We start from the raw sequence: 56,345 nt of genomic DNA on the forward strand, positions 1-56,345 counted from the left end.
GGCTTCAAGGTCGACGTCCAGCCGATCGGCGACGTCTCCTGGGTCGAGATCGACAACCACGACGACCTCGCTCGGGGACGGGAGATCGCGTGCCGGTACTGACGAGGCTCATTCCCTCGCCGGTCGTCGTGGACATCCGCCCGGGTGCCCTCGCCGACCTGGCCGCCGTGCTCGCCGACGAGCGCATCTCTCCTTCCGGCCGGCTGGCCGTCGCGGTCAGCGGCGGCTCCGGCGCCAGGCTGAAGGAGCGGGTCGCGCCGCAGCTGCCGGGTGCCACCTGGTACGAGGTCGGCGGCGGCACGCTGGACGACGCCGTACGGCTCGCCGACGACATCCGCGGCGGTCACTTCGACGCGCTCGTGGGCCTCGGCGGCGGCAAGATCATCGACTGCGCCAAGTACGCCGCGGCGCGGGTCGGCCTGCCCCTGGTCGCCGTGCCGACGAACCTCGCGCACGACGGCCTGTGCTCGCCGGTCGCCACGCTGGACAACGACGCGGGCCGGGGCTCCTACGGTGTGCCCAACCCGATCGCCGTCCTGATCGACCTCGACGTCATCCGCGCCGCCCCGGCACGCTTCGTGCGCGCGGGCATCGGCGACGCGGTGTCCAACGTCTCGGCCATCGCGGACTGGGAGCTGGCCAACCGGGTCAACGGCGAGAAGATCGACGGTCTCGCCGCCGCCATGGCCCGCCAGGCCGGCGAGGCGGTGCTCCGCCACCCCGGCGGGATCGCGGACAACGACTTCCTCCAGGTCCTCGCCGAGGCCCTGGTGCTGTCCGGCATCGCCATGTCGGTGTCCGGTGACTCGCGGCCGTCCTCGGGCGCCTGCCACGAGATCAACCACGCGTTCGACCTGCTCTTCCCGCAGCGCGCGGCCAGCCACGGCGAGCAGTGCGGCCTCGGCGCCGCCTTCGCCATGTACCTGCGCGGTGCGCACGAGGAGTCGGCGCACATGGCCGACGTGCTGCGCCGCCACGGACTGCCCGTGCGGCCGGAGGACATCGGCTTCACCGCGGACGAGTTCGTCCGCGTGGTGGAGTTCGCGCCGGAGACCCGGCCGGGCCGCTACACGATCCTCGAACATCTCGCCCTCGAGACTGACCAGATCAAGGACATCTACGCCGACTATGTCAAGGCCATCGGTAGCTGAACTCCGCCCGGTCGTCCACCCCGCCGGGGTGAAGGACCGGCGCAGCGGTGAGCACTGGGCGGGACGCCTCTACATGCGAGAGGTGTCCCTGCGCATCGACCGCTACCTGGTGAACACCAGGATCACGCCCAACCAGCTCACGTACCTGATGACCGTCTGCGGTGTGCTCGCGGCCCCGGCCCTGCTGGTGCCGGGGATCACGGGCGCCGTGCTCGGCATCGTCGCCACGCAGCTGTACCTGCTGCTGGACTGCGTGGACGGTGAGATCGCCCGCTGGCGCAAGCAGTACTCGCTGGGCGGCGTCTACCTCGACCGGGTCGGCGCCTACCTCACCGACGCCGCCGTGCTGGTCGGCCTCGGGCTGCGCGCCGCCGACCTGTTCGGCAGCGGCCGTATCGACTGGCTCTGGGCGTTCCTCGGTACCCTCGCGGCGCTCGGCGCCATCCTGATCAAGGCGGAGACCGACCTCGTCGGCGTCGCCCGGCACCAGGCCGGGATGCCGCCGGTGCAGGAGTCGGCCGCCGAGCCGCGCTCCTCGGGGATGGCGCTGGCCCGGCGGGCCGCCGCCGCCCTCAAGTTCCACCGGCTCATCCTCGGCATCGAGGCGTCGCTGCTGATCCTGGTGCTGGCCATCGCGGACCAGGTCCGCGGCGACCTGTTCTTCACCCGGCTCGGCACCGCCGTGCTGGCCGGTATCGCCCTGTTGCAGACCCTGCTGCACCTGGTGTCCATTCTCGTGTCGAGCAGGCTGAGGTGAACGGCATGAAGGTCGGCGCGGTCATCATCACCATGGGCAACCGCCCCGAGGAGCTGCGGGCGCTCATCGACTCCGTCGCCAAGCAGGACGGCGACAAGGTCTCGGTGGTCGTCGTCGGCAACGGCTCGCCCGTGCCCGAGGTGCCCGAGGGCGTGCGCACCGTCGAGCTGCCCGAGAACCTGGGCATCCCCGGCGGCCGCAACGTCGGCATCGAGGCGTTCGGACCCGGCGGGAGCGACGTCGACGTCCTGCTCTTCCTGGACGACGACGGCCTGCTCGCCCGGCAGGACACCGCCGAGCTGTGCCGGGCCGCGTTCGCCGCGGACCCGGAGCTGGGCATCATCAGCTTCCGCATCGCGGACCCGGAGACCGGTGAGACCCAGCGCCGGCACGTGCCCCGGCTGCGCGCCTCGGACCCGATGCGCTCCTCCAGGGTCACGACCTTCCTCGGCGGCGCCAACGCCGTCCGCACGAAGGTGCTCGGCGAGGTCGGCGGCCTGCCGGACGAGTTCTTCTACGCCCACGAGGAGACCGACCTCGCCTGGCGTGCCCTCGACGCGGGCTGGATGATCGACTACCGGTCGGACATGGTCCTGTACCACCCGACGACCGCGCCCTCCCGGCACGCGGTGTACCACCGCATGGTGGCCCGCAACCGGGTCTGGCTGGCCCGCCGCAACCTCCCCCTGCCGCTGGTCCCGGTCTACCTGGGCGTCTGGCTGCTGCTCACCCTGGCCCGCCGCCCCTCCGGACCGGCGCTGAAGGCGTGGCTCGGCGGCTTCAAGGAGGGCTGGACCGCCCCCTGCGGTCCCCGCCGTCCGATGCGCTGGCGTACGGTGTGGCGGCTGACCCGGCTGGGCCGTCCCCCGGTGATCTGAGAAGCTCGACGGGGCGGGGCACGTGTCCCGGCGCAGTGAAGTACACGACGCACTCGAAGACGAAAGTTTCCACCTGTGAGTGAGAGAACCCATGACGGCGGTGTCGCGGTGACCGCGCCACCGTCGCCCGACGAGGGACTGCCCGCGGCTGACCTCGCGGCCAAGTACGGGCTCGCCGTGAGCGGCGCCCGCCCCTCGCTCGTGGAGTACGTCCGGCAGCTGTGGAACCGGCGCCACTTCATCCTGGCCTTCTCCCAGGCGAAGCTCACCGCGCAGTACAGCCAGGCCAAGCTGGGCCAGCTCTGGCAGGTGGCCACGCCGCTGCTCAACGCGGCCGTGTACTACGCGATCTTCGGCCTGATCCTGAAGGCCAGCCGGGGCATGTCGCACGACGTGTACGTGCCGTTCCTGGTCACCGGCGTGTTCGTGTTCACCTTCACGCAGAGCTCGCTGATGTCGGGCGTCCGCGCGATCTCCGGCAACCTGGGCCTGGTGCGCGCCCTGCACTTCCCGCGGGCCGCGCTGCCGATCTCCTTCTCGCTCCAGCAGCTCCAGCAGCTGCTGTTCTCCATGATCGTCGTGTTCGTGGTGGCGATCGGGTTCGGCAACTATCCGCGGCTGTCCTGGCTGCTGATCGTGCCGGTGCTGGTGCTCCAGTTCATGTTCAACACCGGGCTCGCGATGATCGTGGCCCGCATGGGCGCCAAGACGCCCGACCTGGCCCAGCTCATGCCGTTCATCCTGCGGACCTGGATGTACGCCTCCGGCGTGATGTTCTCCATCAGCAACATGCTGGCGGGCAGGCCCGAGTGGATCGTCCGGGTGCTCCAGGCCAACCCGGCGGCCGTCTACATGGACCTGATGAGGTTCGCGCTGATCGACGACTACGACGCCTCGAACCTGCCCCCGCACGTGTGGGCGCTGGCCCTGGGCTGGGCCGTGGTGATCTGCGTCGGCGGCTTCGTGTACTTCTGGAAGGCTGAGGAGCGTTACGGCCGTGGCTGAGCAGAACACCGCTGACCGCCGTCCGACCGTCATCGCGGACGAGCTGCACATCGTCTACCGGGTCAACGGCGCCAAGACGGGCAAGGGCAGCGCCACCGCCGCGCTGAGCCGCATCGTCAAGCGCGGCGAGCAGCGGGGCGTGCGCAAGGTGCACGCCGTGCGCGGGGTGTCCTTCACCGCCTACCGGGGCGAGGCCATCGGCCTCATCGGCTCCAACGGCTCGGGCAAGTCCACCCTGCTGCGGGCCATCGCCGGCCTGCTCCCGGCGGAGAAGGGCAAGGTCTACACCGACGGCCAGCCCTCGCTGCTGGGCGTCAACGCGGCCCTGATGAGCGACCTGACCGGTGAGCGCAACGTCATCCTGGGCGGTCTCGCCATGGGGATGTCCCGCGAGCAGATCAAGGAGCGCTACCAGGGGATCGTCGACTTCTCGGGGATCAACGAGAAGGGCGACTTCATCACCCTGCCGATGCGCACCTACTCCTCCGGCATGTCGGCCCGCCTGCGGTTCTCCATCGCCGCCGCCAAGGACCACGACGTCCTCATGATCGACGAGGCGCTGGCCACCGGCGACCGGGCCTTCCAGAAGCGCTCCGAGGAGCGCATCCGGGAACTGCGCAAGGAGGCCGGCACGGTCTTCCTGGTGAGCCACAACAACAAGTCCATCCGCGACACCTGCAACCGTGTCCTGTGGCTGGAGCGCGGCGAACTCCGCATGGACGGGCCCACCGAAGAGGTCCTCAAGGAGTACGAGAAGTTCACGGGCAAGTAGCCCGCAGGACGGCCGTGGGCCCTGCCGGACCGCTCCGGCGGGGCCCCACGTCTGCAAAGGATGCGTCAACTCCGGTGACGCAGCGGAATCTTGGCGCCGATCGGTGTGTTCTCGTGGTGCGCCGGACACCCCGACGGACCATGTCGCGTTGTACAACGTAAACTGTATCGGTGCCGGAAACCGGCAATCGGGGCGATAATGCGCGACACCCTCCGCCGGGACGCCCCCCGGAGGGTCGGCGGCGTGTCCGAAATAGTGTGTATCGGGTCGGCAGTGTAGAACGGGAGATGTGACGGCAATGGCTACGGAAACTCCCCAGCTCAACGTGAGCCGCGCCGTCCTTGGACCGGGCAGCGCGCAGTGACGGGAACCGACACGGCGACGGCACTGGAACGCGCCACGCTGGACAAGGCCGCGCGCGAGAACTTCCCCGTGGCCCCCTTCTTCCTGCCCCGGGCCTGGCGCACCGACCTCATGGCCGTCTACGGCTTCGCCCGCCTGGTCGACGACATCGGTGACGGCGACCTCGCCCCCGGCGGCGCCGACCTGCGCGCCCTCGGCGTCCCCGCCGAGCGGTCCGAGGACCGCCTCGCCGCCCTCGACGCCTTCGAGACCGACCTGCGCCGCGTCTTCGACGGCACCCCGCACCACCCCCTGCTGCGCCGCCTGCAGCCCACCGTGCGCCGCCGCGGCCTCACCCCCGAGCCCTTCCTCGGACTGATCGCCGCCAACCGCAAGGACCAGCTCGTCTCCCGGTACGAGACCTACGACGACCTGCGCGCCTACTGCGAACTCTCCGCCAACCCGGTCGGCCGCCTCGTGCTCGCCGTCACCGGCACCGCGACGCCCGAGCGCGTCCGCCGCTCCGACGCGATCTGCACCGCGCTGCAGATCGTCGAGCACCTCCAGGACGTGGCCGAGGACCTCGGCCGCGACCGCATCTACCTGCCCGCCCAGGACATGAAGCGTTTCCATGTCCAGGAGTCCGACCTCGCCGCGCCGAGCGCCGGCGCGTCCGTACGCGCCCTGGTCGCGTTCGAATGCCTGCGCGCGAGCGATCTGCTGAATGAGGGCGCCCCCCTCGTGGGTAGCGTCCACGGCAGGCTGAAGCTGTTGCTCGCGGGGTTCGTGGCAGGCGGAAGGGCGGCGGTCCAGGCGATCGCCGCCGCCGATCACGACGTACTTCCCGGCCCGCCCAGACCCGGCAAGCTCCGGCTGCTGCGCGAGGCGGGCACGACTCTGCGAGGAGAGGGGTGATCCGGTCCGTGGAGGCTTCGCACGCCCTGTCCGCACCGGTACTCGCCGCCTATCGCTATTGCGAGACGGTCACCGGGCAGCAGGCCCGCAACTTCGCCTACGGCATCCGGCTGCTGCCGACGCCCGAGCGCCGCGCCATGTCGGCGCTCTACGCCTTCTCCCGGCGCGTCGACGACATCGGCGACGGCGAGCTGCCCGGCGACGTCAAGGTGGAACGGCTGGAGGACACCAGGACGCTGCTCGGCCGCGTCCAGGCGGGCGCGGTCGAGGAGGACGACACCGACCCGGTGGCCGTCGCCCTCAGCCACGCCGCCGGTGTGTTCCCGATCCCGCTCGGCGGCCTGGACGAGCTGATCGACGGCGTCCAGATGGACCTGCGCGGCGCGACCTACGAGACCTGGGACGACCTCAAGGTCTACTGCCGCTGCGTGGCCGGCGCCATCGGCCGCCTCTCGCTCGGCGTCTTCGGCACCGAACCCGGCGCACGCGGCGCCGAACGCGCCCCCGAGTACGCCGACACGCTCGGGCTCGCCCTGCAGCTCACCAACATCCTCCGGGACGTCCGCGAGGACGCCGAGGGCGGCCGTACCTACCTGCCCGCCGACGACCTGGCCAAGTTCGGCTGCTCGGCCGGGTTCGCCGGCCCCACCCCGCCCGAGGGCTCCGACTTCGCGGGCCTCGTCCACTTCGAGGTCCGCCGCGCCCGCGCCCTGTTCGCCGAGGGCTACCGGCTGCTGCCCATGCTGGACCGCCGCAGCGGTGCCTGCGTCGCCGCCATGGCCGGCATCTACCGCCGCCTGCTCGACCGCATCGAGCGCGACCCCGAGGCCGTGCTGCGCGGCCGGGTCTCGCTGCCCGGCCGGGAGAAGGCGTACGTGGCCGTGCGCGGCCTGTCCGGCTTCGACAGCCGGCACGTGTCCCGGCAGGCCCTCAGGAGGCGTGCCTGATGGCGGCGGGGTGCCGGCAGGCGGCTCCGGCGCGCCGGGCAACCCGCGGCCCCGGCGTGGCGTCCCTGACTGCGACGGCCGACCGTGCACGGTTCAACCAGCACGCGCGGCACGCACGGAAGGACGCGAGATGAGCGAGGCACCCCGCCCCGCACGGGCGCACTCCGAACCGTTCGCCCCGGCCCGCCCCGGCCGGGACGCCGTCGTGGTCGGCGGCGGCCTCGCCGGCGTCACCGCGGCCCTCGCGCTCGCCGACGCGGGCGTGCGCGTCACCCTGCTCGAAGGCCGGCCGAGGCTCGGCGGGCTCGCCTTCTCCTTTCAGCGCGGCGAGCTGACCGTGGACAACGGCCAGCACGTCTACCTGCGCTGCTGCACCGCCTACCGCTGGTTCCTCGACCGGATCGAGGGCACCGCGCTGGCCCCGCTCCAGGACCGGCTCGACGTGCCCGTGGTCGACGCCGCCAGGCCCGAGGGCCGGCGGCTCGGCAGGCTGCGGCGCGACCCGCTGCCCGTCCCCCTCCACCTCGGGCGCAGCCTGGCCGCCTACCCCCACCTCTCGCTCGCCGAGCGCGCCTCGGTCGGGCGGGCCGCGCTCGCGCTCAAGGGGCTCGACCCCACCGACCCGGCCCTGGACGGCGAGGACTTCGGCTCGTGGCTGGCCCGGCACGGCCAGTCGGCGCGCGCCGTCGAGGCCCTGTGGGACCTCGTCGGGGTCGCGACCCTCAACGCGGTCGCGGGCGACGCCTCCCTCGGCCTTGCCGCGATGGTGTTCAGGACCGGACTGCTCTCCGAGCCGGGCGCGGCCGACATCGGCTGGGCACACGTCCCGCTGGGCGACCTGCACGACCGGCTCGCCCGCAAGGCCCTCGACTCCGCGGGCGTCCGCACCGAGGTCCGTACCCGCGTCACCTCCGTCTCCCGCGGCGACGACGGCCGCTTCCGCGTCCAGGTCCCCGGCGAGACCATCGAGACCGACGCCGTCGTCCTCGCCGTGCCCCAGCGCGAGACGCACGGCCTGCTGCCGGAGGGGGCCCTCGACGACCCCGCCCGGCTGCTGCGCATCGGCACCGCGCCGATCCTCAACGTGCACGTCGTCTACGACCGCCCGGTGCTCGCCCGGCCCTTCTTCGCCGCGCTCGGCACCCCCGTGCAGTGGGTCTTCGACCGCACCGCCGCCTCCGGGCTGCGCGAGGGCCAGTACCTGGCGCTGTCCCAGTCGGCCGCGAGCGACGAGATCGACACCCCCGTCGCCGATCTGCGGGCGCGCTACCTGCCCGAACTGCGACGGCTGATCCCCGGTGCCCGCGCCGCCGAGGTGCGGGACTTCTTCGTCACCCGCGAGCGCACCGCGACGTTCGCCCCCGCCCCCGGCGTCGGGCGGCTGCGCCCCGGCGCCCGCACCAAGGTTCCCGGCCTGTACCTGGCCGGGGCGTGGACCGCCACCGGGTGGCCCGCGACCATGGAGAGCGCGGTCCGCAGCGGCGTGAGCGCGGCCGACGCCGCCCTCGACTCCCTGGGCCGCCCCCGCCCCCGCCACCTCTTCCAGTTCGAGGAGGCGGCGTGATGCTCGATCAGCACAGCCCGGAGGGGCCCCGCACCCCCGGTACCGCAACAAGAGGAGAGACTGTGCCCACTGTGCCGCCCCCGGCCTCGACAGCCGCCGACGCGGTGGACGTGACCGCACTGCTGGAGCGCGGCCGGACCCTGGCCACTCCGGTTCTGCGCGCCGCCGTCGACCGGCTGGCGCCCCCCATGGACACGGTCGCCGCCTACCACTTCGGCTGGATCGACGCCGCCGGCAACCCGGCCGCCGGTGACGGCGGCAAGGCCGTGCGCCCCGCCCTCGCCGTGCTCTCCGCCGAGGTCACCGGCGCCGCCCCAGAGGTCGGCGTGCCGGGCGCGGTCGCCGTCGAGCTGGTCCACAACTTCTCGCTGCTGCACGACGACCTGATGGACGGCGACGAGCAGCGCCGCCACCGCGACACCGTCTGGAAGGTGCACGGCCCCGCCCAGGCCATCCTGGTCGGCGACGCCCTCTTCGCCCTCGGCAACGAACTCCTGCTGGAGCTCGGCACCGTCGAGGCCGGCCGCGCCACCCGCCGCCTGACCACCGCCACCCGCGCCCTGATCGACGGCCAGGCCCAGGACATCTCCTACGAGCACCGCGACCGCGTCAGCGTCGAGGAGTGCCTGGAGATGGAGGGCAACAAGACCGGCGCCCTGCTGGCCTGCGCCTCCTCCATCGGCGCCGTCCTCGGCGGCGCCGACGACCGCACCGCCGACGCCCTGGAGCGCTACGGCTACCACCTCGGCCTCGCCTTCCAGGCCGTGGACGACCTGCTCGGTATCTGGGGCGACCCGGGGTCCACCGGCAAGCAGACCTGGAGCGACCTGCGCCAGCGCAAGAAGTCCCTGCCCGTGGTGGCCGCGCTCGCCGCGGGCGGCCCGGCCTCCGAGCGGCTCGGCGAGATCCTCGCCGCCGACGCCAAGAGCAGCGACTTCGCGAACTTCTCCGAGGAGGAGTTCGCGGCGCGCGCCGCCCTCATCGAGGAGGCGGGCGGCCGCGAGTGGACGGCGGACGAGGCCCGCCGCCAGCACGCCGTCGCCATCGAGGCGCTGCACGCCGTCGACATGCCCGACCGGGTGCGGGCCGCCTTCACGGCGCTCGCCGACTTCGTCGTCGTGAGGAAGAGATGATCATTATCGGCCGAATAATCCTCGCGTAGTCGCCGGCCGGTGCGGCGCGAAGCACCGACACCGGCCGACGGCGGACCCACAGCAGCACGACTCGTACGACTGCGTGAAGGGGAAGCCATGACAGCGACGACCGACGGAAGCACCGGGGCGGCCGGTCCGCCCCCCGCTGCCGCGGCCAGTGCCACCGACCGCACCGCCCCCCCGGCTGCCGGGGTGCCCGAGGCCGCCGAACGCGCCGCCGCACGTGCCGCCGAGTGGCTGCTCACCCGCCAGGACCCCGAGGGCTGGTGGAAGGGCGACCTGGAGACCAACGTCACCATGGACGCCGAGGACCTCCTGCTGCGCCAGTTCCTCGGCATCCGCGACGAGGCCACCACCCGCGCCGCCGCCCTCTTCATCCGGGGCGAGCAGCGCGAGGACGGCGCCTGGGCCACCTTCTACGGCGGCCCGGGCGAACTGTCCGCCACCGTCGAGGCGTACGTCGCGCTGCGGCTGGCCGGTGACGCCCCCGACGCGCCCCACATGGCACGCGCCTCGGCCTGGGTCCGCGACCGCGGCGGCATCGCCTCCGCCCGCGTCTTCACCCGGATCTGGCTCGCCCTGTTCGGCTGGTGGAAGTGGGAGGACCTGCCCGAACTCCCCCCGGAACTCATCTGGTTCCCCACCTGGCTGCCGCTCAACATCTACGACTTCGGCTGCTGGGCCCGGCAGACCATCGTGCCGCTGACCGTCGTCTCGGCGACGCGCCCGGTGCGCCCGGCCCCCTTCCCGCTCGACGAGCTGCACACCGACCCGGCCGACCCCAACCCGGCCAAGCCGTTCTCCCCGCTGGCCAGTTGGGACGGCGCCTTCGAACGGCTCGACCGGATGGTGCACCGGCTGCGCAAGGTGGTGCCGCGCCGGCTGCGGCGGGCCGCGATGAACTCCGCCGCCCGCTGGATCGTCGAACGCCAGGAGAACGACGGCTGCTGGGGCGGCATCCAGCCTCCGGCCGTGTACTCGGTCATCGCGCTGCACCTGCTGGGCTACGACCTCCAGCACCCCGTGATGCGCGCCGGGCTGGAGTCGCTGGACCGGTTCGCCGTGTGGCGCGAGGACGGCGCCCGCATGATCGAGGCGTGCCAGTCCCCGGTGTGGGACACCTGCCTCGCCGTCATCGCCCTGGCCGACGCCGGAGTTCCCGCCGACCACCCCCAGTTGGTCAAGGCCGCCGACTGGATGCTGGGCGAGGAGATCCGCCGCCCCGGCGACTGGTCCGTCAAGCGGCCCCAACTCCCGCCGGGCGGATGGGCGTTCGAGTTCCACAACGACAACTACCCGGACATCGACGACACCGCGGAGGTCGCCCTCGCGCTGCGCCGGGTCCGCCACCCCGACCCCGGCAAGGTGGACGGCGCGATCGCGCGCGCGGTGCGCTGGAACTTCGGGATGCAGTCCAGGAACGGCGCCTGGGGCGCCTTCGACGTCGACAACACCAGCCCGTTCCCCAACCGGCTGCCCTTCTGCGACTTCGGCGAGGTCATCGACCCGCCGTCCGCCGACGTCACCGCCCATGTCGTGGAGATGCTCGCCGCCGAGGGACTGGCCCACGACCCCCGCACCCGGCGCGGGATCGCCTGGCTGCTCGCCGAACAGGAGGCGGACGGCTCCTGGTTCGGCCGCTGGGGCGTCAACTACGTCTACGGCACCGGCTCGGTGGTGCCCGCCCTGACCGCGGCCGGGATGCCTGGGTCCCACCCCGCCGTCCGCCGCGCGGTGCACTGGCTGGCACGGGTCCAGAACGACGACGGCGGATGGGGCGAGGACCTGCGCTCCTACGACGACACCCGCGGGTGGAGCGGCCGCGGCGCCTCCACCGCCTCCCAGACCGCCTGGGCCCTGATGGCGCTGCTCGCGGCGGGGGAGCGGGACTCCGGCGCCGTCGAACGCGGGGTGCGCTGGCTCGCCGAGACCCAGCGGGCGGACGGCTCCTGGGACGAGCCGTACTTCACCGGCACCGGCTTCCCCTGGGACTTCTCGATCAACTACCACCTCTACCGGCAGGTGTTCCCGCTCACCGCGCTCGGCCGGTACCTGCACGGCGACCCCTTCGACAAGGCGCCTCTGGCCGCGCTCAGAGCCCCGCGCGTGGCGCTCGGAGGGAGCTGAATGAGATCCCGGCCCGCCTCGGCACCCCTGCTGATCGTCTGCGCGCTCGGCATCGAGAAGATCGCCCTGCGCACCGGCGACCGCGGCGGGGCCGGGGTGCGGTCCAGCGTCCTGCGCACCGGCATGGGCCCGAGGGCGGCGGAGCGGTCCGTCACCGCGAGGCTCGCCGGTGCGGGGATGGCCGACGCCGCCGTGCTGGCCACCGGCTTCTGCGCCGGGCTGGCACCGGGCATGCACCCCGGTGACCTGGTGGTCGCCGAGGAGACCCGTGACCCGCACGGGACCGTCCCGTGCGTACGCACCGATCTGCTGGTCGAGGAACTGATGCGGGCCGCCCCCGGCCGCACCGTCCACACCGGCCCCCTGACCGGCTCCGACCACGTGGTCCGGGGCCCGGAACGCTCCGACCTGCTGGCGACCGGCGCGATCGCGGTCGACATGGAGTCGGCGGCCACCCTGCGCAGCGCCGTCGCCTCGGGCGACCGTCCGGTTGCGGCCGTACGGGTGGTCGTGGACGCTCCTGAACATGAACTTGTCCGGATCGGGACGGTACGCGGTGGAATATCAGCCTTCCGCGTTCTTCGTTCCGTCCTTCCCGCATTCCTCGAATGGCACCGTTCCTTGCCGCTCCCCCGGAGGTGAGCCAGATGGCCATGCCGTTGCGTCAGTCCATCAAGGTCGCTACATACCTGGCCGAACAGAAGCTCCGCAAGCGGGACAAGTTCCCGCTGATCGTCGAGCTGGAACCGCTGTTCGCCTGCAATCTGAAGTGCGAGGGCTGCGGGAAGATCCAGCACCCGGCCGGTGTGCTCAAGCAGCGGATGCCGGTCGCCCAGGCCGTGGGCGCGGTCCTGGAGTCCGGGGCGCCGATGGTGTCCATCGCGGGCGGCGAACCGCTCATGCACCCCCAGATCGACGAGATCGTGCGCCAGCTCGTCGCCAAGCGCAAGTACGTCTTCCTGTGCACCAACGCGATGCTGCTGCGCAAGAAGATGGACAAGTTCACGCCGTCCCCGTACTTCGCGTTCGCGGTGCACATCGACGGGCTGCGTGAGCGGCACGACGAGTCCGTGGCCAAGGAGGGCGTGTTCGACGAGGCCGTGGCGGCGATCAAGGAGGCCAAGCAGCGCGGCTTCCGCGTCACCACCAACTCCACCTTCTTCAACACCGACACCCCGCAGACCATCGTCGAGGTGCTGAACTTCCTCAACGACGACCTGGAGGTGGACGAGATGATGATCTCGCCCGCCTACGCCTACGAGAAGGCGCCCGACCAGGAGCACTTCCTCGGTGTCGAGCAGACCCGCGAGCTGTTCAAGAAGGCGTTCGCCGGCGGCAACCGCGGGCGGTGGCGGCTGAATCACTCTCCGCTCTTCCTGGACTTCCTGGAGGGCAAGGTCGACTTCCCCTGCACCGCCTGGGCCATCCCGAACTACTCCCTGTTCGGCTGGCAGCGCCCCTGCTACCTGATGAGCGACGGCTACGTCCCCACGTACCGCGAGCTGGTCGAGGACACCGACTGGGACAAGTACGGCCGGGGCAAGGACCCGCGCTGCGCCAACTGCATGGCGCACTGCGGCTACGAGCCGACCGCCGTCCTCGCCACCATGGGCTCCCTGAAGGAGTCGCTGCGGGCCATGCGCGAGACCGTCTCCGGAAACCGGGAGTGACGCCATGACCGCCGTCCCTCTGGGCGTCCCCGAGGTGCCGCCCCGCCCTGTCGCCACCCGCCGGGTGTCGCGGCAGATCCAGGTGGGGCGGGTCGCGGTCGGCGGCGGGGCGCCCGTCTCGGTGCAGTCGATGACGACCACGCGTACCTCGGACATCGGGTCGACGCTGCAGCAGATCGCGGAGCTGACGGCGTCGGGGTGCCAGATCGTGCGGGTGGCGTGTCCGACGCAGGACGACGCGGACGCGCTGGCCACGATCGCGCGGAAGTCGCAGATCCCGGTGATCGCGGACATCCACTTCCAGCCGAAGTACGTGTTCGCGGCGATCGAGGCGGGCTGTGCGGCGGTGCGGGTGAACCCGGGCAACATCAAGCAGTTCGACGACAAGGTCCGTGAGATCGCGAAGGTGGCCAAGGAGCACGGCACCCCGATCCGGATCGGCGTGAACGCGGGCTCGCTGGACCGCCGCCTCCTGCAGAAGTACGGCAAGGCCACCCCCGAGGCGCTGGTGGAGTCGGCGCTGTGGGAGGCGTCGCTGTTCGAGGAGCACGACTTCCGGGACATCAAGATCTCGGTGAAGCACAACGACCCGGTCGTGATGATCGAGGCGTACCGGCAGCTCGCCGCGCAGTGCGACTACCCCCTCCACCTGGGTGTGACGGAGGCGGGTCCGGCGTTCCAGGGCACCATCAAGTCCGCGGTGGCGTTCGGCGCGCTGCTCTCCGAGGGCATCGGTGACACGATCCGCGTCTCGCTGTCGGCTCCGCCGGTGGAGGAGGTCAAGGTCGGCAACCAGATCCTGGAGTCGCTGAACCTCAAGCAGCGTGGCCTGGAGATCGTGTCCTGCCCGTCGTGCGGGCGCGCCCAGGTCGACGTCTACAAGCTGGCCGAGGAGGTCACGGCGGGTCTGACCGGTATGGAGGTGCCGCTGCGGGTCGCGGTGATGGGCTGTGTGGTGAACGGTCCGGGCGAGGCCCGTGAGGCCGACCTGGGTGTCGCCTCCGGCAACGGCAAGGGCCAGATCTTTGTGAAGGGCGAGGTCATCAAGACCGTCCCCGAATCGAAGATCGTGGAGACCCTCATCGAAGAGGCCATGCGCCTGGCCGAGGAGACCGGCCAGGCGGATCAGACGGGTTGAGGAAGAGCACGGTACGGACCGAGAGGGGGCCGGCGTGACGATTCTGGAAAGCATCCGGGGACCACGCGACCTGAAGGCGCTGTCACAGGAAGAGCTGGACGAACTGTCCGGCGAAGTACGCGAGTTCCTGGTGGAGGCGGTGTCGAGGACCGGGGGGCACCTCGGCCCCAATCTGGGCGTGGTGGAACTGACCATCGCCCTGCACCGGGTCTTCGAGTCACCGGTCGACCGCATCGTGTGGGACACCGGACACCAGAGCTACGTGCACAAACTCCTGACCGGGCGCCAGGACTTCTCCAAGCTGCGCGGCAAGGGCGGCCTGTCCGGCTACCCCTCGCGCGAGGAGTCCCCGCACGACATCGTGGAGAACAGCCACGCCTCCACCTCCCTCGGCTGGGCCGACGGCCTCGCCAAGGCGCACCAGGTGCTGGGGGAGCACGGGCACGTGGTCGCGGTCATCGGGGACGGCGCGCTGACCGGCGGCATGGCCTGGGAGGCGCTGAACAACATCGCCGCCGCCAAGGACCGCCCGCTGATCATCGTCGTCAACGACAACGAGCGCTCCTACGCGCCCACCATCGGCGGCCTCGCCAACCACCTCGCCGCCCTGCGCACCACCGACGGCTACGAGCAGGTCCTCGCCTGGGGCAAGGAGGCGCTCCAGCGCACCCCGGTCGTCGGCGGGCTGCTCTACGAGGCCGCGCACGGCGCCAAGAAGGGGTTCAAGGACGCCTTCGCCCCCCAGGGCATGTTCGAGGACCTGGGGCTGAAGTACGTGGGCCCCATCGACGGCCACGACATCGGCGCCGTCGAGTCCGCGCTGCGCCGGGCCAAGCGCTTCCACGGCCCGGTGCTCGTGCACTGCCTCACCGAGAAGGGCCGCGGCTACGCCCCCGCCCTCGCCCACGAGGAGGACCACTTCCACACCGTCGGCGTGATGGACCCGCTGACCTGCGCCCCGCTCAGCCCCTCGGGCGGGCCGTCGTGGACCTCGGTGTTCGGCGAGGAGATCGTCCGGATCGGGGAGGAGCGCGAGGACGTCGTCGCGGTCACGGCGGCCATGCTGCACCCCGTCGGCCTCGGCCCGTTCGCCGCGCGGTTCCCCGACCGGGTCTGGGACGTCGGCATCGCCGAGCAGCACGCGGCGGTCTCCGCGGCCGGCCTGGCCACCGGGGGAGCGCACCCCGTCGTCGCCGTCTACGCCACCTTCCTCAACCGTGCCTTCGACCAGCTGCTGATGGACGTCGCCCTGCACCGCTGCGGCGTGACCTTCGTACTGGACCGCGCCGGGGTCACCGGCGTCGACGGCGCCTCCCACAACGGCATGTGGGACATGTCGATCCTCCAGGTTGTCCCCGGCCTCAGGATCGCCGCCCCGCGCGACGCCGCCCAGCTCCGCGCCCAGCTGCGCGAGGCGGTCGCCGTGGACGACGCGCCCACCCTGGTCCGCTTCCCCAAGGAGTCCGTCGGCCCCGACATCCCGGCGCTGGGACACGTCGGCGGCATGGACGTCCTCCACCGGGACGACCGGCCCGAGGTGCTGGTCGTCGCCGTCGGTGTGATGGCGCCCGTCTGCCTCCAGGCCGTCTCGCTGCTCGCCGCGCGCGGCATCCGCTGCACCGTCGTCGACCCCCGCTGGGTCAAGCCGGTCGACCCGGCCCTGCCGGAACTCGCCGCACGGCACCGGCTGGTGGCGGTCGTCGAGGACAACAGCCGCGCGGCGGGCGTGGGTTCCGCGGTGGCGCTGGCCCTCGGGGACGCCGACGTGGACGTGCCCGTACGGCGGTTCGGTATCCCCGACCAGTTCCTCGCACACGCCAAGCGCGGCGAGGTGCTGGCCGACGTCGGCCTGACGCCCGTGGAGATCGCGGGACGGATCAGCGCGAGCCTGGCCGTCGAGGACACCGGCGGCCGACAGAACCAGGAGAGCTGAATGAGCACGGAGTTCGACCTGGAAGCCCTCCTCGCCGCACGCGGCGGCGAGCGCTACGACCTGCACGCGCGCCACCTCAACCCCCAGCTGCCGCGCATGCTACACACCATCGGCTTCGACAAGGTCTACGAACGCGCCGAGGGCGCCCACTTCTTCGACGCCGAGGGCGGCGACTACCTCGACATGCTCGCCGGGTTCGGCGTGATGGGCCTCGGCCGCCACCACCCCGTCGTCCGCAAGGCCCTGCACGACGTGCTCGACCTGTCCCTCGCCGACCTCACCCGCTTCGACTGCCAGCCGCTGCCCGGCCTGCTCGCCGAACGCCTGCTCGCCCACAGCCCGCACCTGGACCGGGTCTTCTTCGGCAACAGCGGCACCGAGGCCGTCGAGACCGCGCTGAAGTTCGCCCGCTTCGCCACCGGCCGCCCCCGCGTCCTGTACTGCGACCACGCCTTCCACGGCCTGACCACCGGCTCCCTCTCGGTCAACGGCGAGAACGGCTTCCGCGACGGCTTCGCCCCCCTGCTCCCCGACACCGCCGTCCCCCTCGGCGATCTCGCGGCGCTGGAACGCGAGTTGAAGAAGGGCGATGTCGCGGCCCTCATCGTGGAGCCGATCCAGGGCAAGGGCGTGCACGAAGCGCCACCCGGCTATCTCCGGGCCGCGCAGGAGATGTTGCACCGGCACAAGGCGCTGCTCATCGCCGACGAGGTGCAGACCGGCCTCGGCCGCACCGGGGACTTCTACGCCTACCAGCACGAGGACGGCGTCGAACCCGACCTGGTGTGCGTCGCCAAGGCGCTCTCCGGCGGCTATGTCCCCGTCGGCGCCACGCTCGGCAAGGACTGGATCTTCAAGAAGGTCTACTCGTCCATGGACCGCGTCCTCGTGCACTCCGCGAGCTTCGGCTCCAACGCCCAGGCCATGGCCGCGGGACTCGCCGTGCTCGCGGTCATGGAGGACGAGCAGATCGTCGCCCGCGCCCGTGCCACCGGCGAACTGCTGAAGTCCCGGCTCGCCGCGCTCATCGGAAAGTACGAGTTGCTGGCCGACGTGCGGGGCCGGGGCCTGATGATCGGCATCGAGTTCGGCCGCCCCGAATCGCTGAAGCTGCGCAGTCGCTGGACCATGCTCCAGACGGCCCGCAAGGGCCTGTTCGCGCAGATGGTCGTCGTCCCGCTGCTCCAGCGGCACCGCATTCTCACCCAGGTCTCCGGCGACCACCTGGAGGTGATCAAGCTGATCCCGCCGCTCGTGATCGACGAGGCCGACGTGGACCGGTTCGTGGACGCCTTCACCGCCGTCATGGACGACGCGCACGGCGGAGGCGGCCTGATGTGGGACTTCGGGCGGACGCTGATCAAGCAGGCGGTCGCCGGACGCTGAGCCATCACTTTTTGCCTCTGAGGCAAGAAAATTGCCTGATGGGCAAAAGTCGGGCTGAATGGAGGCATGAACGCCTCAGACGCGGACTCCGCGGCGGGCCGGGACGACGACCTGCCCGCCGTGGCACCGCAGTTGCGTGCCCTGCGCCGCCGGGCCGGCCTCACCCTGGAGGCCGCGGCCGGGTCCGCCGGGCTCTCCCCGGCCCACCTCTCCCGGCTGGAGACCGGACACCGCCAGCCCTCGCTGCCGATGCTCCTGGCCCTCGCCCGCATCTACGGTACGACGGTCTCCGACCTGCTCGGTGAGACGGCCGCCGACCGCGACGCCGTCGTGCGCGCCGCCGGCATGGAACCCACCCGCGCCGCCGGCTGGACCTACTTCCAGGCCGGCGCCCCCGGCCGCGGCATGCAGGCCCTGCGGGTGCGGGTACCCCACCGCGCCCAGGGCGACATCGTGCGCGTCCACCCCGGCGAGGAATGGCTGTACGTCCTCAGCGGCCGCCTCCGGCTGCGCCTCGGCGACAGCACGCACCTGCTCGCCCCCGGCGACAGCGCCCACTTCGACTCCCTCACCCCGCACCGCCTCAACGCCGACGACCCGGAGGGCGTCGAGCTGCTGTTCGTCCACACCCTGCTGCAGAGCCCCACGGCCACCCTGTGCCTGGGCCACCCCACCGGAGAGCCGTCATGAGCGACATGGAAGAGAAGCTGCCGCGGGCCCTGTGGGTCCGGCTCGTCGTCTACGTGGCCCTCGGCCATGTCCTGGCCGCGTTCCTCTACCTGCTGTTCTCGCTCGGCGCCAAGAGCTGAGCGGGCAACGCCGGTCAGCCGACCAGGCGCTCGCGCAGCCGCTCCCGCGTACCGTCCGAGAGCTTCAGCCCCCGCTCCAGGTACGCGTCCACGTCGCCCCAGGTCTCCTCGATGCTGGTGAAGGCCGCCGCGAGGTACTCGGCGCGGGCGTCGAAGAGCGGGCTGAGCAGCTCCATCACCTCGGGCGTGTACGCGCTCGCCTGGTCGCCGCTGCGGCGGACCTTGTAACGGCGGTGCTTGGCGTTGGACTCGAGGTAGTCCGCGGTGATCGCGTCCCGCTCCACACCCACCGCGAGCAGCGTCACCGCCACCGAGATGCCCGCGCGGTCCTTGCCCGCCGCGCAGTGCATCAGCGCGGGCACGCTGTCCTCGGCCAGCGCGTGCAGCACGCGGGAGTGCTCGGCGGTGCGCTCGGTGACGATCCTCCGGTAGGAGGCGATCATGCGGTCCGCGCCCTTGCCGCCCGCCAGGATGCCCCGCAGCTGGTCGAGGTCGCCGTCACGCACCATCCGCCAGAACTCGGCGCCGTCGGCGGGGTCGCTCAGCGGGAGGTTGACGTTCCGCACGCCGGGCAGCTCGACGTCGGGCCCCTCCAGCCGCTGGTCGGCCTCGTTGCGGAAGTCGAAGACCGTGTGCAGCCCGAGGGAGGAGAGATAGGCGGCGTCCGCCTCGGTCGCGTGCGCCAGATGCCCGCTGCGGAACAGCACCCCGTGCCGCACCCGGCGTCCGTCCACCGTCGGCAGACCGCCCACGTCACGGAAGTTGCGGACTGCGGCCAGCTCGGGTTCGGTCGACGGGACCTGCTGCGTCACGGGTGCTCCTGGAGGCTCCGCCCCGCCACGCGGCTCGTCGACGGGCGCACAGCCGACCCTACGACATCGGTTTCTCCCGGCCCGGAGAGCATGATCGCCCGTCCGACGCGGAGCCCGGGAGGGCTATTCCTGGATTGGCAAATTCTTTAAGGGTGGCTTATATCACCGTTCGTCAACCCCTGCCTACGGTCGCGTAGGTCACATCCCGAGGTGAATCATGGTCCGACGTGGCAGACGATGCGGAGAATGACAACAGGACAGTGATCAGGTCGTACGTGGCGGTGGGGGACAGCTTCACCGAAGGCGTCGGCGACCCCGGCCCCGACGGGGCGTTCGTCGGCTGGGCCGACCGGCTCGCGGTGCTCCTGGCCGACCGGCGACCCGAAGGCGACTTCAGGTACACCAACCTCGCGGTGCGGGGGAAACTGCTCGACCAGATCGCGGCGGACCAGGTACCCAAGGCGGCGCGGCTCGCCCCGGACCTCGTCTCCATCTGCGCGGGCGGCAACGACATCATCCGCCCCGGCACCGACCCGGACGAGACGGCCGAGCGCTTCGAGCGCGCCGTGGCCCGGCTCACCGCCACCGCCGGCACCGTCCTGGTGGCGACCGGCTTCGACACCCGCGGCGTCCCGGTGCTCAAGCACCTGCGCGGCAAGATCGCCACGTACAACGGTCACGTACGGGCCGTCGCCGACCGGTACGACTGCCCCGTGCTCGACCTGTGGTCCCTGAAGTCCGTCCAGGACCGCAGGGCCTGGGACGGCGACCGCCTGCACCTCTCGCCCGAGGGGCACACCCGGGTGGCGCTGCGCGCCGGACAGGCGCTCGGCCTGGAGATCCCGGCCGACCCCGAGCAGGTGTGGCCCGAGCTGCCGCCGCGCGGCACGCTGGAGATCCGGCGCGACGACGTGCACTGGGCCCGGCAGTACCTCGTGCCGTGGATCGGACGCCGGCTGCGCGGCGAGTCCTCCGGGGACCACGTGGTCGCCAAGGGCGCGCTGTCGCCGAGCGACATCAGGATGCGCATCGCGTCCGTGGCGTGAGGCCCTCCGCCGCCCCCGCACCCCGGGGGCGGCGGTCGCGCCGACCGCTCGCGGAGGGCCAGATCCGGAACACTGTTCGGGAACAGTGGGGGCCGCGTGAGCGTTGGGACCTGTGGCCGAGTCACTCGGCCCCCCGGCGGCTCCGGGCCGCCGCAGCCGACGACGACGGAGCGCCCCGGCGACTCCACCTGGAGGTACCGTGACCGGTCTGCGTTCCCTGAGCTCCGGGCTCCGCGCGCTACAGCCCGAAGCCTTCGGCGCGGAACCGCGCGGTGAGCGCCTCGCGCGCATCCACCGCTCCCCGCATTTCAAGGACGGCGTCTTCCAGAACCCCGGCGGCACCGCCGGCACCGGGCCCTCCGGCTCCGCGCTGGAGCTCGCCAAGGCGTTCTTCGACAAGGACACGCGTCCCTTCCGCGCGCCCCACGGCACGATCCCGGTCCACCCGACCACGGTCGCCGACCTCGCCAAGCCGCCGGCCACCGGGCTCAGGGTGACCTGGCTCGGCCACTCCAGCGTGCTCGTGGAGATCGACGGGCGCCGGGTGCTGTTCGACCCGGTCTGGGGCGAGCGCTGTTCGCCCTTCCCCTTCGCGGGACCCAAGCGGCTGCACCCCGTCGCACTGCCGCAGGCCGCGCTCGGCCCGGTCGACGTGGTGGTCATCTCCCACGACCACTACGACCACCTCGACCTGCCCACCATCAAGGCGCTGGCCGGCACCGACACCCTGTTCGCCGTCCCGCTGGGCGTGGGCGCGCACCTCGAACACTGGGGAGTCTCCCCGGACCGGCTGCGCGAGCTGGACTGGCACGAGTCCACCGAGGTCGGCGGAGTCACGCTCACCGCGACCCCGGCCCGCCACTTCTGCGGGCGGGGGCTGCGCAACACCCAGCACACCCTGTGGGCGTCCTGGGTGGTCGCGGGGGAGCGGCACAAGGTGTTCCACAGCGGTGACACCGGCTACTTCGACGGCTTCAAGGACATTGGCGCGGCCCACGGCCCGTTCGACGTCACCATGATCCAGATCGGTGCGTACAGCCCGTACTGGCCCGACATCCACATGACTCCCGAGGAAGGCGTCCGCGCCCACCTCGACCTCCAGTCCGGGACCCCGCACGGCGTCCTTCTCCCCATCCACTGGGGCACGTTCAACCTGGCGATGCACGCGTGGGCGGAGCCGGGGGAGTGGACGAAGGACGCGGGCGAGGCGGTGGACCAGGTCGTGGCCTCCCCCCGGCCGGGCGAGCCCTTCGAGCCGGCGGGCCGGGTGCCCACCGACCCGTGGTGGCGTACCGTGTCCGGCCCGATCGCCCCTCACTGGCGTAAGCCGAAGCCGGCGGTGACGGCGGCGGCCGAGGGCCGCAGCGGCGGTCTCGACTTCGCCGGTGACGTCTGACGGTGCACGTCTCGGAGCGGCAGGGCCCATGTCGGGCCTTGCCGCTCTTCCGTTTCTAAGGCACTGACGGGACGGCCGAGGGCACCGGGCGCGGCACCGCGGGAGTGGGTCCGGGCGTGACGGTGGGGCTGGAACGCCGGGCGGGCGGTACGGGGCGGCGGTCGTCCGGGGGCCCGGAGGACAGCAGGAGGACGACGGCCGCAGCGGCCGCCACGGCGGCGACGGCGACGGACAGCACCCGCCGGGTCCTGCGCGTGCCCCAGGTCCTCCCGGAAGGCGGGCGGCCCGGTGACAGGTCGTGGGCGCTGATCAGGCGCCCGCGCGCGTCGAGCGCGGCACGCAGCCGTTCCTCGATCGGTGCCCGGTCGGTCATCGGTCCCCCTCCAACAGCTTCTCCAGAGCGGCGAGCGCGCGGCTCGCGGTCGACTTGACCGTCCCACGGGACACGCCGAGCGTCTCGGCGATCTGCGCCTCACTCAGGTCCGACCAGTAACGCAGCACCAGTACCTCGCGCTGGCGCCCGCTGAGCCGCGCCAGCGCGTCGATGACCTGCCGGTGCTCCTCGGCGAGCAGCAGCGGTTCGTCGACCGCCGCCCCCGGGCCCTGGTGCGGCGGGACGTACGCGCGCGCGGTGCGCCGCCGACGCAGCACCGAGCGGGCGGCGTTGACCACGGCGGTGTGGAGATAGGCGTGAGCGTCCTGGAGGTCGTCCAGCCTCTCGCCGTGCCGTCGGCAGACGGCGGCGAAGGCGTCCTGAACCACGTCCTCGGCGGTGGGCAGGTCGTCCACCAGGAACGCCGCGAGCCGGACCATGTCGAGCCGCCGGGTCCGGTACAGATCGGCGAGTGTGGGGGACTCCTCCTCGCCGTCCCGACGGTCCACCGTGCGCAGGTGCCGGAGGCGTCGGCCGGGTTGCGGCGCACCGGGCGCCGGGGACGGGGTGGTCCGGGCGCGGCGCAGTAGCCGGGCCCACCAGGGCAGGGCAAGGGTGAGCTGCATCGTCCTCGTTCACATCAGCGGTACGGCGGGACCGGCTCCGGGCCGGCCCCGCCATTCGTACGGTCGACGACTCAGCGGACGGTGGTACCCGGGTAGGGCTTGCCGTTCGCGTCACCGGGGACCGGGGACGGGACGGGGGCGGTGCGGGGCGAGGCGTGCTTGCCGGAGGCAGAGGGGACGGAGGGGACCGGCTTCGGGTACGGCTTCCCGTGCGCGTCACCGGGGACCGGGACCGGGGCCGGGCTGGTGCGGGGCGAGGCGTGCTTGCCGGGGACCGAGGGCACCGGCTTCGGGTACGGCTTGCCGTGCGCGTCACCCGGGACCGGGGTCGGGTCGGTGCGGGGCGGGGCGGGTACGGCCGAAACCGACGGCACGGGCTTCGGGGCGTCCGGTGCGGACGTGCCGGGCTTCGCCGGGTGCGCGTGGCCGGCGGTGGCCGCCTGGGCGGCGATGGTGCCGCCCGCCACCAGGGCGAGACCGGCGGCCGACCCCAGCACCCAGGTGCGCAGGGGACGGTTCGACTTCTTGGCGCGGATATGCCGCATGGGACACGACTCCAGGGAGTTCGGGGACAACGCTGCGGACGGGGCAGCGCCGGGACTCGAACTGCCGTCCCGGTGACCGCCCTTCACTCCACCAGACGTGCGGCCCCGTCCGGGGTTGTCGCGGTCCGCGGACAATTCCGCGGACTGGGCTCCCCGCTCCCTACGGGCAGGTCTCCTCGAACTTCACCGCGTCGAGCGCGACCGGCTGCCCCTTCACCTTCGTCCCGGCGGCGGGTTCCTGCGCGCAGACCTTCCAGTTGGACTCCACGAGGATGAACCGGTCCTGCCCCGAGACGTCCTGGACGGTGAGCGAGGTGCCGGAGTCCAGGGCGGACCGCGCCGCGGCCACGCTCTTCCCGGTGAAGGACGGCATGGTCCCGCCCGCCGCCGACGGGGCGGCCTCGTCGTGCGCGGGGCACGTCTCCGCCAGCTTGACCGCGCCGAAGTCCAGCACCTTGTCCGTGGCGGCGCTGCTGTTCGCCTTCACGTTCTGGGAACAGACCTTCCAGTCCCGGTCCAGGATCTGATGACGGGCCCGGCCGAGGGAGTCGTGGGACCTCAGTCCGTAGAACCCGGCGGCCTGGGCGGTGTCCTGCGCGGACTGGAGGCCCATGCCGACGAAGTCGGGGACGGTCTTCGTCTCCGGCCCGGCCTTGAGGGGCTTGTCGTCGGCGACGGCGGGTGTCGGCGCCGCCGACGTGACGGCGGTGTACGACGGTGTCGGTACGGCGGCGCCGGTGCTGCTGCCGCCGCCGTCCTTGCCGCCGTCGACCGCGTTGGCGAGGGCGCCCAGGACGATGAGACCGCCCGCGATCCCGCCGATGAGCTTCCAGTCAGCCATGTTCCCCCCAAGTGGTGCGCTTGACGTGCAGGGGGGAGCGTAGACGCAAGATGATCAATGTGTGGAATCGGTGGGGGTCGTGTGACCGGCCCGGGTGGGCGCCGGCCGTCGCGGAGGGAGCCTACGGCCCGTCAGCGCGGGGGCACGGCCGCCCGGATCGCCTCCGGCATCGAGTGGGTGATCTCGTCGCCCAGACGCTCGAACTCGCCGCGCAGGAACGGGTCGGCGAGGCGGGCCAGGCCGTGGAACCGGATGTCCGCGTCGTAGGTGATCTCCGTGCCGTCCGGCGTGGCGCGCAGGGTGATGTCGTCCGTGGAGGTAGCCGTCTTGTTGCTGCCGACGAAGGTGAGGCGGTCGTCGGTGCGGAGGTCGAGGCGGTAGTCCAGCTCGGTGCGGCGCCCCCGGAACTCGGAGACGTTGTGCCAGGTGGTGCCCGCGGCGGGGGCGCCCGTGCCCTCCTTGCGGGCGCACTCCTGGGTGCCGGGGTCCCAGTCCACGGCGTGCGCGAAGTCGGCCAGGTAGGCGTTCACGGCGGGCAGCGGGCGGTCGACGGTGAAGGAACGTCGGACGTGGACCATGGTCGTTCTCCAGTGCTCGGTCGGCGGATCGCTACTGCCGGGTACCCCCGGACGGCCCGGACCCGACCTCCGCGAGCCCTCCGCCCGACGCCAGCCCGCCCCGGACCCTCGTGGAGGCGTCCTCGGGCGCCCGTACGGCCAGGGTGGGCCCGCTCCGGGTGGCGCGCACGTCGCCGGTGAGGGTGAGGGAGGTGACGGCACGGCTGCCCGCCGCCAGGACGTACCGGTGACCGCGCGGCGACTTCCAGGACGTCCGCGCCACCACGTGCTGACCGAACCTGCTGCACGCGGCCGTCGACCGCACCCGTGTCACCACCCGCGCCTCCCTGCCCGGCCGGCGCAGCAGGACGGTGATGTCCCCCGGCCCGCGCCAGGTGTCCGCCCGTACGCACGTCCACACGGCGGGGCCGCCGCCGTCCGGGAGGTCCTGCCCGGCGAAGTCCCATGCGTTGACCGCCCGCACCCCCGCACCGCCCGGCGGACCCGGCTCGCAGCCGCTCTGCCGCCACGCCACCAGGGCGGCGGACCCGGTCGCCTCGCGCGGCTGCCGGGCGTGCGGAGAACCATGGCCCGGCAGCGGGGTGTACGTCAGATGCGCCAGCGTGAGACCGCCGAGGTCGGCCAGCAGGAACGCGTGGTGCTCGGCGATCGCCGGGGACGACCGCAACTGCAGCGCCGGACGGCGCCCACAGCCGCCGCCCGTCCAGCGGGGCACCGGCGCGGTCACCCCGTCCCGCCCCACGGCGAGATGCCGCGCCGGGGAGTCGGGCCGGGAGAGGTCGCGTACCGACGACTCAGCCACCCAGGGCGCCAGCAGATACCGCACCGCGCCGCCCCGCTCGTCCAGCGCGAGCGCCCCGGCCGTCGTCACGTCCGCGTTGTCCGCACGGGCCAGCACGAGCCGTTCACCGGCGCCCGTCTCGCCGTACCGCACCAGGCGCTGCCCGTCGTGGAAGACCACCACCGCGTGCCCGCCGACCGACCCGGCGAACAGCAACTGCGGTGCGCGCGGCGGGGGATCGGCCGGGGTGCCGGGGGCGCGGACGACGCGCGTACCGGGCTGCGGGTCGGTCCAGACGGCCAGCGCGCGGTCCAGCAGGGCGCGGTCGCCGACCCGGTCCCCGCGCGGGGGCCAGGCGGTGAAGTCCACCCGCGAGGTGTCCGCCCACGCACCGGGCGCGACGCGGACCAGATCGGCGGACCGGGGCCGCGTCGCGGACGGCCCCGCGGTCTCCGGCGCCGAGTGCGTGACGGCGGCGAGCCCGCCCGCGGTGAGGGCGCCCGCCAGCACCGCGACCGCGGCCAGACGCGTCCGGCGCCGACGGCGCACCAGGTCGGTGGGGCGGGCGCGCAGGGTGCACGCGTCGAACTCGTCCGAGGTGAGCACCGAGGCGGCGGCAGCCCCCAGCGAGGTGTCCAGCCGGGCCGCCTCCCGCACGGCCACCCGCGCCCGGTCGACCCCGGCCGCCTCCAGCACACCGTGCGCGTGGTCGGCGGTGAGCCCCTCCACCCGCAGCAGGACGAAGGCGGCGCGGGCCGGGGCGGACAGGTCCGACAGGGCCTGGCCGAGCGCCATCTCCTCCGCCCCGCCCGAACGCGGCGCCAGCCGCAGCCCGAGCACCACGGGCAGCCGGGGCACCAGCAGCCGCGGCGGCCGGGCACTCTCGGGCCACAGCCGGGGCCGGCGGCACTGCGCGAGCGCGCCCCGCACCACGGCCACCCGCAGCGAACGGTCCGGGTCGGCGCCGTCCGCCCCCGCCGAACGGGGCGCCGGTACGGCTGGTTCGGCCTTCGGCAGGCTGCGCTGCACCAGCGAGTGCGCGGCGAGGACCCGGCGGTGGCGGCCGAGGGAGGCGGGGAGCACGAGGTAGGCCAGGCGGACCAGTTCGGCGTACCGCTCGGCGAGTCTGCGCTCGGCGTGCAGCAGGTGCCGGCGCGCACCGCGCGGGGAACGACTGAGCGAGGGCAGGACCATCGGGCGACCGCCTTCCACGAGCGGGACGTTCGGGGCTGGTGCTACGGCAAACGAGTGAACGCGACTCGGGTCACCGCCCGGCGTGTCGGCCCGCCCGTGGCAGAACGTTTCTCCCGTCCGCCGGTCCACTTCGTGGACACCCCTTGGTGGTGCGCTGCCGCTGCGGTAGAAAAGGGCCCCATGAAGCCCATGCCGCTGGTGCGACGCCTGGTCATCGACCTGTGCCGACGCCCGGCCGTGTGTTGTCGCTGACCGCCGCCGTCCGCGTTCTCTGACGGTCCGCACCGCCCGGTGAAGCCACCCGACGCGGTCCGAGGCGCGTCGTTTCCCGCGGGACCGGTCTCTTCGCCGTACGGGCGGCGCGCCGCCGTCCGCCGATTCCTGTCACGAGGCCCCCTGGAGGCCGTCCCGTGTCCCTTTCGCTGCGCCCCGAGGAGGCCGGTCCGCTCCCGGCGGCCGCCCGACCCCGCCCGTCCGGCATCCCAAGTGCCGTACGCAACACCGTACTTCCGCTGGCCTCGCTCGTACTCTTCCTGCTCCTGTGGCAACTGCTCGCGGCGAGCGGCACCTGGAGCCGGACCCTCATCCCGGCACCCGCCGAGGTCTGGCGGGCCTTCATCGACGTGTCGACCACGCACGGCGGGGTCCGGGGCTACAACGGCACCTATCTCATCGAGCACCTGGGGATCAGCCTGCGCCGCATCGCCCTCGGCGCCGGTATCGGCATCGCCGCCGGAGTGGTGTTCGGGCTGCTGATGGGCACGGTCGGCTGGGTGCGCTCGCTCTTCGAGCCGTGGATCACCTTCCTGCGCACCCTGCCCCCGCTGGCGTACTTCTCGCTGCTGATCATCTGGCTCGGCATCAACGAGGAACCGAAGATCACCCTGCTGGCCGTGGCCGCGTTCCCGCCGGTCGCCGTCTCCACCACCACCGCCGTGGCCGCCGTGCCCAAGGCGCTCACCGAGGCCGCCCGCGCCCTGGGCGCCTCACGCCTGGACGTCGTACGGGACGTGGTCATTCCCTCCGCGCTGCCGGAGACGCTGACCGGCATCCGGCTGGCCGTCGGCGTCGCCTACTCCTCCCTGGTCGCGGCCGAGCTGGTCAACGGCCTGCCCGGCATCGGCGGCATGGTCAAGGACGCCGCCAACTACAACAACACCCCGGTCGTGCTCGTCGGCATCATCACCATCGGCGTCTCCGGCCTGGTCATCGACGGCCTGCTGCTGCGCCTGGAGCGTGCCGCTCTGCCCTGGCGCGGCCGCGCCTGAGACACCACCCGACTCCCGCCAACAGAAACGGCACTTCCATGTCCCACGCCCCGCACCGCCCGTCCCGCCGCCAGATGCTCGCGGGCGCGCTCGCCGTCGCCGCCACCGCGGCGGTCAGCGCGTGCTCCACGGACAGCTCCGCCTCGGCCTCCGGCTCCGGGAAACGGCTGCGCATCGGCTACTTCGCCTTTCCCAGCGGCGACTTGATCGTCAAGAACAGAAGGCTGCTGGAGAAGGCACTGCCCGACCACACCATCACCTGGATCAAGTTCGACTCCGGCGCGAGCGTCAACCAGGCGTTCCTCGGCAAGTCCCTCGACATCGCCGCGCTCGGGTCGAGCCCGTTCGCGCGCGGGATATCGGGGCCGTCGCCGATCCCGTACAAGGTCGCCTGGATTCTCGACGTGGCAGGGGAGAACGAGGCGCTGGTGGCGCGGAAGAGCACCGGGATCTCCGACGTGGCCGGGCTGAAGGGGCGTACCGTCGCCACGCCGTTCGCCTCCACCTCGCACTACAGCCTGCTCGCCGCGCTGGACAAGGCCGGCCTGAAGGCGTCCGACGTCAAGCTGATCGACCTCCAGCCGCAGGCGATTCTCGCCGCCTGGCAGCGGGGCGACATCGACGCGGCGTACGTCTGGCTGCCCACGCTGGACGAGCTGCGCAGGATGGGCAGGCAGCTCACCAGCAGCACGCGGGTGGCCGGTTCGGGCAAGCCGACCCTGGACCTCGCCGTCGTCTCCGACGAGCTGATCGCCCGCGACCCGAAGGCGATCGACGCCTGGCGCAAGGCCGAGGCGGAGGCTCTGCGGCTGCTGAAGTCCGACCCCGAGGGTTCGGTGAAGGCGGTCGCGGCCGAGCTGAACATCAGCGCCGCCGACGCCCGGGCCCAGCTCGCGCAGGGCGTGTTCCTCACCCCGGAGCAGGTGACCTCCGCCGAGTGGCTGGGCACCGACGGCAAGCCCGGCAAGCTACTCACCTACGTCGGCGACACCGGCCGTTTCCTGGCCGGCCAGAAGCAGATCGACGCGGCACCCTCCGCCGCCACCGTCGAGAAGGCGTTCTACCTCAAGGGGCTGCCCGATGTCCTCAAGTGAACTGGCGGAAGCGAAGGTCGAGCCAGGGGAGGCCGAGGCCGGTGCCGTCAGGCTCGACCACGTCACCCATCGGTACGGTGCCGTGACCGCCGTCGGCCCGGTCGATCTCACCGTGCCCACCGGGGAGTTCCTCGTCCTGGTCGGCGCCTCCGGCTCTGGCAAGAGCACCCTGCTGCGGCTCGTCGCCGGGTTCGAGCGGCCGAGCGAGGGCACCGTGACGGTGTCCGGCACCCGTCCCCGCCCCGGCGGCACCGCCGGCGTGGTGTTCCAGACGCCGCGCCTCTTCCCCTGGCGCACCGTGCGCGGCAACCTCGACCTCGCCCTCAGGTACGCGGGCGTCGAGCGTGCCCAATGGCCGGAGCGACGGGCGGAGCTGCTGGCACGGGTCGGCCTGGAGGGCACCGAGGAGCGCCGGGTCTGGGAGATCTCCGGCGGCCAGCAGCAGCGCGTCGCCATCGCCCGCGCGCTCGCCGCCGAGAACCCGCTGCTGCTGCTCGACGAGCCGTTCGCGGCCCTGGACGCGCTCACCCGCGAACGGCTCCAGGAGGACGTGCGCCGGATGGCCGCCCGGACCGGGCGCACCACGGTGTTCGTCACCCACTCCGCCGAGGAGGCCGTGTTCCTCGGCTCCCGCATCGTGGTGCTGACCAGGAGCCCGGGGACCGTCGCCCTGGACCTGCCGATCACCCTGCCGCGCGACGGCATCGACGCCGAAGAGCTGCGCGGCTCACCGGAGTTCGGTGAACTGCGCGCCCAGGTCGCGCACGCCGTCAAGAGCGCGGCCGCGGCCTGAGCGCCGTATTCGCGCACAAGAACCCAGGTCCCGGACGGGGCCGTACCGGAAAGGACATCCCATGAGCATCCTCAGCGACCGGCCCGTGGCGACGCGGCTCCCGCTCACCGAACTCGGCCCGAACATCGGCGCGGAGATCGACGGCGTCGAACTGGCGCGCCTGGACGACGACGGCGTGCTCGCGCTGCGGGAGGCCCTCGTACACCACAAGGTCCTCTTCGTGCGCGGGCAGCACCGGCTCGACGACGCGGGCCAGATCGAGCTGGGCCGCCGCCTCGGCGAGGTCACCGTCGGGCACCCCGTCCACGACTCCGGTGACGTGGCGCCCGAGGTGTACTCGCTGGACAGCCAGGACAACGGCTTCGCCGACGTGTGGCACACCGACGTCACCTTCGTGCCGCGGCCGCCCGCGATCTCGGTGCTGCGCTCGGTGGTGCTCCCGCCCACCGGCGGCGACACCAACTGGGCCGACAGCCAGGCCGCCTACGAGTCGCTGTCGCCCGGCCTGCGGGCGCACATCGACACCCTGACCGCCGTGCACGACGGCAGCCGCGAGTTCGGCTACTACCTCGCCCAGCGCCGGCAGGGGAAGGGCAACCTGTGGGAGGGCGAGGTGTTCACCCAGCTCACGCCGGTGGAGCATCCGGTGGTGCGGGTGCACCCGGAGAGCGGGCGCAAGGGGCTGTTCGTGAACCCCGGCTTCACCTCGCACATCGTCGGCGTCTCCGAGCACGAGAGCCGGGGCCTGCTCGACATCCTCTACGCGCACCTCACCAAGCCGGAGCACGTGGTGCGGCACCGCTGGCAGCCGGGTGACGTGGCGCTGTGGGACAACCGCAGCACCTCGCACTACGCCAACCGCGACTACGGCGACCAGCACCGGGTGATGCACCGGATCACCCTGCGCGGCGACATCCCGGTGGGGCCGCGGGCGTGAGCACGGTATGAGGGGGCCGCCCGTTCACCGACCGGGCGGCCCCTCGTACGTCAGCCCCCGACCCGCGCGCAGTCGGCCGGCTCCGCCACATGTGGCTCCGGTGCATGTGGCCCGCGCACATGTGGCTCCGGTGCATGTGGCCCACGCACATGTGGTTCCGGTTCGGTGTCCAGCGCCCGGAGGACAGCCCTGGCCACCAGGTCGTTCTGCCGGAAGGCCGGCGCGTCGGTGCGGGGGCGGGCGAAGGCGGCGACGGCCCGGCTGTCGGTGGGGGCCCCGAGCGCGAGCCGGCGGGGATGCGGCCCGCCCAGGCCGGGGTCGATCAGGCGGCCGTCGTCGGGGGAGACGGCGATCCGCCCGGACCGGTGCCGGTGCGTGCCGTCGGTCACCTCCTCCTCCGCGAGCGCGCCCGTGCGGCGCAGGTGCCGCAGCAGCGGGTCCTCGGTCCGGTCGAGGTTCGGGCCCGGCAGATACGCCTCGATCAGCGCGGTCGCGCGCACGGTGTGACCCGGCACGGTCGGACTCGTCGCCGTGAAGGTGCCGGTCGCCTCGTCCGTGCCGACCCGGACGTCCGCGCCGAGGAAGCGCACCACTCCGGCACGGGACAGCGCGTCCAGTTCGCGCAGCCGGAAGCCGGGGGGCCCGGAGGCCAGGAAGCTGAAGAAGCCCTGCCACCAGCCGTCCAGGCCGTCCGCCGGCGAGCGCGCCGTCAGCCGCCCGGAGGCGACCAGGCCGGGCAGGTGGCCGTACAGGGAGAGCAGCGCGAGGAACGCCCCCAGGTCGGCGCTGTGCTCCGGGTCCTCGCGGCGGGTCAGGTCCCGGCGGGCGTAGGCGCGCAGGTGCTCCTGGAAGGCGTCCGGGGTGTCGAAGACGAGCCCGTCCAGCGGCCGGTCCAGCGTCTCGAAGTCCAGCCGGTCGGCCGGATCGGGCACGGCGATGGCGATCAGCCCGGACGCCTGGGCGGAGTACCAGCCGAAGCGGTCGTAGGCGGCGAGGAACTCCGGCCAGGGCATGGCCGTGCGCTCGGGGTGGGCGTGGAACAGCTCGTGGTAGTGGCCGAACCCGATCTCCTTCGCCATCAGCGGCCACACGTCGCGCCGCAGGTCCAGCGGAACGCCCCGGGCCGCCAGGCCGTCGACCGCTTCCGGACCGAAGTACCGGGGGAGCGGGGGCCGGGGTCCCCGCAGCTGGTATCCGGTCTTCGCGTGGTACGGCACCCCGCGCCGCGACCCGACGTGCAGCACGGGTTCGCGGCCGGAGGGCAGGTAGGTCAGTGTGCCGTCCGGCTCCGTGCGGTAGGCGCCGCCCCGGCCCTCGGTGAGCAGTACCATCAGGTCGACGAAGGCCAGCCCGAAGCCCCGCAGCACGACCTCCTCTCCGGGGCGCAGTCCCGACAGGTCGGCGTCGGCGGAGAAGGCGGGCGGCAGATGGAAGCGGCCGTGGCGGCGGGCGAAGTCGGCGTGGACGCGGTGCGCGGAGGCGGGAGCCGAGCCGAGGTGTCCCTGGGCCAGGATCACCAGGTCGGCGCGGAGCGGTTCGCTCCGCCCCGCCAGGCGGACCTCCTGGGGGCCGTCCGCCGGACCGGTGACCGAGGTCGCGGTGGTGCGGTGCCACTCGACGGTCACCGAGGGCGGAAGGTCGGCCAGCGCGCGGCGGAACACCCAGTCCAGATAGGCGCTCTGGGCACGCCGGGTCGGGAAGTCGGCCGGGCCCAGGGTGCGGAGTTCGGCGAGCACCTCCGGGTCGGCCGGCTCGGCGTACGGGGTGAAGCGCGGCGCGTCCGGCCGGGCGAACTGGGCGGCCCATTCGGCCAGCGAGGGGCCGGGACGCACCGGGCCGTCCACCGTGGAGGTCTCGTCGGTGAACATGGTGACGTCCTCGGCCATGGAGTTCATCCGCAGCAGCGGCGACTGCTCCTGCCGCCAGACCCGGCCCGGACCGGGTGGATGCGGGTCCACCAGATGGACCCGCAACTCATGTGTGCCGGACCAGAGTTCGGGCGCGTTGGCGGCGACGCGCTCCAGCAGCCCGGTGGCGCGGGGGCCCGCCCCGACGACCACCACGGTACGAGCGCTCACCGGTCACCGCCGCCGGAGGCGCGGCGGGTCCGGGCACGCGCCACGGTCAGCCACGGGCGGAGCCGGGCGACCGGGGAGGGCGCCAGGGCGCGGGCGGCGCCCCGGCCGTAGTACCGCTCGACGTGGAACTGGCCCACGCTGAGCACCGACGTCACGGCGATGTACCAGACCGTGGCGACCAGCAGCAGCGGGATCACCTGGTACGTCCGGTTGTAGATCAACTGGACCGAGAACAGCAGGTCGTGGACGGCGAGGACACTGACGATGCTGGTGCCCTTCAAGGTGCCGATCAGCATGTTGCCCGCGGTCGGCACGATCGAGCGCATCGCCTGCGGGACGACGATCCGGCGCAGGGTGCGCCATCTGCCGAGCCCCAGTGCCTGCGCCGCCTCGGTCTGCCCGGCGTCCACGGACAGGATGCCGCCCCGGACCACCTCGGCCGCGTACGCCGTCTCGTGCAGGGTGAGGCCGATCAGCGCGGTCAGGGTCGGCCCCAGCAGGTTCACCGTCCTGACGCTGACGAACTCGGGGCCGAACGGGATGCCGAGGCCGAGCGTCGGGTACAACGCGCCGATGTTGAACCAGAACAGCAACTGCACCAGCAGCGGCGTCGACCGGAAGATCCACACATAGCCCCAGCTCAGGCTGCGCAGCACCGGGTTGGAGGAGAGGCGGAGCACCGCGATGCCGGTGCCGAGCAGGAACGCCAGCACCATGACGGCCGCCGTCAGCCACAGGGTCAGCAGGAGACCGTCGAGCACGGCCGCGGTGGTGAAGTACTGCCCCACCACCTCCCACTGGAAGGCGTCGTTGCGGACGACGGAGTTGACCACCATGGCCAGGACCAGCAGGGCGATAGCGGCGGCGATCCAGCGGCCGAGGTGCCGGCGCGGCACGATCCGGGGCGGCCCGGCGCTCTCGGGCGGCGGCTCGGCCGCGACCGGATTCGGAAGAGGGGTGGAGGTGACATCGGAAGGCGTGGCCATCGGTAGACGCTCCGGGAGGGAGGTGCGGACGTGGGCGACCGTCCGGTGGCACGCGTACTCGCGTACGGTGCGGCCGGTGGCCTGCGTCGTCACGTGCCGCGTCCCTCAACGCGACCGGAGGAACACGCCGCGAGGCGGGTCCGTCCGCCGCCGATCGTACGTGCGATGCGCGCACCTCTGTCAACCGGGCGAGAGGCACCGATGGTTGATGTCCGGCATGCGGTCAAGGGTTGACGAAAGCCGAGACGCACTGCTCAATTGACCGCATGGATGCCCAGCAGCGCTTGGTCACGCGCGATCACATCGACTTCGGTCGAGTGTGGTCGTCCTCGTGTCGCGCCTGACTCGGCAGCGGGCCGTCTGACCGGCCCTTTCCCTCCGCCGGCACACCCGGCGCGGGCCGATGCCCACCCCCTTCCGCGCGCTGCCGCCGCACCGTCTCACCCGACGCCCGTCGTCGTCACGTCGCATTTCTGTCGTCACTGATCTGACACTTCATCAACTTGCTGAACAAGAACGCTAGTTCAGTCCTTCACGCCTGCGCTTTCTCGCCGGAAAGGCTCACTCATGCCCGTGGAGTTCCTCGGCATAGCCGCGACCAACGACGGCTCCGAAACCACCCCGCGCTCCGGCGTGGCCTTCGACAAGGACTACACCCTCCGCCTCGCCCGGGCCCACGAGGACCACGGCTGGGACCGGGTGCTGTTCGCCTACGGCTCCGGCTCCCCGGACCCCGCGCCCGCCGCCGCCTACATCGCCGCCCGCACCGACCGGCTGCAGCTCCTGCTCGCCCACCGGCCGAACGTCTCCTACCCCACCTTCGCCGCCAAGACCTTCGCCACCCTGGACCAGATCAGCGAGGGCCGGCTCACCGTCCACTTCATCACCGGCGGCAACGACCACGAACAGGGCCGCGAGGGCGACACCCTTACCAAGGACGAGCGGTACACCCGCACCCGCGAGTACATCCAGATCGTCAAGAAGATCTGGACCACCCACGAGGCGTTCGGCCACGAGGGCGAGCACTACCGCTTCCACGACTTCGTCAGCGACGTCTTCCCCGTCCAACAGCCGCGCCCCGGCGTCTCGTTCGGCGGCTCCTCGGCCGCCGCGTACGCCGCCGGAGGCGCCGAGGCCGACATCTACTGCCTGTGGGGCGAACCGCTGGCCGAGACCGCCGCGCAGATCGAGAAGGTCAAGGCCGCCGCCCGCGAGGCCGGCCGCACCGACGTGCCCCGCATCCAGGTCGCGTTCCGCCCGATCATCGCCCCCACCGAGGAACTGGCCTGGGAGAAGGCGCACCGCACCGTCGGCGCGATCAAGCAGCGCCGCGAGGCCGGCCTCGTCCGCCACCACCGCGCCGGTGCCCCCGAGAATGCCGGCTCGCAGCGCCTGATCGCCATCGCCGAGGCGGGCGAGCGCTACGACCGAGCCCTGTGGACCCCCACCGCCGCCGCGACCGGCGGCGCGGGCAACTCCAACGCCCTGGTCGGCACCCCCGAAACGGTCGCCCAGGCCCTGCTCGACTACTACGACCTCGGCGTCGACATCCTCTCCGCGCGCGGCTACGACCTGCTCGGCGACGCCATCGACTTCGGCCGCCACGTCATCCCGATCGTCCGCGAGGAAATCGCCAAGCGGGACGCCGCCCGCACGGCCGGCACCGGCCCGCTCACGGCGGTGGGCGAGTGAGCCTGCCCGCCCTCTCCGCCCGGTCGGTCGGCCCGCGAGGTCGTCGCCGAGCTGGAACGCGAGGCGCGCGCCCGCGGGTACCGGCGGATCTACCTCACCACCGGACCCCGCCAGCCCGAGGCCCGCGCGCTGTACCTCGACACCGGCTAACGCCCGCTGTTCGACACCGAGGCCGACCCGGAGTCCATCGGCCCGCTGCCCTTCGAGAAACACCTCCCGAGACACCCCGACCCCGAGAAAGACCTCCGCACCGGAAAGGCCACCGCCCAGTGAAGCCCACCGGCATCCCCGGCCGCACCCGCCCGCTCGTGGCCGCCGCCGCGCTCCTGCCCCTGCTGGCCCTGACCGGGTGCGGCTCCGGCGACCCCGCCGGGGCGACCGCGGCGGGAGGCTCGCCCGCGCCGACCGCCGACCCTGTGGCCGCCGTCCACAAGGTCGGCTCCGCCGCCGCCCTGCTGCCCGCCGACGTACGCTCCGCGGGCACCCTGCGCATCGGCGGCTCGGTCGGCGCGCCGCCCTCCGCGTACTACCCGGACGGTTCCCGCACGCCCCAGGGCCAGGACATCGACATCGCCTCGGCGGTCGCCAAGGTGCTCGGGATCAGGCTGGAGCGGCAGGACGCCTCCTTCGAGACCATCCTCCCCGCCCTCGGCAGCGGCAAGTACGACGTGGGCACCGGCAACTTCGGCGTCACCACCGAGCGCCTGAAGACCATCGACTTCGTCACCTACATCGACGACGGCCAGGGCTTCGCCGTGAAACAGGGCGACACCTCCTTCGGAAGCAAGATCACCGAACTGACCCAGCTGTGCGGCCGCACCGTCGGCATCAACGCCGGCACCACCTTCGAGGCCACCCTCGCCGCGCAGAAGGGGGTGTGCGCCAAGGCCGGGAAGAAGCCGTACGAGGTGAAGGTCTACTCGGAGAACGGCGCGACCGTCACCGCGCTCCAGCAGGGCCGTATCGACGTGATCATGTCGACCATCAACGGCCTGCGCTACCAGGCCGCCCAGCCCGCCGCGCACACCGCGTTCCTCGGCGAGTACCACCGCCTCGACGTCGGCTTCGCCTTCAAGAAGGGCTCGAAGCTGACCAAGGCGTTCCAGGCGGCCGTCAACGAGCTGATCAGGAACGGTACTTACGACCGCATCCTCAAGAAGTGGGGCACCACCGGCTCCGCCGTCGACAGCTCGCGGATCAGCCCGCCCGAGCACGCCTGAGACGACACGCGACGAGGGGAGAGCCGATGAACGACGTCATGGTGGACGTACGCGCCGTCCACAAGAGCTTCGGTCCGCTGGAAGTCCTGCGCGGCGTCGACCTGACCGTGCGGGCGGGCGAGGTCACCGTGGTCCTCGGCCCCTCCGGCTCCGGCAAGTCCACCCTGCTGCGCACCATCAACCACCTGGAGAAGGTCGACAGCGGCTGGATCAGCATCGACGGCGAACTCATCGGCTACCGCCGCGCCGGGAACAAGCTGTACGAGCTGAAGGAACGGGACGTCCTCAAACAGCGCACCCACATCGGGTTCGTGTTCCAGTACTTCAACCTGTTCCCGCACCTCACCGTGCTCGACAACCTCCTCGAAGCGCCCGTCTCCGCGCTCCGCCGCCCCAGGAAGGACGCCGAGGCCACCGCGCGCCGCCTGCTCGACCGGGTAGGCCTCGCCGACAAGGCCGACGCCTACCCGCGCCAGCTCTCCGGCGGCCAGCAGCAGCGCGTCGCCATCGCCCGCGCGCTCGCCCTGGAGCCGAAGGTGCTCCTCTTCGACGAACCCACCTCCGCGCTCGACCCCGAGCTGGTCGGCGAGGTCCTGGACGTCATCAAGGACCTCGCCCGCACCGGCACCACCATGATCGTCGTCACCCACGAGATCGGCTTCGCCCGCGAGGCCGCCGACACCGTGGTCTTCATGGACGACGGCACGGTGGTCGAACAGGGCCCGCCCTCCGCCGTGTTGGACACCCCGCGGCGCGAACGCACCCGCGCTTTCCTCGCCAAGGTCCTCTGAGCTGAGGGCGCTTCGGCACCACAAGGAGACCTCCCCGTGTTCACAACCGCCCGCCACGCCGCCGTACCCACGCCCGGCCCAGCCCCGGCAGCCCGTGGCACCGCCCCCACCGACGACCGCACGGCCGCAGCCGTTCACGGCAGAGGTGCCACCCCGGCCCGGACCAGCGTCGCCGCCCGCTGGCGGGCCCTCGCCGAGGAGAAGCACCTCTCCATCCGAGAACTCGCCATCGAGCTCACCGCCCGGCAGTCCTTCATCGGCACCCCCGGCGCGGTCGCCGCCGCCATGGACGAACACGTCCGGACCGACGCGGCCGACGGCTTCATCCTCGTACCCCACCTCAGCCCCGGCGGACTCGACGAGTTCGTCGACCGGGTCGTCCCGCTGCTCCAGGAACGCGGCGTCCTGCGCACCGAGTACCAGGGCCCCACCCTGCGCGACCACCTCGGCCACCCCGCACCCCGCCCGGAGGAGACCGCGTGAGATTCCAGGTCCTCACCATCGGCGGCCACGCCCCGCACCCTCTGACCGGTGAACAGGTGCCCGCCGCCGACCGGTTGACCGAGATCGTGGAGACGGGCGTCGTCGCCGAGGAGCTGGGCTTCGACGCGTACGCGATCGGGGAGCGGCACGCCGGGCCCTTCCTCTCCTCCGGCCCCACCGTGCTGCTCGGCGCGCTCGCCGCCCGCACCTCCCGCATCCGGCTGCTCACCGGCGTCACCGTCCTCGCCGTCCTCGACCCCGTCCGGGTCGCCGAGGACTACGCCACCCTCCACCAGCTCTCCCGCGGCCGCCTCGAACTCGTCATCGGCAAGGGCGCCGAGGCCGGCCACTTCGACCTCTTCGGCCTCGACGAGAGCCTCCAATGGGACTACGAGGCCGAGAAGTACGAGCTGCTGCGCAGGCTCTGGCGCGAGGAGGACGTCACCTGGCAGGGCGAGTTCCGCCCGCCCCTGACCGGCGTCACCACCCTCCCGCGCCCCTACGAAGGCCGCCCGCCCCGCGTCTGGCACGGCTCCGCCACCAGCCTCAACTCCCCCGAACTGGCGGCCCGGCACGGCGACCCCCTGTTCAGCGCCAACGCCATCCAGCCCCGCGCCGCGTACACCCGGCTCATCGACCACTACCGGGAACGCTTCGCCGCCCACGGCCACGACCCGGCCGGCGCCTACGTCGGCGCCGGTTCCGGCGGCCTGTTCCTCGCCCGCACCAGCCAGCGGGCCGTCGCCGAGTTCAAGGAGTTCTACGAGGCCCGCGTCCGCCAGTCGTACAAGCCCCACCTGGCCGGCAGGCCGGGCTACAACACGCCGTTCGCCACCGTGGAGGAGGCGATCGCGGACGGCCCCCACCTCATCGGCAGCCCCCAGCAGGTCATCGACAAGATCCTCGGCTTCCACGCCGCCTACCGCCACGACCTGCAGTCCGTCACCGTCGACGGCTCCGGCCTCTCCCAGCCCCGGCAGACCGACCAGCTCAGGTGGTTCGCCGAGGAGATCGCACCCGTGGTGCGGACGGAAGCGCCCACCACCCTGTGGCAGCAGGCGTAGCCCCCGCCCACCGAACCCCGCTCGAAAGGCCACCCTCATGGCAACCGTCCTGTCCGTCTCCGGCAGCCCCTCCGCCACCTCCCGCACCGGCCGCCTGCTGCGCCACCTGGACGAGCGGCTCAGCAGCCAGGGACACCGGGTCGTCCCCCTGGACGTGCGCGGACTGCCCGCCGACGCACTCCTCGGCGCCGACGTACGGCACCCGGCGATCGCGGCCGCCGCCGAGCTGGTCGACCGGGCCGACGGCATCGTGATCGGCACCCCCGTCTACAAGGCCGCGTACTCCGGGCTGCTCAAGTCCTTCCTCGACCTGCTCCCGCAGTACGCCCTCACCGGCAAGACGGTCCTGCCCCTCGCCACCGGCGGCACCACGGCCCATGTGCTCGCCATCGACTACGCGCTCCGGCCGGTGCTCAGCTCCATGGGCGCTGCCCACATAGTCCAGGGCTGGTTCACCCTCGACAAGGACATAGTGGTCCGCGACGACGGCACCGTGGCCCTCGCACCCGGCACCGCCGAGGCGCTGGCCCAGATCACCGACCGGTTCTCCGTCGCCCTCGGCGGCCGCACCCTGTTGGCCGCGACCGGCTGACGTAAGGCCCCCACCCGGCCCGCCCGCTCAGCCGCTGCCCACCAGCTCGCCGGTCAGCGTGCTGTGCAGGCGGGCGCTGCGCTCGTCCAGGCCACTGATCTCGACCGTCTTGCCGTGCTCGGCGTATCGCGCCTCGACGGCGTCCAGCGCGGCGACGGACGAGGCGTCCCACACCTGGGCGGCGGACAGGTCGATCACCACCCGGCCGGGATCGGTGGCGTAGGCGAACCTGTGTGCCAGGTCGTCGGCCGAGGCGAAGAACAGGTTGCCGGTGACCCGGTACACCACCGTCGAACCGTCCGGATCGTGCACCGAGGTGACACCGGCCGAGCGCGCCACCCGGCGGGCGAACACGCCCAGCGCGACCAGCGAGCCGGTCACCACACCGATCGCCAGGTTCTGGGTGACCACCACGACCACCACCGTGAGCACCATGACCGTGATCTCCCCGGCCGGCATCCGCCGCAGGGTGCGCGGCGCCACGGAGTGCCAGTCGAAGGTCGCCACCGACACCATCACCATCACCGCGACCAGCGCGGCCATCGGGATCTTCGACACCACCGGCCCGAAGACGACGCACAGCACCATCAGGAACACCCCGGCCAGGAACGTCGACAACCGGGTACGGGCACCCGACACCCGTACGTTGATCATGGTCTGGCCGATCATCGCGCAGCCGCCCATGCCGCCGAGGAAACCCGTCACGATGTTGGCCACGCCCTGGCCGACCGACTCCCGCGTCTTGGACGAGCGGGTGTCGGTGATGTCGTCCACCAGCCGCGCCGTCATCAGCGACTCCATCAGCCCGACCAGAGCCATGGCCAGCGCGTAGGGCGCGATCGTGGTCAGCGTGTCCAGGGTGAACGGCACGTCCGGCAGCCCGGGCACCGGCAGCGACGAGGGCAGCGCGCCCCGGTCGCCCACGGTCGGCGCCGCGATGCCCGCGGCCACGGTGACAGCGGTGAGCGCCACGATCGACACCAGCGGCGCCGGGACCGCGCGCGTCACCTTCGGGAAGAGCACCAGCAGCGCCACCCCGGCCGCGAACAGCGGATAGACGGGCCAGGGCACGCCGGTCAGCTCCCGTAGCTGCGTCAGGAAGATGAGCACCGCCAGGCCGTTCACGAAGCCGACCATCACACTGCGCGGCACGAACCGCAGCAGCCGTGCCACCCCCAGCGCGCCCAGCACGATCTGGAGGACACCCGCAAGGATCACCGTCGCGATCAGGTACCCGAAACCGTGCTCCCGGTTCATCGGGGCGATCACCAGCGCCACCGCACCGGTCGCGGCGGAGATCATGGCCGGACGCCCGCCGACGAACGCGATGGTCACCGCCATGGTGAACGACGCGAACAGGCCGATGGCCGGGTCCACCCCGGCGATCACCGAGAAGGAGATGGCCTCCGGGATCAGGGCCAGCGCCACCACCAGGCCGCCCAGCACCTCGGTGCGCAGCACCCGCGGGTCGGACAGCCAGGACGGACGCCGGAAACGGCGCGGGTGTGCGGTGGGCTGGGGCGCGGGCGTGATCAAGAGCAGGGGCACCTGTCGGGCTCGGGAGCGCCCGGTACGGCTCCGGGCACAAAGGCGCCCAGTCTACTGTGGGCGGCGGTCCGGTCCCCGGCCCCGCGAACCTGCGGGCCCGCCCCTACCGGGGCATGATGGGAAAACCGACGCAGTCCCCGGAGCCCGAAGGCGGTGCCGACATGCCCGCAGCCACCCTCGCCGAGGTCGTCCACCAGGCCGGCTGGAAGGTCATCCCGCTCGACCTCGCCGGCGTCACGGACCAGGCCGGATTCATGGACCGCGCCACCAAGGCGCTCGACCTGCCCGAGTTCGCCGGACGCAACTGGCAGGCGTTCCAGGACGCCTGCGGCGACATCGGCTGGGGTCCGGAGGTCGCGGGCCGCCTCCTCGTCGTCATCGGCTGGCGCGACTACGCCAAGGCCCAGCCCGAGCAGTGGGAGAGCGCGCAGCAGGTCCTCGAGTCGGTCGCGGGTCGGCAGCAGGAGTACGACTCGACGCTCGCGGTCGTCCTGACCCTCGTCTGACCGCTCCGAGGGCGCTGCTCCGAGAACTCCGAGAGCGTCCGCGCGCGTTTTCCCGCGCCCTCGGAGTTGTTTTCTTGTGACCGATAAAGATCCGATGCGGATCGTTTTCTTCTCCTTCCGCCGTGGAAATTCATCGGCTTTATCGATCTGCCGTACGACGCCTCATACCAGAGCGGGACGCGGACCGGGAGACTTTGTCAACTGCCCACCGCATCTGCCGCACAGGCAACTAGCGTGAATGCCCGTCGGACGACTCAGGGCCCCTTTTTCCCATTCCTCTTTTCCGACACCAGGGCCCGACGGACCAGTACGAGGACGCAGATGTCTCACCTCCGCGCACCGGTCTCCCGTGCCGACCGCCGAGAGGGCGGCCGCCACGGAAGACCGGTCGCCCGACCCGCTCCCGCACTGCCCGAGACGCTCCTTCGACCCCAGCTCACGCGCCTCGCCGTGCTCCCGCCCGTCGCGGTGGCGCTCGCCGCGACCGCGGCCGTCGTCTTCACCGTCCGCTCCACCGGCGCGCACACCGGTCTCGCCCTGTGGGCGGTGCTCGCCCTGACCGTCCTGGTCGCCGGAGCCGCCATCGGTATCGCCGCCGTGGCCGCCGACCGGGCCGCCCGCTCCGTGGGCGACCGCGTCGGCGCCCTGCGCCGCAACGCCGCCCGGAGCGAGGCCGACCTGCGCGCCCTGGTCGACGCGCTGCGCCGCGGCGAGGCACCGCCGCGCGGCAAACCGCGCCGCAGGCCGCCGGAGGACGCCGACGACTTCGAACTCCTCGCCGCCGACCTGGCCCGTGCGCACGACGGCGCCGTCACCGCCGTCGTCCGCGCGGCCCAGCTCTCCAGCCAGACCGCCGACGAACAGAAACTCGAGGTCTTCGTCAACCTCGCCCGGCGCCTCCAGTCCCTCGTGCACCGGGAGATCTCCATCCTCGACGAGCTGGAGAGCGAGATCGAGGACCCCGACCTGCTCAAGGGGCTCTTCCACGTCGACCACCTCGCCACCCGCATCCGCCGCCACTCCGAGAACCTCGCCGTGCTCGGCGGCGCGGTCTCCCGGCGCCAGTGGAGCAACCCGGTCGACATGACCGAGGTGCTGCGCTCCGCCATCGCGGAGGTCGAACAGTACTCACGGGTCAAGCTCGTCCCGCCGATCGAGGGCGAGCTGCGCGGTCACGCCGTCGCCGACGTCATCCACCTCCTCGCCGAACTGGTCGAGAACGCCACCGTGTTCTCCGCTCCGCAGACCCAAGTCCTGCTGCGCACCAACCTCGTGACCTCCGGACTCGCCGTCGAGGTGGAGGACCGGGGACTCGGCATGCCGGTCGAGGAACAGCACCGCATGAACGCCCTCCTCGCCGACCCCGACCAGGTCAACGTCGCCAGCCTGCTGGCCGACGGCCGCATCGGTCTCTACGTCGTCTCCCAACTCGCCCGCCGCCACGGCATCTCGGTGCGCCTGCAGACCAACATCTACGGGGGAGTGCAGGCGGTACTGGTGGTGCCGCAGGCCCTGCTGGGGGCTTCGGGTCCGGCTCCGGTCGGGGTTGGGGCTGGGGCTGGGACCGGTGCGTCTGAGGGGGCGGGCTTGGTCCTGCCCGAGTCCGGTGTGGTGGGGGCTGGGGCGGTTCCGGCCGGCGGGGCCGCGGTTCCGGGTGCTCAGGTCACCGGACGGCACCGGCAGGTGGCGCGGGCCGAGAGCGGGGGCGCGGCAGCGGCTGTGGGTGTGGGTGCAGGGGTGGCCGGTGGCGTTGCCTCGACGGGCGGTGTCGTGCCGCCTCCGCTGCCCAGGCGCGGCGCCCAGGAGCAACGGCCCAATCCCGCAGAAGCGGTGCCCGGCATCAGCGCCGGGGACCGGACCGTGGTGGAGAGCCACGCGAGCGTGCTCCCGACTCCGCGCGGGGGAGTGGCCCCCGGCGTGGAGAAGCCCCGGCTGCCCCGTCGGCGCGCTCAGGAGCACATCGTGCCGCAGCTGCGCGGGGGACCCGTGCCGCGTCCGGACGCCGACCCGGTCGTGGGCCACGACCCCGGGCTCATGGCCGCCTTCCAACGGGGCGTCGGCCTCGCCGAGTCCCAGCAGAGCCTTGAGGCCGAGGGGCAGGGGTACGGGGAGACGCCGTCTGTCGGAGACGGCGTGTTCATGGGGGCGGCGTACGTGGAGGGCCCTGCTGTGGACGCCGGGCACATGGGTGCTGAGGGGGTGGGTGCCGGGCACGTGGAGTCGGGCCACCTGGACGCTGGCCACACGGAACCGGGCCACGTGGACACGGGGCACATCGCGGTCGGCCACATGGGCCCGGAACACATGGCGCCAGCCCCCATGGAGCCAATGCCCATGGCGATCGGCCACATGGAGCCAACACACGTGGGCGTCAGCCACATGGCGCCGGAACACACAGATCCCGGCCACACAGCGTCCGCCCACACAGCGTCCGCCCCCACAGACCCCGGCCACATGGACCCTGCCCCCATGGACCCCAGCCACATGGAGCCAGGGCTCATGGACAGGAGCGCGCCCCCCGCATGACGCACACCCCCACTACGCCCATCACTTCCACTCCCACTCCCACCCCCCACCCCAGCGCTCCCGCAGACCTTCGTACCCCAAGGAGTCGATCCACCATGGCGAGCGATGCGCCGACCGCCCACGCATCCGACCTCGACTGGCTGCTGAGCGGCCTCGTGCAGCGCGTCCCGCACACCGGCAGCGCGGTGCTGCTGTCCTGCGACGGGCTGGTGAAGTCCGTGCACGGACTGGACCCCGACAGCGCCGACCACATGGCCGCGCTCGCCTCCGGCCTGTACTCCCTCGGCCGCAGCGCGGGCGTCCGGTTCGGGGACGGCGGGGAGGTCCGGCAGGTCGTGGTCGAACTGGACTCCACCCTGCTGTTCGTCAGCACGGCCGGCTCCGGCACCTGTCTCGCCGTGCTCGCCGGCCGCGAGGCCGACGCCGCCGTGCTGGGCTACGAGATGGCGATGCTGGTCAAGAGCGTCCGCCCCTACCTCGTCACCGCGCCCCGGCAGCCCGCCGCCGACCCCTCGGCGATGAGGCCGTGAGCGTGGCCGCCGTGGGCGACGGGCCCTGGGTCGACGACGCGGCCGGCCGCCTGGTGCGCCCCTTCACGGTCAGCGGCGGCCGTACCGAACCCAGCGTCGCCCTGGACCTGATCTCCCAGGTGATGGCGACCGGCGTGACCCCGCTCGGCTATCTCGGACCCGAGCACGCGCAGGCGCTCGACCTGTCCCGCGCGCCCGTCTCGGTGGCCGAGGTCTCCGCGCATCTGCGCCTGCCCGCCGTGGTCACCAAAGTGCTGCTCTCGGACCTCGTCGACTGCGGGGCGCTGACCACCAAGCCCCCCGCCTTCCACCACAACCCCACTGACCGGTCTCTGCTGGAGGCAGTGCTCGATGGACTACGACGACAGCTCTGACCCCTTCCCCACCGCGCTCAAGATCCTGGTGGCCGGGGGCTTCGGGGTGGGCAAGACGACCTTCGTGGGCGCGGTCAGCGAGATCGCGCCGCTCAGCACGGAGGAACTGCTCACCACGGCCGGCGCGGCCACGGACAGTCTCGACGGGGTCGAGAACAAGGTCGAGACGACCGTGGCCATGGACTTCGGCCGCATCACCCTCGACCCCCGGCACGTCCTCTACCTGTTCGGGACGCCCGGCCAGGAGCGGTTCTGGTTCATGTGGGACGAGCTGTGCGAGGGTGCGCTCGGCGCGGTCGTCCTCGTCGACACCCGTCGTCTGGAGGAGTGCTTCGCCGCCGTCGACTTCTTCGAGGAGCGCGGCGTCGCCTTCATCGTGGCCGTCAACGAGTTCGACGGCGGCTTCCGCTACGCCCCCGACGAGGTGCGCGCCGCCCTCGACCTGAGCCCCGCCGTCCCGGTCGTCCCCTGCGACGCCCGTATCTCCAGCTCCGGCGTGCAGACCCTGCTCACCCTCGTACAGCACCTCCTCGCCCACGCCCCGGCGCCCGCCTCCGTCCAGGGAGCCCGGTCATGACGTACGAGCCGGCCCGCCGGGTCCGTGGCCTGCTGCTCACCCCGGAGGACAAGGAGGCGCCGGCCCGGACCTCCCGGCTGCGCGCCCTGGGCCTCGGGGAACGTCCCGTGGCCGCCCTCGACGCCTTCGCCGACCACCTCGCCAAGGCCGTCGGCGCGCCGTACGCCATGGTCAACTTCGTCGGCGAGCGCCGTCAGTACTTCGCGGGCCTGAGCGCCCCGCCCACCGGCCCCCTGGCCCGTGAGGACGGTGCCCGGCCCGAGGCCGTCCGGGTGCTGCCCCGGGAACATGGGTTCTGCCCCCATGTGGTGGTCCGCCACAAGGCCCTCGTGCTGGAGGACGTCCGCGACTACCCGCGCTTCGCGGGCAACCCGATCGTCGACGACCTCGGCATCCGGTCCTACCTCGGCGCGCCGCTCATCGACAGTTCCGGCATGGTGCTCGGCACCGTGTGCGCCGCCGACACCGAGCCCCGCACCTGGGGCAAGCCCGGTCTTGAGGCCATCAAGGGGATGGCCGCGGAACTCGCCGTACGCATCGAACGGGCGGCCGAGGACGGGCTGCCGATATGAACGGGCCCTGACAGAAACGGAGTTGGACGGCACCCGGCGAGGTGTGAAGCGGAGCTGAGGCGCCGGTTAAGAAAAGCTCGATGGATTACGGTCGGCGCATACGGCAGATTGCGGGGTGATTCCACCCCTCGGACCCGGTGCGGACGCCTCGGCGTGCCCGCGCGCCCGGGCCTCACCCACAGGAGCCGTAGCGTTGAAGGCGCTGGTCAAGGAGAAGGCGGAGCCCGGTCTCCGGCTCATGGACGTGCCCGAGCCCGAAGTGGGTCCCGGTGACGTGCTCATCAAGGTCATGCGGACCGGCATCTGCGGCACCGACCTGCACATCCGGGCCTGGGACGGCTGGGCGCAGCAGGCGATCCGCACCCCGCTGATCGTCGGCCACGAGTTCGTCGGGCAGGTCGTCGAGATTGGCCGCGACGTCGACGACATCCGGATCGGCGACCGGGTCAGCGGCGAAGGGCACCTGGTCTGCGGCAAGTGCCGCAACTGTCTCGCCGGCCGCCGCCACCTGTGCCGTTCCACCGTCGGCCTGGGCGTGGGCCGTGACGGCGCCTTCGCCGAGTACGTGACGCTGCCCGCGTCGAACGTGTGGGTGCACCGGGTCCCCGTGGACCTGGACATCGCCGCCGTGTTCGACCCGTTCGGCAACGCCGTGCACACCGCGCTGTCCTTCCCGCTGGTTGGCGAGGACGTCCTGATCACCGGCGCCGGACCGATCGGCCTCATGGCCGCCGCCGTGGCCCGGCACGCGGGCGCCCGCAACGTCGTCGTCACCGACGTCAGCGAGGAGCGCCTCGAACTGGCCCGCAAGATAGGAGTGAGCCTGGCACTGAACGTCTCGCGTTCCACGATCGCGGACGGTCAGCGGGAGCTGGGCCTGCGCGAGGGCTTCGACATCGGCCTGGAGATGTCCGGCCGCCCCGAGGCCATGCGCGACATGATCGCCAACATGACCCACGGCGGCCGCATCGCCATGCTGGGCCTGCCGTCGCAGGAGTTCCCGGTGGACTGGTCCCGGATCGTCACCTCGATGATCACCATCAAGGGCATCTACGGCCGGGAGATGTTCGAGACCTGGTACGCCATGTCGGTCCTCCTGGAGGGCGGCCTCGACCTCGCCCCCGTGATCACCGGCCGGTACGACTACCGCGACTACGAGGCGGCCTTCGAGGACGCGGCCAGCGGCAAGGGCGGCAAGGTCATCCTCGACTGGACCGCGTAACCCCCGTCAGCACCTTCGAAGGAGCCCCATGTTCGACACCGTCCGCGACGACCTCCGCGCCACCCTCGACGAGATCCGCGCCGCCGGGCTGCACAAGCCCGAGCGCGTCATCGGCACCCCGCAGTCCGCGACCGTCGAGGTCACCGAGGGCGGCCGCCCCGGCGAGGTCCTCAACTTCTGCGCCAACAACTACCTCGGCCTCGCCGACCACCCCGAGGTCGTCGCCGCCGCCCACGAGGCGCTCGACCGCTGGGGCTACGGCATGGCCTCCGTGCGCTTCATCTGCGGCACCCAGGAGGTCCACAAGGAGCTGGAGGCCCGCCTGTCGGCGTTCCTCGGCCAGGAGGACACGATCCTCTACTCCTCCTGCTTCGACGCCAACGGCGGTGTCTTCGAGACCCTGCTCGGCCCCGAGGACGCGGTGATCTCCGACGCCCTCAACCACGCCTCCATCATCGACGGCATCCGCCTGTCCAAGGCCCGCCGCTTCCGCTACGCCAACCGCGACCTCGCCGACCTGGAGACCCAGCTCAAGGAGGCCAGCGCGGGCGGCGCCCGGCGCAAGCTGATCGTCACCGACGGCGTCTTCTCCATGGACGGCTACGTCGCCCCGCTCGCCGAGATCTGCGACCTGGCCGACCGCTACGACGCGATGGTCATGGTCGACGACTCGCACGCCGTCGGCTTCGTCGGCGCCGGCGGCCGCGGCACGCCCGAGCTGCACGGCGTGATGGACCGCGTCGACATCATCACCGGCACCCTCGGCAAGGCCCTCGGCGGCGCCTCCGGCGGTTACGTCGCCGCCCGCGCCGAGATCGTCGCCCTGCTGCGCCAGCGCTCGCGCCCGTACCTCTTCTCCAACACCCTCGCCCCGGTGATCGCCGCGGCCTCGCTGAAGGTCCTCGACCTGCTGGAGTCCGCCGACGACCTGCGCGTGCGGCTCGCCGAGAACACCGCGCTGTTCCGCTCCCGCATGACCGAGGCCGGCTTCGACATCCTGCCCGGCGACCACGCCATCGCCCCGGTGATGATCGGCGACGCGGCCGAGGCCGGCCGCATGGCGGAGCTGCTGCTGGAGCACGGGGTGTACGTGATCGCCTTCTCGTACCCGGTGGTCCCGCAGGGCAAGGCGCGCATCCGCGTCCAGCTCTCCGCGGCCCACTCCACCGAGGACGTGAACCGCGCCGTGGACGCCTTCATCGCGGCGCGCGCCGAGCTGGCGGGCTGACCAGCGCGGACCAGCACGGCCCCCTTGCGATAATGGGGGCATGATCGAGGCGCGGCGGCTCCACATCCTCCGTGCGGTGGCCGACCACCGCACGGTCACGGCGGCGGCCGCCGCGCTGTACCTCACCCCCTCCGCGGTATCCCAGCAGCTCACCGCGCTGGAGCAGGAGACCGGCCACCGCCTGGTCGAGCGCGGCGCGAAGGGGGTACGCCTCACCCCGGCCGGCGAGATCCTGCTGGGCCACACCAACGCGGTGCTGGCCCGGCTGGAGCGTGCGGAGGCGGAGCTTGCCGCCTACGGCAAGGGCGAGGCGGGGACGGTCACCGTCGCCGCCTTCGCCACCGGCATCGCCCAGGTCGTGGCGCCCGCCCTGGCCCGGCTGGGCCGCTGCGCGCCCGGCATAGAGATCCGGGTCCGGGACGCCGAGGGCGACGCGAGCCTCAGGATGCTGCTGGACCGGCAGGTGGACGTGGCCGTGGCCGTCGAGTACCGGGGCGCGCCGCCCGCCGACGACCCGAGACTCACCCATCTCCCGCTCTACGCCGAGCCGTTCGACGCCGTCGTACCGGTCTGCCACCGGCTCGCGGACGACGCCGAGGTGCCGCTGGCGGAGCTGTCCAAGGACCCGTGGATCGGCCCGTACCCCGGCAACCCCTGCCACGACGTGGTGGTCCTGGCCTGCGAGAGCGCCGGGTTCCAGCCGCGTCTGGAGCACTCCTCCGACGACTTCCGCGCGGTGGTCGCGCTGGCCTCGGCCGCCGCGGGCGTGGCCCTCGTGCCCCGCTCCGCGCTGCGCGGCATGGATCTGACGGGTGTGGTCGTCCGGCCCGTCGACGGCGTGGCCCCGACCCGGCGCGTGTTCGCGGCCGTGCGCCGGGGCGCCGAGGGGCATCCGCTGATCCGCCCGGTGCTGGAGGCGCTCGGGCAGGCCGCGGCCGAGGGCTGAGCCGGGGCCGTTGTCAGTGCCGGGGGTTACGGTGCGTTGCATGCCGGACGCAGAAGACGTACGCCGTATCGCCCTGTCCTTCCCGGACACGACCGAGAAGACGGCCTGGAGCATGCCCACCTTCCGGGTGGCCGGGAAGATGTTCGCCACGCTCCCCGACGAGGAGACCTCCCTGGCCGTGCGCTGCCCGAAGGAGGAGCGGGACGAACTGGTGCTGGCCGAGCCGGAGAAGTTCTGGATCGCCCGTCACGAGGCCCAGTTCGCCTGGGTGCGCGCGAGACTCGCGGCGCTGGAGGGCGAGGACGAGCTGCGGGACATCCTCGCCGACTCCTGGCGCCAGGCGGCACCCCCGCGGCTGCTGGAGGAGCATCCGGGACTCGGGGTGCCGCAGGAGCGCTAGACGCTGACCGTGGCCGCCCCGACGAACGCGCCGATCCGTTCCCGCAGGCCGTGGGCGTCCAGGCCGTGCGCCGTGAGATGTTCGTCGAGGGTGCCGTACCGGCGCAGCTCGCGGCGGCCGACGCCGAGGCCGAGGACGCGGTGCGGCACGTCGGCCAGGGCCTCGGTGGCGGCGCGGGTCGAGGTGCCGGCGAGGTAGGGCTCGACCAGGACCACGTCCGTTCCCGCCGCCTCGGTGGCCCGGCGCAGGGCCGCCGCGTCGAAGGGCCGCACGGTCGTCGCGTACAGGACGGTCACGTCCAGGCCCTCGGTGGCGGCGAGGACGGCGTCCAGCATCGGCCCGACCGCGACGACCACCCCGGCCCGCCCCTCGCGCACGGTGCGGAAGCGGGCGCCGTCGACGGGCAGGGCGAGCCGGTTGCGCTGGAGGGAGAGGCGTACGTACACCTTGTCGTCGCCCGCCGCGACGGCGTGCCGCAGCAGGGTCTCGGCCTCGTCCGGGTGGCCGGGCACGTGCACGGTCCAGCCGTCCAGGGTGTCGAGGAGGGCCACGTCGCCCGGCGACATGTGGGTCTGGCCGCCGGCCGGCCAGTCGAACGAGCCGCCCGCGCTGACCAGGACCGCGCCGGTGTCCTGGTGGCCGAGGTCCAGCTTGATCTGCTCGAACGGCCGCTCGACGAGGAACGCGGCGAAGGTGTGCACGACGGGGCGCATCCCGGTGAGGGCGAGGCCGGCGGCGGCCCCGACGAGGAGCTGCTCGCGGATGCCGACGTTGATCAGCCGGTCGGGGTGCCGCCGGGCGGCGTCCGTGAACGCGTCGCGGCCGATCTCGGCGAGGACGACCGCGACCCGGGGGTCCTCGTCCAGCAGCTGGGAGGCGACGGTGCCGAACCGGTCACGCATGGTTTCCATGATGTCCACGAGGGTGGGCCTTTCTGATCCGGTCAGTGGGCGTTCTTCGGTTCCACACGGGCGACGACCGCGTGCGGCCGGCCGGGATGCGGCGCGGTGAGGGCCGCGTACAGGGCGGTGTGATCGCGTCCGTCGACGGTCGCGGTGGACCAGTTCGCCGCCTCGAACCGGGCCGCGATGCCGCCGGGCAGGGCGTGACTGGCGGAGGCGTTGTCCACGACCACCGTGTGGAGCCGGTCGAGCCCCGCCGCACCGGCGTAGGCGATCGCCTCGTGGTTGCTGCCCTCGTCCAGCTCGGCGTCCCCGATCAGCACCCAGACGGCCGGCCCCGCCAGCCCCTGCGCCCGCAGCCCGAGCGCGCTGCCGACGGCCAGCGGAAGCCCGTGCCCGAGCGACCCGCTGCCGATCTCGGCGCCCGGCACGAGCACCCGGTCGGGGTGGTGGCCGAGCGGCGAGTCGTAGCCGCCGAAGCCGGGGAGCCACTCCTCGGGCACGAACCCCTTCGCCGCCAGGACCGCGTAGTACGCCATCGGCCCGTGCCCCTTGCTCAGCAGGAACCGGTCCCGGTCGGGGGCCCCGGCCCGCCCGGGGGTGACGTCGAGCACCCGGTCGTACAGCACCCACAGCACGTCGAGCGTGGAGGTGGCGGCGAAGTCGTGCTTCTCGTCGCCGGTCATCAGGCTCATCAGGCGGGGCAGATCGTCGTATCCGTGGTCCGCTGTGATCGTCATGCGGACGATCCTGCAACCTCAAGCCCGGTTGAGGTCAACAACCGAACGGTGCGCGAGCACCGACCCGAGTGCGGTATTGTTTCCCTGCACGTTTCGACCAGGGAAACCCCAGGTCAAACAGCATCGGGACGTGGCGCAGCTTGGTAGCGCACTTGACTGGGGGTCAAGGGGTCGCAGGTTCAAATCCTGTCGTCCCGACTCGAGAGAGTCGCAGATCAGGGCCGTCGCCGGAGAAATCCGGCAACGGCCCTCGGTCATTCCCGGGACCCGTGCGCTTCAGTCGCTCCCCGCCGCACGCAAGTGCTTCCGCTCCGCCAGTTCCTCCTCGGTGACGAGTTCGAGCAGCGGTTTGCCCGGCTCGCAGACGAGGGTGGCCAGGAAGCGGAGCGGGATGTCGGGGCGGTGGTTGGCGTCCTGGTAGTGGATCACGTCGCCGCCCGGCTCCCAGAAGGCTTCGCCCGCCCGGATCACTCTCGGCGGCTGTCCTTCCACCTCGTAGAGCATCTCGCCTTCCATCACGTAGCCGAAGACGGGGCCGGAGTGGCGGTGGGCAGGGGTGCCGGGGTCGCCGGGCGGGAACTCGACGCGGGCGGTGACGACGTGCGCGCCCGCGGGGAAGGCGGGAGGCTCGGCGTCGTCGAGCACGGTGACGGCGGTCTTCCACGCCTCGGAGCGGTGTCCGTTCTCAGGCATCGTGCCGCTCCTGGAGCCACTGCTCGTACGACGTCGTGCCCAGACGGGCGCCCGGCGGGGCGATGACGGCGTCCTGCGGGACCTGGCCGAACAGGCCCGCGCTGTCGTCGATGATCACCTCACGGTCGTCGGGGTGCGCCCGGAGGGTGAGCCGGCCCAGCTCGTCGAGGGAGACCACGTCGGGGCCCGCGACATTGACGACGGCGTTCCTGGGCGGAGCGGTGGCGGCCTCGACGAGGGTGTCGACCACGTCGTCCACGGCGACCGGCTGGAGCCGGGTGGTGGGCAGCCGTACGGTGTCGCCCGACGTGGTCCAGGACATGATCGGTTCGACGAAGTCCATGAACTGGGTGGCCCGCACGATCGTGTAGGGGACGGGGCCGGCCTCCACCAGGCGTTCCTGCTCCAGCTTCGCCCGGTAGTAGGCCACGTCCGGCACCTGGTCGATCCCGACGATGGACAGGAGCACCACTTTCCGGACCCCGGCCCCGTCCGCCGCGCGCAGCAGCGTCTGTGTGGTGGTGCGGAAGAACGGCATGGCGTCCTCGTCGAAGCTGGGCGCGTCGATGGTGTTGACGACGGCGTCGGCTCCGGCCAGCGCGTCCGGCACACCTTCCCCGGTCAGCAGGTCGACTCCGGTGGAACGGTCGTGGGCGGCGACCTCGTGGCCCGCCGCCCGTAACTTCCTCACCAGGCGCGATCCGACGAATCCGCCCGCCCCGACGACGGCGATCTTCATATGAGAGGTCCTCTCCGGTCGGCGACTCAGCGGCTCAGCTACTCGGGGCTGAGTCGCTCAGCCACTCAGCGACTCAATACGAGCGCGGCGGCCGCCGCCGAAGTGGCGGCTGCCGCCGCGCCCAGCGCGTATCCCACACAGCGCAGCCGCAGCACGCGGTAGCGCTCCTCGTACTCGCCGCGCAGCGACCGGCAGCGGGCCGCGATGCGCTCCAGGTCCTGCCGGGCACGGCGCAGGCTGTCGGAGACGTAGAGCTGCTCGATCTCCTCGCGCTGCGCCGTGGTCGGCCACTCCATGCGCTCGACGAACTCGTGTGCGCGCTGTTCGGCCACCGCGATGGTGGCCTGCCACAGCAGGTATCCCTCGACCTGGTCGCCGAGTCCGGTGCCTTCGGCTTCCTGTCCCGGCAGCTTGGTCATGGTGATCTCCGGACTCAGTGCCCGATGGCGAAGGCCTCGCGCTCCGCCCGCGCGATGTCGGGGTGGTGCAGGTCGAACGCCGGGGACTCGCTGCGGATGCGCGGCACGGTGAGGAAGTTGTGGCGCGGCGGCGGGCAGGAGGTCGCCCACTCCAGCGAGCGGCCGTAGCCCCACGGGTCGTCCACCTTGACCGGCTTGCCGTACTTCGCGGTCTTCCAGACGTTGTAGAAGAACGGCAGGATCGACAGGCCGAGCAGGAACGAGAAGATCGAGGAGACGGTGTTCAGCGCGGTGAAGCCGTCGGCCGCCAGGTAGTCGGCGTACCGGCGCGGCATGCCCTCGGCGCCCAGCCAGTGCTGGACCAGGAACGTGCCGTGGAAGCCGATGAACAGCGTCCAGAAGGTGATCTTGCCCAGGCGCTCGTCCAGCATCTTGCCGGTGAACTTCGGCCACCAGAAGTGGAAGCCGGCGAACATCGCGAAGACGACCGTGCCGAACACCACGTAGTGGAAGTGCGCCACCACGAAGTAGGAGTCGGACACATGGAAGTCCATCGGCGGCGAGGCCAGGATGACACCGGTCAGACCACCGAAGAGGAACGTCACGAGGAACCCGGTCACCCACAGCATCGGTGTCTCGAAGGAGACCGAGCCCTTCCACATCGTGCCGATCCAGTTGAAGAACTTCACACCGGTCGGGACCGCGATGAGGAACGTCATGAACGAGAAGAACGGCAGCAGCACACCGCCGGTGACATACATGTGGTGCGCCCACACCGTCACCGAGAGACCGGCGATCGCGATGGTGGCCGCGATCAGACCCATGTAACCGAAGATCGGCTTGCGGGAGAACACCGGGATGATCTCGGTGACGATGCCGAAGAACGGGATCGCGATGATGTACACCTCTGGATGGCCGAAGAACCAGAAGAGGTGTTGCCACAGCAACGCCCCGCCGTTGGCCGCATCGAAGACGTGCGCGCCGAATTTGCGGTCCGCCTCCAGCGCCAGCAGGGCCGCCGCGAGCACGGGGAAGGCGAACAGGACCAGCACACTGGTCAGCAGCACGTTCCACACGAAGATCGGCATGCGGAACATCGTCATGCCGGGGGCGCGCATGCAGATGATCGTGGTGATGAAGTTGACGGAGCCGAGGATCGTGCCGAAGCCGGAGAAGGCCAGCCCCATGATCCACAGATCGCCGCCCACGCCGGGGGAGCGGATCGCGTCCGTCAGCGGGGAGTAGGCGAACCAGCCGAAGTCGGCAGCGCCCTGCGGGGTCAGGAAACCGCTGACCGCGATGAGCGAGCCGAACAGATAGAGCCAGTAGGCCAGCATGTTCAGCCGGGGGAACGCCACGTCGGGCGCGCCGATCTGGAGCGGCATGATCCAGTTCGTGAAGCCCGCGAACAGCGGGGTGGCGAACATCAGCAGCATCACGGTGCCGTGCATCGTGAACGCCTGGTTGAACTGCTCGTTGGAGATGATCTGCATGCCCGGGCGCGCCAGCTCGGCACGCATGAGCAGCGCCATCACGCCACCGATGAGGAAGAATCCGAACGACGTCGACAGATACAGCGTGCCGATCGTCTTGTGGTCGGTGGTCGTCAGCCACTTCACCACGACATTGCCGGGCTGACTGCGCTGGACGAGAAGCTCGTTCTCGCTCGACTCCTCGGCGGCCGGCTCGGGCTGATTGATGGTTGTCACAGGTCGCGCTTCTCCTGATGCTCGAGTTCCGCCCGCGCCGTGGCGTCAGTGACGGCCATCCTCACCGCTCGCGCCGGACCCCCACATCCGTGAGCGGCCGACACGCCGCCGTTCGGGGGTTTGTGGCACTCGTACGGAGCAACGCACTCCGCTCGGCTCCGCCGGCGCCGCACCGGGTGACCGGCGACCCCGTCCGGCCGTGGAGGGGGGTGGAGGGGGCTGGGAGGGGGGACTGTCCGCCCCGGCCCGCCGTTGACTACCGTACGGCTCGCCCCGCCCGCCCCGGCCGGGGCGGACGGAGGAGATCTTGACGCGCCTGATCCTGGGACCCCTGCTGCGCTACGTCGACGGCTCGTCCGCGACCGTCTGGGTCGAGACGAGCCACCCGTGCACCGCCGAGGTGCGCTGCTCCGACGGAGCCAAGGGCACCACCCGCACCTTCCGGATAGCGGGCCACCACTACGCCCTGATACCGGTGAGCGGTCTGACCCCCGGCACGGAACCGGAGTACGAGGTGACGCTGGACGGCGAGTCCGTGTGGCCGCTGCCCGACTCCCCCTTCCCGCCCTCCGTCATCCGCGCCCCCGCCCCCGACGACGCGCTGCGGGTCGCCTTCGGCTCCTGCCGCTGGGCCGCGCCGCCCGCCGACGACGCCCACGACCCGGCGGGCCCCGACGCCCTGGACACCCTCGCCACTCAGCTCGCCGGGGGCGGCGAACGCCCCGACGTCCTGCTGCTGCTCGGCGACCAGGTCTACGCCGACGAGACCTCCGAGGAGACCCGGCGCCGGCTCGCCGCACGCCGCGACCTGAGCGAACCGCCCGGCGCGCAGGTCACCGACTACGAGGAGTACACCGGCCTCTACCGCGAGTCCTGGCTCGACCCGGAAGTGCGCTGGCTGCTGTCCACCGTGCCGAGCTGCATGATCTTCGACGACCACGACGTCATCGACGACTGGAACACCTCCGCGTCCTGG

56 protein-coding genes, 1 tRNA gene and 3 pseudogenes (1 of these 60 running past the window's edge) are annotated in these 56,345 nt (G+C 72.3%); 44 read left to right on the plus strand and 16 right to left on the minus strand.

What is annotated here, in order from left to right:
* From ABZ898_RS24835 to ABZ898_RS24925, 19 genes and pseudogenes are all read left to right on the plus strand, one after another.
* A pseudogene (locus ABZ898_RS24835) lies at positions 1-102 on the plus strand (phosphocholine cytidylyltransferase family protein); the annotation flags it as partial.
* Positions 90-1,151 (plus strand): iron-containing alcohol dehydrogenase family protein, encoded by a 1,062-nt coding sequence (locus ABZ898_RS24840; protein ID WP_361662934.1) that lies wholly within the window; start codon positions 90-92, stop codon positions 1,149-1,151. The pseudogene ABZ898_RS24835 and the gene ABZ898_RS24840, both read left to right, overlap by 13 nt.
* Positions 1,129-1,908, plus strand: coding sequence for a CDP-alcohol phosphatidyltransferase family protein (locus tag ABZ898_RS24845; protein WP_361662937.1), 780 nt, complete (start codon positions 1,129-1,131; stop codon positions 1,906-1,908). Before ABZ898_RS24840 ends, ABZ898_RS24845 begins: the two co-directional genes overlap by 23 nt.
* Positions 1,909-1,913: 5 nt before the next feature.
* Entirely contained in the window at positions 1,914-2,786 is an 873-nt protein-coding gene (locus ABZ898_RS24850) for a glycosyltransferase (protein WP_361662940.1), read from the plus strand.
* A 75-nt stretch (positions 2,787-2,861) separates the two neighbouring features.
* Positions 2,862-3,791: an ABC transporter permease gene (locus tag ABZ898_RS24855; protein ID WP_361662944.1), complete on the plus strand. Its 930-nt coding sequence runs from the start codon at positions 2,862-2,864 to the stop codon at positions 3,789-3,791.
* A complete protein-coding gene (locus tag ABZ898_RS24860) occupies positions 3,784-4,563 on the plus strand; it encodes an ABC transporter ATP-binding protein (protein ID WP_361662946.1) in 780 nt (259 codons plus the stop codon). The genes ABZ898_RS24855 and ABZ898_RS24860 overlap by 8 nt, the downstream gene beginning before the upstream one ends.
* A gap of 360 nt (positions 4,564-4,923) precedes the next feature.
* Complete coding sequence (gene hpnC, locus ABZ898_RS24865; RefSeq protein WP_361662949.1) at positions 4,924-5,820, plus strand: squalene synthase HpnC; 897 nt, start codon at positions 4,924-4,926, stop codon at positions 5,818-5,820.
* The gene (hpnD, locus tag ABZ898_RS24870; protein WP_361662952.1) at positions 5,817-6,767 is read left to right on the plus strand and encodes a presqualene diphosphate synthase HpnD; all 951 of its coding nucleotides are present in this window, start codon (positions 5,817-5,819) and stop codon (positions 6,765-6,767) included. The genes hpnC and hpnD overlap by 4 nt, the downstream gene beginning before the upstream one ends.
* Positions 6,767-6,901 (plus strand): DUF6380 family protein, encoded by a 135-nt coding sequence (locus ABZ898_RS24875; protein ID WP_361662955.1) that lies wholly within the window; start codon positions 6,767-6,769, stop codon positions 6,899-6,901. Before hpnD ends, ABZ898_RS24875 begins: the two co-directional genes overlap by 1 nt.
* On the plus strand, positions 6,898-8,331 hold the full coding sequence (gene hpnE / locus ABZ898_RS24880) for a hydroxysqualene dehydroxylase HpnE (RefSeq protein ID WP_361662957.1): 1,434 nt from the start codon (positions 6,898-6,900) through the stop codon (positions 8,329-8,331). The genes ABZ898_RS24875 and hpnE overlap by 4 nt, the downstream gene beginning before the upstream one ends.
* A complete protein-coding gene (locus ABZ898_RS24885; protein ID WP_361662960.1) occupies positions 8,331-9,464 on the plus strand; it encodes a polyprenyl synthetase family protein in 1,134 nt (377 codons plus the stop codon). Before hpnE ends, ABZ898_RS24885 begins: the two co-directional genes overlap by 1 nt.
* A gap of 117 nt (positions 9,465-9,581) precedes the next feature.
* Complete coding sequence (shc, locus tag ABZ898_RS24890; protein ID WP_361662963.1) at positions 9,582-11,612, plus strand: squalene--hopene cyclase; 2,031 nt, start codon at positions 9,582-9,584, stop codon at positions 11,610-11,612.
* Entirely contained in the window at positions 11,613-12,254 is a 642-nt protein-coding gene (locus ABZ898_RS24895; RefSeq protein ID WP_361662965.1) for a 1-hydroxy-2-methyl-2-butenyl 4-diphosphate reductase, read from the plus strand.
* 5 nt (positions 12,255-12,259) lie between these two features.
* A complete protein-coding gene (hpnH, locus tag ABZ898_RS24900; RefSeq protein WP_361662968.1) occupies positions 12,260-13,282 on the plus strand; it encodes an adenosyl-hopene transferase HpnH in 1,023 nt (340 codons plus the stop codon).
* Positions 13,283-13,286: 4 nt separating this feature from the next.
* Positions 13,287-14,420: a flavodoxin-dependent (E)-4-hydroxy-3-methylbut-2-enyl-diphosphate synthase gene (gene ispG, locus ABZ898_RS24905; RefSeq protein WP_361662971.1), complete on the plus strand. Its 1,134-nt coding sequence runs from the start codon at positions 13,287-13,289 to the stop codon at positions 14,418-14,420.
* 34 nt (positions 14,421-14,454) lie between these two features.
* Entirely contained in the window at positions 14,455-16,353 is a 1,899-nt protein-coding gene (gene dxs / locus ABZ898_RS24910; protein WP_361662974.1) for a 1-deoxy-D-xylulose-5-phosphate synthase, read from the plus strand.
* Complete coding sequence (locus ABZ898_RS24915) at positions 16,354-17,739, plus strand: aspartate aminotransferase family protein (RefSeq protein ID WP_361662977.1); 1,386 nt, start codon at positions 16,354-16,356, stop codon at positions 17,737-17,739.
* A 66-nt stretch (positions 17,740-17,805) separates the two neighbouring features.
* Positions 17,806-18,429, plus strand: a complete 624-nt coding sequence (locus ABZ898_RS24920) for an XRE family transcriptional regulator (protein ID WP_361662980.1) — start codon at positions 17,806-17,808, stop codon at positions 18,427-18,429.
* Positions 18,426-18,548 (plus strand): DUF6126 family protein, encoded by a 123-nt coding sequence (locus ABZ898_RS24925; RefSeq protein ID WP_361662983.1) that lies wholly within the window; start codon positions 18,426-18,428, stop codon positions 18,546-18,548. The genes ABZ898_RS24920 and ABZ898_RS24925 overlap by 4 nt, the downstream gene beginning before the upstream one ends.
* 14 nt (positions 18,549-18,562) lie before the next feature.
* On the opposite strand, the gene ABZ898_RS24930 is transcribed toward ABZ898_RS24925, so the two are convergent.
* On the minus strand, positions 18,563-19,360 hold the full coding sequence (locus tag ABZ898_RS24930; RefSeq protein ID WP_361662986.1) for a tyrosine-protein phosphatase: 798 nt from the start codon (positions 19,358-19,360) through the stop codon (positions 18,563-18,565).
* A gap of 260 nt (positions 19,361-19,620) precedes the next feature.
* On the opposite strand from ABZ898_RS24930, the gene ABZ898_RS24935 reads away from it, so the two are divergent.
* Positions 19,621-20,406, plus strand: coding sequence for an SGNH/GDSL hydrolase family protein (locus tag ABZ898_RS24935; protein ID WP_361663218.1), 786 nt, complete (start codon positions 19,621-19,623; stop codon positions 20,404-20,406).
* A 199-nt stretch (positions 20,407-20,605) separates the two neighbouring features.
* Positions 20,606-21,802 carry an MBL fold metallo-hydrolase gene (locus ABZ898_RS24940; protein ID WP_361662989.1) on the plus strand — a complete coding sequence of 399 codons (1,197 nt, stop codon included), beginning with the start codon at positions 20,606-20,608 and terminating at the stop codon, positions 21,800-21,802.
* 55 nt (positions 21,803-21,857) lie between these two features.
* Here the strand turns inward: ABZ898_RS24940 and ABZ898_RS24945 are convergent, their stop codons facing one another.
* The 6 genes from ABZ898_RS24945 to ABZ898_RS24970 form a co-directional block, all read right to left on the minus strand.
* Entirely contained in the window at positions 21,858-22,175 is a 318-nt protein-coding gene (locus ABZ898_RS24945; protein WP_361662992.1) for a hypothetical protein, read from the minus strand.
* Complete coding sequence (locus ABZ898_RS24950; protein ID WP_361662995.1) at positions 22,172-22,801, minus strand: SigE family RNA polymerase sigma factor; 630 nt, start codon at positions 22,799-22,801, stop codon at positions 22,172-22,174. The genes ABZ898_RS24945 and ABZ898_RS24950 overlap by 4 nt, the downstream gene beginning before the upstream one ends.
* Positions 22,802-22,872: 71 nt before the next feature.
* The gene (locus ABZ898_RS24955; protein ID WP_361662998.1) at positions 22,873-23,346 is read right to left on the minus strand and encodes a hypothetical protein; all 474 of its coding nucleotides are present in this window, start codon (positions 23,344-23,346) and stop codon (positions 22,873-22,875) included.
* A 160-nt stretch (positions 23,347-23,506) separates the two neighbouring features.
* Entirely contained in the window at positions 23,507-24,187 is a 681-nt protein-coding gene (locus tag ABZ898_RS24960) for a PASTA domain-containing protein (RefSeq protein ID WP_361663001.1), read from the minus strand.
* Positions 24,188-24,318: 131 nt separating this feature from the next.
* A complete protein-coding gene (locus ABZ898_RS24965) occupies positions 24,319-24,765 on the minus strand; it encodes an SRPBCC family protein (RefSeq protein WP_361663004.1) in 447 nt (148 codons plus the stop codon).
* A 31-nt stretch (positions 24,766-24,796) separates the two neighbouring features.
* The gene (locus ABZ898_RS24970) at positions 24,797-26,758 is read right to left on the minus strand and encodes a hypothetical protein (protein WP_361663007.1); all 1,962 of its coding nucleotides are present in this window, start codon (positions 26,756-26,758) and stop codon (positions 24,797-24,799) included.
* 461 nt (positions 26,759-27,219) lie between these two features.
* Between ABZ898_RS24970 and ABZ898_RS24975 the strand changes: the two genes are divergently transcribed.
* From ABZ898_RS24975 to ABZ898_RS24990, 4 genes are all read left to right on the plus strand, one after another.
* Positions 27,220-28,008 (plus strand): ABC transporter permease, encoded by a 789-nt coding sequence (locus ABZ898_RS24975; protein WP_361663221.1) that lies wholly within the window; start codon positions 27,220-27,222, stop codon positions 28,006-28,008.
* A 38-nt stretch (positions 28,009-28,046) separates the two neighbouring features.
* Positions 28,047-29,102, plus strand: a complete 1,056-nt coding sequence (locus ABZ898_RS24980) for an ABC transporter substrate-binding protein (protein WP_361663010.1) — start codon at positions 28,047-28,049, stop codon at positions 29,100-29,102.
* The gene (locus ABZ898_RS24985) at positions 29,089-29,895 is read left to right on the plus strand and encodes an ABC transporter ATP-binding protein (RefSeq protein WP_361663013.1); all 807 of its coding nucleotides are present in this window, start codon (positions 29,089-29,091) and stop codon (positions 29,893-29,895) included. The genes ABZ898_RS24980 and ABZ898_RS24985 overlap by 14 nt, the downstream gene beginning before the upstream one ends.
* Positions 29,896-29,956: 61 nt before the next feature.
* A complete protein-coding gene (locus tag ABZ898_RS24990; RefSeq protein WP_361663015.1) occupies positions 29,957-30,832 on the plus strand; it encodes a TauD/TfdA family dioxygenase in 876 nt (291 codons plus the stop codon).
* A 50-nt stretch (positions 30,833-30,882) separates the two neighbouring features.
* Here ABZ898_RS24990 and ABZ898_RS24995 read toward each other — a convergent pair whose 3' ends face one another.
* Positions 30,883-32,910, minus strand: a complete 2,028-nt coding sequence (locus tag ABZ898_RS24995) for an FAD/NAD(P)-binding protein (RefSeq protein ID WP_361663018.1) — start codon at positions 32,908-32,910, stop codon at positions 30,883-30,885.
* On the minus strand, positions 32,907-33,896 hold the full coding sequence (locus ABZ898_RS25000; protein WP_361663224.1) for an amino acid ABC transporter permease: 990 nt from the start codon (positions 33,894-33,896) through the stop codon (positions 32,907-32,909). Before ABZ898_RS25000 ends, ABZ898_RS24995 begins: the two co-directional genes overlap by 4 nt.
* Before the next feature lie 567 nt (positions 33,897-34,463).
* Between ABZ898_RS25000 and ABZ898_RS25005 the strand changes: the two genes are divergently transcribed.
* The 7 genes and pseudogenes from ABZ898_RS25005 to ssuE all read left to right on the plus strand — a co-directional run bounded on the left by ABZ898_RS25005 (position 34,464) and on the right by ssuE (position 39,738).
* On the plus strand, positions 34,464-35,588 hold the full coding sequence (locus tag ABZ898_RS25005) for an LLM class flavin-dependent oxidoreductase (RefSeq protein WP_361663021.1): 1,125 nt from the start codon (positions 34,464-34,466) through the stop codon (positions 35,586-35,588).
* 30 nt (positions 35,589-35,618) lie between these two features.
* Positions 35,619-35,861, plus strand: a pseudogene (locus tag ABZ898_RS25010) (GNAT family N-acetyltransferase); the annotation flags it as partial.
* Entirely contained in the window at positions 35,858-36,808 is a 951-nt protein-coding gene (locus ABZ898_RS25015; RefSeq protein ID WP_361663024.1) for an ABC transporter substrate-binding protein, read from the plus strand. The pseudogene ABZ898_RS25010 and the gene ABZ898_RS25015, both read left to right, overlap by 4 nt.
* Positions 36,809-36,834: 26 nt before the next feature.
* Complete coding sequence (locus ABZ898_RS25020) at positions 36,835-37,599, plus strand: amino acid ABC transporter ATP-binding protein (RefSeq protein WP_361663027.1); 765 nt, start codon at positions 36,835-36,837, stop codon at positions 37,597-37,599.
* 165 nt (positions 37,600-37,764) lie between these two features.
* A pseudogene (locus ABZ898_RS25025) lies at positions 37,765-38,082 on the plus strand (F420-dependent methylene-tetrahydromethanopterin reductase); the annotation flags it as partial.
* Entirely contained in the window at positions 38,079-39,146 is a 1,068-nt protein-coding gene (locus tag ABZ898_RS25030) for an LLM class flavin-dependent oxidoreductase (RefSeq protein ID WP_361663030.1), read from the plus strand. The pseudogene ABZ898_RS25025 and the gene ABZ898_RS25030, both read left to right, overlap by 4 nt.
* A 37-nt stretch (positions 39,147-39,183) precedes the next feature.
* Entirely contained in the window at positions 39,184-39,738 is a 555-nt protein-coding gene (ssuE, locus tag ABZ898_RS25035; protein WP_361663033.1) for an NADPH-dependent FMN reductase, read from the plus strand.
* A gap of 27 nt (positions 39,739-39,765) precedes the next feature.
* Here ssuE and ABZ898_RS25040 read toward each other — a convergent pair whose 3' ends face one another.
* Complete coding sequence (locus tag ABZ898_RS25040) at positions 39,766-41,274, minus strand: SulP family inorganic anion transporter (RefSeq protein WP_361663036.1); 1,509 nt, start codon at positions 41,272-41,274, stop codon at positions 39,766-39,768.
* 173 nt (positions 41,275-41,447) lie between these two features.
* On the opposite strand from ABZ898_RS25040, the gene ABZ898_RS25045 reads away from it, so the two are divergent.
* The 10 genes from ABZ898_RS25045 (at position 41,448) to ABZ898_RS25090 (ending at position 50,167) form a co-directional block, all read left to right on the plus strand.
* Positions 41,448-41,792 (plus strand): barstar family protein, encoded by a 345-nt coding sequence (locus tag ABZ898_RS25045; RefSeq protein ID WP_361663039.1) that lies wholly within the window; start codon positions 41,448-41,450, stop codon positions 41,790-41,792.
* A 321-nt stretch (positions 41,793-42,113) separates the two neighbouring features.
* Positions 42,114-44,318: an ATP-binding protein gene (locus tag ABZ898_RS25050; protein ID WP_361663041.1), complete on the plus strand. Its 2,205-nt coding sequence runs from the start codon at positions 42,114-42,116 to the stop codon at positions 44,316-44,318.
* A 95-nt stretch (positions 44,319-44,413) separates the two neighbouring features.
* Positions 44,414-44,848, plus strand: coding sequence for a roadblock/LC7 domain-containing protein (locus tag ABZ898_RS25055; protein ID WP_361663044.1), 435 nt, complete (start codon positions 44,414-44,416; stop codon positions 44,846-44,848).
* 2 nt (positions 44,849-44,850) lie between these two features.
* A complete protein-coding gene (locus ABZ898_RS25060; RefSeq protein ID WP_361663227.1) occupies positions 44,851-45,222 on the plus strand; it encodes a DUF742 domain-containing protein in 372 nt (123 codons plus the stop codon).
* Positions 45,200-45,799 carry an ATP/GTP-binding protein gene (locus tag ABZ898_RS25065; protein WP_361663046.1) on the plus strand — a complete coding sequence of 200 codons (600 nt, stop codon included), beginning with the start codon at positions 45,200-45,202 and terminating at the stop codon, positions 45,797-45,799. Before ABZ898_RS25060 ends, ABZ898_RS25065 begins: the two co-directional genes overlap by 23 nt.
* Positions 45,796-46,371: a GAF domain-containing protein gene (locus ABZ898_RS25070; RefSeq protein ID WP_361663049.1), complete on the plus strand. Its 576-nt coding sequence runs from the start codon at positions 45,796-45,798 to the stop codon at positions 46,369-46,371. Before ABZ898_RS25065 ends, ABZ898_RS25070 begins: the two co-directional genes overlap by 4 nt.
* A 193-nt stretch (positions 46,372-46,564) precedes the next feature.
* A complete protein-coding gene (tdh, locus tag ABZ898_RS25075; RefSeq protein WP_361663052.1) occupies positions 46,565-47,593 on the plus strand; it encodes an L-threonine 3-dehydrogenase in 1,029 nt (342 codons plus the stop codon).
* A gap of 28 nt (positions 47,594-47,621) precedes the next feature.
* On the plus strand, positions 47,622-48,821 hold the full coding sequence (locus tag ABZ898_RS25080) for a glycine C-acetyltransferase (protein ID WP_361663055.1): 1,200 nt from the start codon (positions 47,622-47,624) through the stop codon (positions 48,819-48,821).
* A gap of 40 nt (positions 48,822-48,861) precedes the next feature.
* Positions 48,862-49,767 carry a LysR family transcriptional regulator gene (locus ABZ898_RS25085; protein ID WP_361663058.1) on the plus strand — a complete coding sequence of 302 codons (906 nt, stop codon included), beginning with the start codon at positions 48,862-48,864 and terminating at the stop codon, positions 49,765-49,767.
* A gap of 40 nt (positions 49,768-49,807) precedes the next feature.
* Positions 49,808-50,167, plus strand: a complete 360-nt coding sequence (locus tag ABZ898_RS25090) for an MmcQ/YjbR family DNA-binding protein (protein ID WP_361663061.1) — start codon at positions 49,808-49,810, stop codon at positions 50,165-50,167.
* Here ABZ898_RS25090 and ABZ898_RS25095 read toward each other — a convergent pair.
* The gene (locus ABZ898_RS25095) at positions 50,164-51,078 is read right to left on the minus strand and encodes a transketolase C-terminal domain-containing protein (RefSeq protein WP_361663064.1); all 915 of its coding nucleotides are present in this window, start codon (positions 51,076-51,078) and stop codon (positions 50,164-50,166) included. The genes ABZ898_RS25090 and ABZ898_RS25095 overlap by 4 nt on opposite strands.
* Positions 51,079-51,110: 32 nt before the next feature.
* Positions 51,111-51,809, minus strand: a complete 699-nt coding sequence (locus ABZ898_RS25100; protein WP_361663067.1) for a transketolase — start codon at positions 51,807-51,809, stop codon at positions 51,111-51,113.
* Positions 51,810-51,933: 124 nt separating this feature from the next.
* Between ABZ898_RS25100 and ABZ898_RS25105 the strand changes: the two genes are divergently transcribed.
* A tRNA-Pro gene (locus ABZ898_RS25105) sits at positions 51,934-52,007 on the plus strand.
* 78 nt (positions 52,008-52,085) lie between these two features.
* Here the strand turns inward: ABZ898_RS25105 and ABZ898_RS25110 are convergent.
* The 4 genes from ABZ898_RS25110 to ctaD form a co-directional block, all read right to left on the minus strand.
* A complete protein-coding gene (locus tag ABZ898_RS25110; protein ID WP_361663070.1) occupies positions 52,086-52,502 on the minus strand; it encodes a cupin domain-containing protein in 417 nt (138 codons plus the stop codon).
* A complete protein-coding gene (locus tag ABZ898_RS25115) occupies positions 52,495-53,241 on the minus strand; it encodes an NAD(P)H-binding protein (protein ID WP_361663073.1) in 747 nt (248 codons plus the stop codon). Before ABZ898_RS25115 ends, ABZ898_RS25110 begins: the two co-directional genes overlap by 8 nt.
* Before the next feature lie 65 nt (positions 53,242-53,306).
* Complete coding sequence (locus tag ABZ898_RS25120) at positions 53,307-53,660, minus strand: cytochrome C oxidase subunit I (RefSeq protein ID WP_361663076.1); 354 nt, start codon at positions 53,658-53,660, stop codon at positions 53,307-53,309.
* A 14-nt stretch (positions 53,661-53,674) separates the two neighbouring features.
* On the minus strand, positions 53,675-55,369 hold the full coding sequence (ctaD, locus tag ABZ898_RS25125) for a cytochrome c oxidase subunit I (protein WP_361663079.1): 1,695 nt from the start codon (positions 55,367-55,369) through the stop codon (positions 53,675-53,677).
* Positions 55,370-55,676: 307 nt separating this feature from the next.
* On the opposite strand from ctaD, the gene ABZ898_RS25130 reads away from it, so the two are divergent.
* Positions 55,677-56,345: the beginning of an alkaline phosphatase D family protein gene (locus ABZ898_RS25130; protein WP_361663082.1), read on the plus strand. 963 nt of this gene lie beyond the right edge of the window; 669 of the gene's 1,632 nt are visible here — the first part of the coding sequence; its start codon is at positions 55,677-55,679; its stop codon lies beyond the right edge, outside the window.

The organism is Streptomyces sp. NPDC046860 (assembly GCF_040645115.1).
Classification (GTDB): Bacteria; Actinomycetota; Actinomycetes; order Streptomycetales; family Streptomycetaceae; genus Streptomyces.

Coding starts and splice junctions, on each gene's coding strand:
- ABZ898_RS24845 (WP_361662937.1), top strand. CDS start 1,129: ATGTCAAGGCCATCGGTAGCTGAACTCCGCCCGGTCGTCCACCCCGCC.
- ABZ898_RS24850 (WP_361662940.1), top strand. CDS start 1,914: ATGAAGGTCGGCGCGGTCATCATCACCATGGGCAACCGCCCCGAGGAG.
- ABZ898_RS24875 (WP_361662955.1), top strand. CDS start 6,767: ATGGCGGCGGGGTGCCGGCAGGCGGCTCCGGCGCGCCGGGCAACCCGC.
- hpnE (WP_361662957.1), top strand. CDS start 6,898: ATGAGCGAGGCACCCCGCCCCGCACGGGCGCACTCCGAACCGTTCGCC.
- ABZ898_RS24885 (WP_361662960.1), top strand. CDS start 8,331: ATGCTCGATCAGCACAGCCCGGAGGGGCCCCGCACCCCCGGTACCGCA.
- shc (WP_361662963.1), top strand. CDS start 9,582: ATGACAGCGACGACCGACGGAAGCACCGGGGCGGCCGGTCCGCCCCCC.
- ABZ898_RS24895 (WP_361662965.1), top strand. CDS start 11,613: ATGAGATCCCGGCCCGCCTCGGCACCCCTGCTGATCGTCTGCGCGCTC.
- hpnH (WP_361662968.1), top strand. CDS start 12,260: ATGGCCATGCCGTTGCGTCAGTCCATCAAGGTCGCTACATACCTGGCC.
- ispG (WP_361662971.1), top strand. CDS start 13,287: ATGACCGCCGTCCCTCTGGGCGTCCCCGAGGTGCCGCCCCGCCCTGTC.
- ABZ898_RS24915 (WP_361662977.1), top strand. CDS start 16,354: ATGAGCACGGAGTTCGACCTGGAAGCCCTCCTCGCCGCACGCGGCGGC.
- ABZ898_RS24920 (WP_361662980.1), top strand. CDS start 17,806: ATGAACGCCTCAGACGCGGACTCCGCGGCGGGCCGGGACGACGACCTG.
- ABZ898_RS24925 (WP_361662983.1), top strand. CDS start 18,426: ATGAGCGACATGGAAGAGAAGCTGCCGCGGGCCCTGTGGGTCCGGCTC.
- ABZ898_RS24945 (WP_361662992.1), bottom strand. CDS start 22,175: ATGACCGACCGGGCACCGATCGAGGAACGGCTGCGTGCCGCGCTCGAC.
- ABZ898_RS24950 (WP_361662995.1), bottom strand. CDS start 22,801: ATGCAGCTCACCCTTGCCCTGCCCTGGTGGGCCCGGCTACTGCGCCGC.
- ABZ898_RS24955 (WP_361662998.1), bottom strand. CDS start 23,346: ATGCGGCATATCCGCGCCAAGAAGTCGAACCGTCCCCTGCGCACCTGG.
- ABZ898_RS24960 (WP_361663001.1), bottom strand. CDS start 24,187: ATGGCTGACTGGAAGCTCATCGGCGGGATCGCGGGCGGTCTCATCGTC.
- ABZ898_RS24965 (WP_361663004.1), bottom strand. CDS start 24,765: ATGGTCCACGTCCGACGTTCCTTCACCGTCGACCGCCCGCTGCCCGCC.
- ABZ898_RS24980 (WP_361663010.1), top strand. CDS start 28,047: ATGTCCCACGCCCCGCACCGCCCGTCCCGCCGCCAGATGCTCGCGGGC.
- ABZ898_RS24985 (WP_361663013.1), top strand. CDS start 29,089: ATGTCCTCAAGTGAACTGGCGGAAGCGAAGGTCGAGCCAGGGGAGGCC.
- ABZ898_RS24990 (WP_361663015.1), top strand. CDS start 29,957: ATGAGCATCCTCAGCGACCGGCCCGTGGCGACGCGGCTCCCGCTCACC.
- ABZ898_RS25000 (WP_361663224.1), bottom strand. CDS start 33,896: ATGGCCACGCCTTCCGATGTCACCTCCACCCCTCTTCCGAATCCGGTC.
- ABZ898_RS25005 (WP_361663021.1), top strand. CDS start 34,464: ATGCCCGTGGAGTTCCTCGGCATAGCCGCGACCAACGACGGCTCCGAA.
- ABZ898_RS25020 (WP_361663027.1), top strand. CDS start 36,835: ATGAACGACGTCATGGTGGACGTACGCGCCGTCCACAAGAGCTTCGGT.
- ssuE (WP_361663033.1), top strand. CDS start 39,184: ATGGCAACCGTCCTGTCCGTCTCCGGCAGCCCCTCCGCCACCTCCCGC.
- ABZ898_RS25045 (WP_361663039.1), top strand. CDS start 41,448: ATGCCCGCAGCCACCCTCGCCGAGGTCGTCCACCAGGCCGGCTGGAAG.
- ABZ898_RS25050 (WP_361663041.1), top strand. CDS start 42,114: ATGTCTCACCTCCGCGCACCGGTCTCCCGTGCCGACCGCCGAGAGGGC.
- ABZ898_RS25055 (WP_361663044.1), top strand. CDS start 44,414: ATGGCGAGCGATGCGCCGACCGCCCACGCATCCGACCTCGACTGGCTG.
- ABZ898_RS25065 (WP_361663046.1), top strand. CDS start 45,200: ATGGACTACGACGACAGCTCTGACCCCTTCCCCACCGCGCTCAAGATC.
- ABZ898_RS25070 (WP_361663049.1), top strand. CDS start 45,796: ATGACGTACGAGCCGGCCCGCCGGGTCCGTGGCCTGCTGCTCACCCCG.
- ABZ898_RS25080 (WP_361663055.1), top strand. CDS start 47,622: ATGTTCGACACCGTCCGCGACGACCTCCGCGCCACCCTCGACGAGATC.
- ABZ898_RS25085 (WP_361663058.1), top strand. CDS start 48,862: ATGATCGAGGCGCGGCGGCTCCACATCCTCCGTGCGGTGGCCGACCAC.
- ABZ898_RS25090 (WP_361663061.1), top strand. CDS start 49,808: ATGCCGGACGCAGAAGACGTACGCCGTATCGCCCTGTCCTTCCCGGAC.
- ABZ898_RS25095 (WP_361663064.1), bottom strand. CDS start 51,078: ATGGAAACCATGCGTGACCGGTTCGGCACCGTCGCCTCCCAGCTGCTG.
- ABZ898_RS25100 (WP_361663067.1), bottom strand. CDS start 51,809: ATGACGATCACAGCGGACCACGGATACGACGATCTGCCCCGCCTGATG.
- ABZ898_RS25110 (WP_361663070.1), bottom strand. CDS start 52,502: ATGCCTGAGAACGGACACCGCTCCGAGGCGTGGAAGACCGCCGTCACC.
- ABZ898_RS25115 (WP_361663073.1), bottom strand. CDS start 53,241: ATGAAGATCGCCGTCGTCGGGGCGGGCGGATTCGTCGGATCGCGCCTG.
- ABZ898_RS25120 (WP_361663076.1), bottom strand. CDS start 53,660: ATGACCAAGCTGCCGGGACAGGAAGCCGAAGGCACCGGACTCGGCGAC.